The organism is uncultured Comamonas sp., assembly GCF_964277875.1.
GTDB classification, from domain to species: domain Bacteria; phylum Pseudomonadota; class Gammaproteobacteria; order Burkholderiales; family Burkholderiaceae_C; genus Comamonas; species Comamonas sediminis.
Map to the genome: position 1 here is coordinate 1 of NZ_CAXYJV010000022.1, position 54,498 is coordinate 54,498.

General features: G+C 63.2%; 57 protein-coding genes (1 of these 57 only partly in view). 33 read left to right on the top strand and 24 right to left on the bottom strand.

The window, feature by feature from the left end; translation table 11 throughout:
• Positions 1-218 precede the first annotated feature (218 nt).
• From ACHWUQ_RS08430 to ACHWUQ_RS08465, 8 genes are all read left to right on the top strand, one after another.
• Positions 219-692, top strand: coding sequence for a hypothetical protein (locus ACHWUQ_RS08430; protein WP_394680870.1), 474 nt, complete (start codon positions 219-221; stop codon positions 690-692).
• Between the two features lie 706 nt (positions 693-1,398).
• Complete coding sequence (locus ACHWUQ_RS08435; protein ID WP_394680871.1) at positions 1,399-1,938, top strand: hypothetical protein; 540 nt, start codon at positions 1,399-1,401, stop codon at positions 1,936-1,938.
• Between the two features lie 187 nt (positions 1,939-2,125).
• Positions 2,126-2,317: a Com family DNA-binding transcriptional regulator gene (locus tag ACHWUQ_RS08440; protein WP_394680872.1), complete on the top strand. Its 192-nt coding sequence runs from the start codon at positions 2,126-2,128 to the stop codon at positions 2,315-2,317.
• A complete protein-coding gene (locus ACHWUQ_RS08445) occupies positions 2,283-3,074 on the top strand; it encodes a DNA adenine methylase (protein WP_394680873.1) in 792 nt (263 codons plus the stop codon). Before ACHWUQ_RS08440 ends, ACHWUQ_RS08445 begins: the two co-directional genes overlap by 35 nt.
• 67 nt (positions 3,075-3,141) lie before the next feature.
• Entirely contained in the window at positions 3,142-3,522 is a 381-nt protein-coding gene (locus tag ACHWUQ_RS08450; RefSeq protein ID WP_312412688.1) for a hypothetical protein, read from the top strand.
• Entirely contained in the window at positions 3,519-3,923 is a 405-nt protein-coding gene (locus tag ACHWUQ_RS08455; RefSeq protein WP_394680874.1) for a hypothetical protein, read from the top strand. The genes ACHWUQ_RS08450 and ACHWUQ_RS08455 overlap by 4 nt, the downstream gene beginning before the upstream one ends.
• Before the next feature lie 77 nt (positions 3,924-4,000).
• Positions 4,001-4,516: an N-acetylmuramoyl-L-alanine amidase gene (locus tag ACHWUQ_RS08460; protein WP_394680875.1), complete on the top strand. Its 516-nt coding sequence runs from the start codon at positions 4,001-4,003 to the stop codon at positions 4,514-4,516.
• Entirely contained in the window at positions 4,513-5,076 is a 564-nt protein-coding gene (locus tag ACHWUQ_RS08465; RefSeq protein ID WP_394680876.1) for a hypothetical protein, read from the top strand. The genes ACHWUQ_RS08460 and ACHWUQ_RS08465 overlap by 4 nt, the downstream gene beginning before the upstream one ends.
• On the opposite strand, the gene ACHWUQ_RS08470 is transcribed toward ACHWUQ_RS08465, so the two are convergent.
• The 3 genes from ACHWUQ_RS08470 to ACHWUQ_RS08480 all read right to left on the bottom strand — a co-directional run bounded on the left by ACHWUQ_RS08470 (position 5,062) and on the right by ACHWUQ_RS08480 (position 8,425).
• Positions 5,062-6,636 carry a hypothetical protein gene (locus tag ACHWUQ_RS08470; RefSeq protein WP_394680877.1) on the bottom strand — a complete coding sequence of 525 codons (1,575 nt, stop codon included), beginning with the start codon at positions 6,634-6,636 and terminating at the stop codon, positions 5,062-5,064. The genes ACHWUQ_RS08465 and ACHWUQ_RS08470 overlap by 15 nt on opposite strands.
• 101 nt (positions 6,637-6,737) lie before the next feature.
• The gene (locus ACHWUQ_RS08475) at positions 6,738-8,030 is read right to left on the bottom strand and encodes a Y-family DNA polymerase (protein WP_394680878.1); all 1,293 of its coding nucleotides are present in this window, start codon (positions 8,028-8,030) and stop codon (positions 6,738-6,740) included.
• A 2-nt stretch (positions 8,031-8,032) separates the two neighbouring features.
• Complete coding sequence (locus ACHWUQ_RS08480; RefSeq protein WP_394680879.1) at positions 8,033-8,425, bottom strand: LexA family protein; 393 nt, start codon at positions 8,423-8,425, stop codon at positions 8,033-8,035.
• A 455-nt stretch (positions 8,426-8,880) separates the two neighbouring features.
• On the opposite strand from ACHWUQ_RS08480, the gene ACHWUQ_RS08485 reads away from it, so the two are divergent.
• On the top strand, positions 8,881-9,582 hold the full coding sequence (locus ACHWUQ_RS08485; protein WP_394680880.1) for an MOSC domain-containing protein: 702 nt from the start codon (positions 8,881-8,883) through the stop codon (positions 9,580-9,582).
• Between the two features lie 129 nt (positions 9,583-9,711).
• Here the strand turns inward: ACHWUQ_RS08485 and ACHWUQ_RS08490 are convergent, their stop codons facing one another.
• The 3 genes from ACHWUQ_RS08490 to ACHWUQ_RS08500 form a co-directional block, all read right to left on the bottom strand.
• Positions 9,712-13,980 (bottom strand): translocation/assembly module TamB domain-containing protein, encoded by a 4,269-nt coding sequence (locus ACHWUQ_RS08490; protein ID WP_394680881.1) that lies wholly within the window; start codon positions 13,978-13,980, stop codon positions 9,712-9,714.
• A 128-nt stretch (positions 13,981-14,108) separates the two neighbouring features.
• The gene (locus tag ACHWUQ_RS08495) at positions 14,109-15,995 is read right to left on the bottom strand and encodes an autotransporter assembly complex family protein (RefSeq protein ID WP_394680882.1); all 1,887 of its coding nucleotides are present in this window, start codon (positions 15,993-15,995) and stop codon (positions 14,109-14,111) included.
• A gap of 2 nt (positions 15,996-15,997) precedes the next feature.
• Positions 15,998-17,185, bottom strand: a complete 1,188-nt coding sequence (locus tag ACHWUQ_RS08500; protein WP_312452451.1) for a VWA domain-containing protein — start codon at positions 17,183-17,185, stop codon at positions 15,998-16,000.
• A 72-nt stretch (positions 17,186-17,257) separates the two neighbouring features.
• Here ACHWUQ_RS08500 and ACHWUQ_RS08505 point away from each other — a divergent pair, with 72 nt between their 5' ends.
• A complete protein-coding gene (locus tag ACHWUQ_RS08505) occupies positions 17,258-17,842 on the top strand; it encodes a hypothetical protein (RefSeq protein ID WP_394680883.1) in 585 nt (194 codons plus the stop codon).
• Positions 17,843-17,861: 19 nt separating this feature from the next.
• Here ACHWUQ_RS08505 and ACHWUQ_RS08510 read toward each other — a convergent pair whose 3' ends face one another.
• From ACHWUQ_RS08510 to ACHWUQ_RS08520, 3 genes are read right to left on the bottom strand one after another with little or no spacing between them, the layout of a single operon-like run.
• A complete protein-coding gene (locus ACHWUQ_RS08510) occupies positions 17,862-18,455 on the bottom strand; it encodes a GNAT family N-acetyltransferase (protein WP_239809289.1) in 594 nt (197 codons plus the stop codon).
• 14 nt (positions 18,456-18,469) lie between these two features.
• Positions 18,470-18,700, bottom strand: coding sequence for a hypothetical protein (locus ACHWUQ_RS08515; protein WP_239809288.1), 231 nt, complete (start codon positions 18,698-18,700; stop codon positions 18,470-18,472).
• A 7-nt stretch (positions 18,701-18,707) separates the two neighbouring features.
• Positions 18,708-19,562, bottom strand: coding sequence for a MoxR family ATPase (locus ACHWUQ_RS08520; RefSeq protein ID WP_239809287.1), 855 nt, complete (start codon positions 19,560-19,562; stop codon positions 18,708-18,710).
• A 103-nt stretch (positions 19,563-19,665) separates the two neighbouring features.
• On the opposite strand from ACHWUQ_RS08520, the gene ACHWUQ_RS08525 reads away from it, so the two are divergent.
• Complete coding sequence (locus ACHWUQ_RS08525; RefSeq protein WP_312412731.1) at positions 19,666-20,346, top strand: c-type cytochrome; 681 nt, start codon at positions 19,666-19,668, stop codon at positions 20,344-20,346.
• A 20-nt stretch (positions 20,347-20,366) separates the two neighbouring features.
• Here the strand turns inward: ACHWUQ_RS08525 and ACHWUQ_RS08530 are convergent, their stop codons facing one another.
• Both ACHWUQ_RS08530 and kefC read right to left on the bottom strand, forming a co-directional pair.
• The gene (locus ACHWUQ_RS08530; RefSeq protein WP_239809285.1) at positions 20,367-20,801 is read right to left on the bottom strand and encodes a DUF1841 family protein; all 435 of its coding nucleotides are present in this window, start codon (positions 20,799-20,801) and stop codon (positions 20,367-20,369) included.
• Between the two features lie 94 nt (positions 20,802-20,895).
• Positions 20,896-22,770, bottom strand: a complete 1,875-nt coding sequence (gene kefC / locus ACHWUQ_RS08535) for a glutathione-regulated potassium-efflux system protein KefC (RefSeq protein WP_394680884.1) — start codon at positions 22,768-22,770, stop codon at positions 20,896-20,898.
• 245 nt (positions 22,771-23,015) lie between these two features.
• Here kefC and ACHWUQ_RS08540 point away from each other — a divergent pair, with 245 nt between their 5' ends.
• The gene (locus ACHWUQ_RS08540) at positions 23,016-23,654 is read left to right on the top strand and encodes a LysE family transporter (RefSeq protein ID WP_239809283.1); all 639 of its coding nucleotides are present in this window, start codon (positions 23,016-23,018) and stop codon (positions 23,652-23,654) included.
• 39 nt (positions 23,655-23,693) lie between these two features.
• On the opposite strand, the gene trmL is transcribed toward ACHWUQ_RS08540, so the two are convergent.
• Both trmL and ACHWUQ_RS08550 read right to left on the bottom strand, forming a co-directional pair.
• Positions 23,694-24,179, bottom strand: a complete 486-nt coding sequence (trmL, locus tag ACHWUQ_RS08545) for a tRNA (uridine(34)/cytosine(34)/5-carboxymethylaminomethyluridine(34)-2'-O)-methyltransferase TrmL (protein ID WP_312833904.1) — start codon at positions 24,177-24,179, stop codon at positions 23,694-23,696.
• A 64-nt stretch (positions 24,180-24,243) separates the two neighbouring features.
• Positions 24,244-25,011: a ComF family protein gene (locus ACHWUQ_RS08550; RefSeq protein ID WP_394680885.1), complete on the bottom strand. Its 768-nt coding sequence runs from the start codon at positions 25,009-25,011 to the stop codon at positions 24,244-24,246.
• A gap of 49 nt (positions 25,012-25,060) precedes the next feature.
• Between ACHWUQ_RS08550 and ACHWUQ_RS08555 the strand changes: the two genes are divergently transcribed.
• The 7 genes from ACHWUQ_RS08555 (at position 25,061) to ACHWUQ_RS08585 (ending at position 31,507) form a co-directional block, all read left to right on the top strand.
• Positions 25,061-25,969 carry a biotin synthase gene (locus tag ACHWUQ_RS08555; RefSeq protein ID WP_394680886.1) on the top strand — a complete coding sequence of 303 codons (909 nt, stop codon included), beginning with the start codon at positions 25,061-25,063 and terminating at the stop codon, positions 25,967-25,969.
• A 297-nt stretch (positions 25,970-26,266) separates the two neighbouring features.
• Entirely contained in the window at positions 26,267-27,922 is a 1,656-nt protein-coding gene (gene coxB / locus ACHWUQ_RS08560; protein ID WP_394680887.1) for a cytochrome c oxidase subunit II, read from the top strand.
• A 39-nt stretch (positions 27,923-27,961) separates the two neighbouring features.
• Positions 27,962-29,608 (top strand): cytochrome c oxidase subunit I, encoded by a 1,647-nt coding sequence (ctaD, locus tag ACHWUQ_RS08565; protein ID WP_116924682.1) that lies wholly within the window; start codon positions 27,962-27,964, stop codon positions 29,606-29,608.
• Positions 29,605-29,712: a cytochrome oxidase small assembly protein gene (locus ACHWUQ_RS08570; RefSeq protein ID WP_394680888.1), complete on the top strand. Its 108-nt coding sequence runs from the start codon at positions 29,605-29,607 to the stop codon at positions 29,710-29,712. Before ctaD ends, ACHWUQ_RS08570 begins: the two co-directional genes overlap by 4 nt.
• A gap of 18 nt (positions 29,713-29,730) precedes the next feature.
• Positions 29,731-30,357, top strand: a complete 627-nt coding sequence (locus tag ACHWUQ_RS08575) for a cytochrome c oxidase assembly protein (protein ID WP_239809278.1) — start codon at positions 29,731-29,733, stop codon at positions 30,355-30,357.
• Positions 30,357-30,569, top strand: a complete 213-nt coding sequence (locus ACHWUQ_RS08580) for a DUF2970 domain-containing protein (RefSeq protein ID WP_239809277.1) — start codon at positions 30,357-30,359, stop codon at positions 30,567-30,569. The genes ACHWUQ_RS08575 and ACHWUQ_RS08580 overlap by 1 nt, the downstream gene beginning before the upstream one ends.
• Positions 30,570-30,625: 56 nt before the next feature.
• Positions 30,626-31,507 carry a cytochrome c oxidase subunit 3 gene (locus tag ACHWUQ_RS08585; protein ID WP_394680889.1) on the top strand — a complete coding sequence of 294 codons (882 nt, stop codon included), beginning with the start codon at positions 30,626-30,628 and terminating at the stop codon, positions 31,505-31,507.
• Positions 31,508-31,532: 25 nt separating this feature from the next.
• Here the strand turns inward: ACHWUQ_RS08585 and ACHWUQ_RS08590 are convergent, their stop codons facing one another.
• Complete coding sequence (locus ACHWUQ_RS08590; protein ID WP_133855322.1) at positions 31,533-31,751, bottom strand: DUF2909 domain-containing protein; 219 nt, start codon at positions 31,749-31,751, stop codon at positions 31,533-31,535.
• Positions 31,752-31,954: 203 nt separating this feature from the next.
• Here ACHWUQ_RS08590 and ACHWUQ_RS08595 point away from each other — a divergent pair, with 203 nt between their 5' ends.
• The 5 genes from ACHWUQ_RS08595 to ACHWUQ_RS08615 are packed head-to-tail and all read left to right on the top strand — an operon-like array spanning position 31,955 to position 36,144.
• Positions 31,955-32,779, top strand: coding sequence for an SURF1 family protein (locus ACHWUQ_RS08595; RefSeq protein ID WP_394680890.1), 825 nt, complete (start codon positions 31,955-31,957; stop codon positions 32,777-32,779).
• Complete coding sequence (locus ACHWUQ_RS08600) at positions 32,712-33,452, top strand: hypothetical protein (protein ID WP_239809273.1); 741 nt, start codon at positions 32,712-32,714, stop codon at positions 33,450-33,452. The genes ACHWUQ_RS08595 and ACHWUQ_RS08600 overlap by 68 nt, the downstream gene beginning before the upstream one ends.
• Before the next feature lie 12 nt (positions 33,453-33,464).
• The gene (locus tag ACHWUQ_RS08605; RefSeq protein ID WP_312452575.1) at positions 33,465-34,595 is read left to right on the top strand and encodes a COX15/CtaA family protein; all 1,131 of its coding nucleotides are present in this window, start codon (positions 33,465-33,467) and stop codon (positions 34,593-34,595) included.
• A gap of 33 nt (positions 34,596-34,628) precedes the next feature.
• A complete protein-coding gene (gene cyoE, locus ACHWUQ_RS08610; protein ID WP_312452589.1) occupies positions 34,629-35,528 on the top strand; it encodes a heme o synthase in 900 nt (299 codons plus the stop codon).
• A gap of 7 nt (positions 35,529-35,535) precedes the next feature.
• Entirely contained in the window at positions 35,536-36,144 is a 609-nt protein-coding gene (locus ACHWUQ_RS08615; protein ID WP_394680891.1) for an SCO family protein, read from the top strand.
• Between the two features lie 50 nt (positions 36,145-36,194).
• On the opposite strand, the gene ACHWUQ_RS08620 is transcribed toward ACHWUQ_RS08615, so the two are convergent.
• Positions 36,195-37,025, bottom strand: coding sequence for an urease accessory protein UreD (locus tag ACHWUQ_RS08620; RefSeq protein WP_394680892.1), 831 nt, complete (start codon positions 37,023-37,025; stop codon positions 36,195-36,197).
• Between the two features lie 260 nt (positions 37,026-37,285).
• Here ACHWUQ_RS08620 and ACHWUQ_RS08625 point away from each other — a divergent pair, with 260 nt between their 5' ends.
• From ACHWUQ_RS08625 to ureG, 8 genes are read left to right on the top strand one after another with little or no spacing between them, the layout of a single operon-like run.
• Entirely contained in the window at positions 37,286-37,588 is a 303-nt protein-coding gene (locus tag ACHWUQ_RS08625) for an urease subunit gamma (protein WP_239809268.1), read from the top strand.
• A gap of 31 nt (positions 37,589-37,619) precedes the next feature.
• Positions 37,620-38,228, top strand: coding sequence for a HupE/UreJ family protein (locus ACHWUQ_RS08630; RefSeq protein WP_394680893.1), 609 nt, complete (start codon positions 37,620-37,622; stop codon positions 38,226-38,228).
• Positions 38,229-38,242: 14 nt separating this feature from the next.
• Complete coding sequence (locus tag ACHWUQ_RS08635; protein ID WP_230775352.1) at positions 38,243-38,551, top strand: urease subunit beta; 309 nt, start codon at positions 38,243-38,245, stop codon at positions 38,549-38,551.
• 49 nt (positions 38,552-38,600) lie between these two features.
• Positions 38,601-40,319 carry an urease subunit alpha gene (gene ureC, locus ACHWUQ_RS08640; RefSeq protein WP_394680894.1) on the top strand — a complete coding sequence of 573 codons (1,719 nt, stop codon included), beginning with the start codon at positions 38,601-38,603 and terminating at the stop codon, positions 40,317-40,319.
• Between the two features lie 14 nt (positions 40,320-40,333).
• On the top strand, positions 40,334-40,816 hold the full coding sequence (locus tag ACHWUQ_RS08645; protein ID WP_394680895.1) for a GNAT family N-acetyltransferase: 483 nt from the start codon (positions 40,334-40,336) through the stop codon (positions 40,814-40,816).
• Positions 40,813-41,388, top strand: coding sequence for an urease accessory protein UreE (gene ureE, locus ACHWUQ_RS08650; protein WP_312452648.1), 576 nt, complete (start codon positions 40,813-40,815; stop codon positions 41,386-41,388). The genes ACHWUQ_RS08645 and ureE overlap by 4 nt, the downstream gene beginning before the upstream one ends.
• Positions 41,385-42,092, top strand: a complete 708-nt coding sequence (locus ACHWUQ_RS08655; protein WP_394680896.1) for an urease accessory protein UreF — start codon at positions 41,385-41,387, stop codon at positions 42,090-42,092. The genes ureE and ACHWUQ_RS08655 overlap by 4 nt, the downstream gene beginning before the upstream one ends.
• Entirely contained in the window at positions 42,089-42,748 is a 660-nt protein-coding gene (gene ureG, locus ACHWUQ_RS08660) for an urease accessory protein UreG (RefSeq protein WP_133855334.1), read from the top strand. Before ACHWUQ_RS08655 ends, ureG begins: the two co-directional genes overlap by 4 nt.
• Positions 42,749-42,772: 24 nt before the next feature.
• Here ureG and ACHWUQ_RS08665 read toward each other — a convergent pair whose 3' ends face one another.
• The 7 genes from ACHWUQ_RS08665 to rpoH form a co-directional block, all read right to left on the bottom strand.
• Positions 42,773-43,273: a gamma-glutamylcyclotransferase gene (locus tag ACHWUQ_RS08665; RefSeq protein WP_369460763.1), complete on the bottom strand. Its 501-nt coding sequence runs from the start codon at positions 43,271-43,273 to the stop codon at positions 42,773-42,775.
• 21 nt (positions 43,274-43,294) lie between these two features.
• The gene (locus ACHWUQ_RS08670; protein ID WP_394680897.1) at positions 43,295-44,218 is read right to left on the bottom strand and encodes a DUF6999 family protein; all 924 of its coding nucleotides are present in this window, start codon (positions 44,216-44,218) and stop codon (positions 43,295-43,297) included.
• On the bottom strand, positions 44,215-46,158 hold the full coding sequence (locus ACHWUQ_RS08675) for an iron-containing redox enzyme family protein (protein WP_394680898.1): 1,944 nt from the start codon (positions 46,156-46,158) through the stop codon (positions 44,215-44,217). The genes ACHWUQ_RS08670 and ACHWUQ_RS08675 overlap by 4 nt, the downstream gene beginning before the upstream one ends.
• A gap of 6 nt (positions 46,159-46,164) precedes the next feature.
• Positions 46,165-47,121: a fatty acid desaturase gene (locus tag ACHWUQ_RS08680; RefSeq protein ID WP_394680899.1), complete on the bottom strand. Its 957-nt coding sequence runs from the start codon at positions 47,119-47,121 to the stop codon at positions 46,165-46,167.
• Positions 47,122-47,131: 10 nt separating this feature from the next.
• The gene (locus ACHWUQ_RS08685; RefSeq protein ID WP_394680900.1) at positions 47,132-47,887 is read right to left on the bottom strand and encodes a sterol desaturase family protein; all 756 of its coding nucleotides are present in this window, start codon (positions 47,885-47,887) and stop codon (positions 47,132-47,134) included.
• Positions 47,884-48,828: a tripartite tricarboxylate transporter substrate binding protein gene (locus ACHWUQ_RS08690; RefSeq protein ID WP_239812762.1), complete on the bottom strand. Its 945-nt coding sequence runs from the start codon at positions 48,826-48,828 to the stop codon at positions 47,884-47,886. Before ACHWUQ_RS08690 ends, ACHWUQ_RS08685 begins: the two co-directional genes overlap by 4 nt.
• A gap of 189 nt (positions 48,829-49,017) precedes the next feature.
• On the bottom strand, positions 49,018-49,995 hold the full coding sequence (gene rpoH, locus ACHWUQ_RS08695; protein WP_394680901.1) for an RNA polymerase sigma factor RpoH: 978 nt from the start codon (positions 49,993-49,995) through the stop codon (positions 49,018-49,020).
• A 349-nt stretch (positions 49,996-50,344) separates the two neighbouring features.
• Between rpoH and cutA the strand changes: the two genes are divergently transcribed.
• Positions 50,345-50,692: a divalent-cation tolerance protein CutA gene (gene cutA, locus ACHWUQ_RS08700; protein ID WP_313336175.1), complete on the top strand. Its 348-nt coding sequence runs from the start codon at positions 50,345-50,347 to the stop codon at positions 50,690-50,692.
• 30 nt (positions 50,693-50,722) lie between these two features.
• Here cutA and ACHWUQ_RS08705 read toward each other — a convergent pair whose 3' ends face one another.
• Positions 50,723-51,502, bottom strand: coding sequence for a DeoR/GlpR family DNA-binding transcription regulator (locus ACHWUQ_RS08705; protein WP_312527603.1), 780 nt, complete (start codon positions 51,500-51,502; stop codon positions 50,723-50,725).
• A gap of 93 nt (positions 51,503-51,595) precedes the next feature.
• Positions 51,596-54,498, bottom strand: partial view of a metallophosphoesterase family protein gene (locus ACHWUQ_RS08710; RefSeq protein WP_394680902.1) — the 3' portion only. Its footprint extends 241 nt past the window's final position; 2,903 of the gene's 3,144 nt are visible here — the last part of the coding sequence; its start codon lies off the right edge, out of view — the gene reads right to left on this strand; its stop codon occupies positions 51,596-51,598.

The window sequence follows — 54,498 nt, forward strand, 5'->3', positions numbered from 1 at the left end:
GGATTGCCACGTCTATCACTCCTGGTCTCCTGCTGCTCAACATAGCTGCAGGCTAGGGTTAGTGCGTGGGTCAGAATTAGATGGAAATCCTGGGGGTTAGTGGGTCACTTCTGTGTGGAAATCAACATGCGCCAATTGGCCAGTGGGCGGCATACAGCGATACGACTGGCTCTGGCGCGGATTGGCCGCCAGGACACCCTACAGTCAATTGGTGGAATGTGTTTACATTCGGCTCGACTTTGGCCGTTGGTCGAGTCACACAGCGTGCATCGCAGACGCTTTCCACGGGTTACCAGGGGTGGGTTTTCGAGCGACAACTGCACGATGCCGCGTGGGGGCCGTGGCAGCGAATTTTGGGTGCCCGTTCGCTGATTGAAAACTGGACTCTTGCAACCATTACCGCGGGCGCATGCAATGTTGACCCCGAAGTCGCCACTATTTGGTGGATCGAGCCAGCGTCAAATGTCTCGATAAGTGTTCGCGCACCGCGCGGTCCTGGTGACCAGCTCACACTGCGTTTGATGCAGCGCGGAAGTTATTCCTTCAGCTTCAGCAGCAACAACATCAAATTGCCTACAGGTGCGCCGGGGCTGCAACTGGGTGTGAATGAACTTCTGACGGTGGCATTGATTGGTGAATTCGGGGGGAACAATATGTGGAACCTGTTCATTGGCGGAAAGCACACAGCATGATTGCCGGTCGCATCATCATGAGCTGGGGAAGCACATACATTTCTATCGCAGCCACTGTCCGCAGTCCCGATATAGCGGCTCTGGCCCGTGCGCGTGGATGGAATGGCACGGGGCCAATCTTCTGCACCATCAATCCTGGTGTTGATGTGGCAGGGCTTGTCATTTCTAACGTCCCTGACGACTGTGTGACCCTCATCAATCAGGGGCGTATAGGAGGAGTGATCAACGGTGGCACCGCGATCTATACCCGAAAACGCATACGGATTGACAACGCAGGCGGCATCATTTTCGGAGGTGGCGGCAGAGGCGGCAGGGGCGGATCTTTGCGCATTCAGAATCCAAACTCTCCCAGCTACTTCGCCTCTGGAGCAGGTGGCGATGGCGGGGCGGGAGCAGGCTTTACTGATTCGGGTGCGGTATCGATGGTGAGCGCAGTATCGGGTGACTATGGCCGGACTGAGACGCTTGGCGGTGCATCCACTGGCGGCATTGGCAGCTCCACCGGAGGCCGAGGAGGCAGTGGCGGCGCCATAGGAATGCCGGGGGCTTCGGGCGCTTCGGGCACAGCCTCCGGTAACTACACCTTGATTCAGATCTATCAGCCGGGAGAAGGCCAGGCAGCCGGCTACTACGTGGACGGGGCAAGCCTAACCACCTGGATATCCCCAGGCACCCGTATGGGGAACGCTGCAAACTGAGGATCAACATGTACATCGACACAACTACGAATGAATGGGGTCTGACTCAAGCTGCAATCATGCAGCGCCACCCCTTGACAGTGTTTCCTGATCCGTTCGTCCCCCTTGAGCAATACGCTCAGGTTGTGGATCAGCCACAGCCAGCGTTTGATGCGACCACGCATAAGACCGTAGAGCTACCTCCCGTAGAGGGTGAGGGTGGCTTCTTGCAACAGTGGGCTGTCGTGCCGCTAAGCTCTGAGGAACTGGCCCAGCTGGAGGCCGACCGCCTGGCTGCAGAGAAGGCTGCTCGAGACGCGGCACGGATCACCATTTCCCGCACGCAGGGGCTGGTCTACATCTACCGAAACCTGCGGGTTACTGAGGCGGACGTGGAGACGCTGATTGCGGGTATGGATGATGAGGATGCGAAGTACGAGGCTGGTTTGTATTTCCGGGCTTCAACCTGGGATAGTGACAACCCGCATGTGCTGATGTTTGGCGCTGGCATTGGCCTGGATACCCCGGCCAAGCTGGAGGAGGCTTTCCGCGCAGCCCAGGCGCTGTAGCAACTCTGGCCAGCGCCATTGATTTGGCGCTCGCACGACAAAAGACGGGGCGACCTGGTGCAGTGCGGTAACACCGCGCCAGGACCCATTCCCGCAGATCAAGCCTGCAAGTCCGGCCAGGGCCACGCCACTCTCGCGAGAGCGGCGATAGTCTAACCGGAGTTTCATTTACCGAAACTTCCTTGCAATGAACGACATCCGATGCGGCAGCTGCGGCCGCAAGCTAGGGGAGGGGGTGTACTCCCTCCTGAATATCAAGTGCCCCCGCTGTGGGGCTTTGAACTGTTTGAGGGCAGATAGCCCCACACCAGAGCGCCACAGAGTGCCATTGACGGAGGCCAACAATGGCAACCCCAATCGTGCCCTGGATAGGCGGTAAGCGCCGCCTGGTCGATCTACTTCTAAAACGCTTTCCCCCGCACAGCTGCTACGTCGAAGTCTTCGCAGGCGGTGCGGCTGTGTTCTTTGCCCGTGCGCCTGCCGATGTGGAGGTGCTCAACGATGTCAACGGCGACCTGGTCAACCTCTACCGGGTGGTGACGCACCACCTGGAGGAGTTTGTGCGCCAGTTCAAATGGGCGCTCTCCAGCCGCCAGGTGTTCAAGTGGCTGCAGGAGACCAGGCCTGAGACCTTGACGGACGTGCAGCGCGCTGCGCGCTTCTTCTACCTGCAGCAGCATTGCTTCGGCGCCAAGGTGACGGGCCAGACCTTTGGCACGGCCACCACGGCACCTGTGGTGAACCTGCTGAGGATCGAAGAAAACCTGTCTGCAGTACATCTGCGGCTTGCGGCCGGGGTCACCATCGAGCAGCTTGACTGGGCTGCTTGCCTGGACCGCTACGACCGGGCGCACAGCCTGTTCTACCTGGACCCACCTTACTGGCAAACCGAGGGCTATGGGGTTCCATTTGCCTGGGATCAGTACCAACTCATGGCGCGCAAACTCAAGGCCATCAAGGGCAAGGCAGTGCTCAGCATCAATGACCATCCCGACATCCGCGAGTGCTTCAAAGACTTTGCAATGGAGTCGCTGAGCATCGAGTACACGGTGGGCGGTGGGGGGAAAGCGGTGGAGCGTGGAGAGCTGGTTATCTACAACTGGAATCCTAAGGATGAGCCTGCAGGCCTGTTCTAACAGGCCGCTGGCCCCACCTTGGCTGTGCCCGCTTCGGCGGGCTTTTTTATTGTCCGAAAGAGGCGGCATGGACTTCACCCAATTATTCGAAGCCGCCAAGTCCCAGCTTGGTTCTGCCCTGGCACTTGCGGCCGTGGTGACTTACTGGATCTGGCGGGAGCGCGGCAAGCAAAAGCTGGAGGACGCGGACAGCGCTGGCAGCGTGCAGGCAATTGACGAGTGGAAAGCCATTGCGCAGGACCTGCGCGAAACCAACCGCGAATTGACCTTGCGCGCTGACTCATTCGCCAAAGAGCGTAACGAGCTGACCGCATCTCTCGGTCTGCTGCAGGGGGAGATCAAAAGCCTGCAACAAACCATCGACAGCCAGGCCCGGCAGATCGAGGCCCAGCGCGGAGAGATCCAGGCGCTACGCACGGAGGTGCAACAACTGAGGTCACAACGATGAGCAATACCAATTTCGGCGATCTGATCCAGTGCAGTCCAGCCGCACGCAGCGCCTGGCGCTGGGCCAAATCCATTGGCGCGATGACAGTCATTGTGGGCGGCACTTTCTGGTGTGGCGCCACCACCGGTTACTGGATTGGCGTTGCCAACGAGCGAGAGCGCGGCCAGGCCGAGGTGGGGCGCTTGCAGTCTGCCTACGGGGTGCGCCTGGATCTGCTGACCGGCAAGACAGAGGCCGCTGCTGATTCAGCGCGCACAGCGGCCAATGCAGCTGCAGGCAGCAGCGCGGCGGTTGAGCTGGCCGCCAGCGAGGTGCAGGCCGCTGCCATGCGCGCCCAGCAGGCTGCAAAGACCGTGCAGCGCGCCGCCTCGGGCAAGCATGCCGCGCCAGACGCGCCATAGCCCCCGGAATCCCTCCCTACCCCTTAACCCCATGGCTTCGCCACACAAATGCGCTACGCGCGCAAGGAGTTCGTTTTATGGAATTTGTCATTACTGCTGGGCACAGCAACACCGACCCGGGCGCGGTAGCGCACGGCCACACTGAAGCCGAGATTGCGGTGGATATGCGCAACCTGGTAGCCGCTGAGCTGCGGCAGCTCGGCCACCGGGTCTGGACTGATGGCGAGGGCCGCGATAACCAGCCGCTGGCCACCGCGATCAATCTGATTCGTCATGGTGCGGTCGCGCTGGAGATTCACCTCAACGCATCTACCAACCCCCAAGCCACGGGAGTGGAGACGATTGCGCTGCCTAAGCACCGGGATCTGGCGCAGCGCATCAGCTTTGCCGTGTCGGCCGTACTGAGTTTGCGGGTGCGTGGTGACGCGGGTTATATCGACCAGTCGGCCAGCGCACGCAGAAAGCTGGGCTTTGTGTCGGCAGGTGGCCTGATTGCAGAGCTTTGCTTCATCAGCAACCAGGCTGACTTGGTGCAGCTGCAGAGCAACATGCACCGGGTGGCTAGCGCCATTGCGGAGGTGCTCACATCATGACCTTGGAGCGCACCATTCTTGCGGCCGCAGCCATCGCGCTGGCGGGCCTCGCAGGTGGCTGGACCTTGCACGCCTGGCGCACAGACAGCCAGCTGCAGGCCAAGGACACTGCCATCGCGCAGATCCGGCAAAGCCATGCAGAGCAGCTGAGCGAGCAGGCTACGGCCGCCCGTGAGGTAGCGCGCCTGGTGCAGCGCGCCACCGATCTCAACCAGGCCGCGATTGCGGCCGTCGACACCAAACTATCAGGAGAGAGAGATGCAGAGAAGCTGGAAGCTGATCGCCTGCGCAAGTGCGTTGGCAATGGCACTTGCGGGGTGCGCATCGTCACAAAGCGTGCCGCCTGCGCCGCCGGCGCAAGTGACGGTGGAGGGCACCTCGATGCCGGCGCCGGCAGCGTGGGCGATGCAGCCATCGCGCTCGACGGAGATACTGGACTCGCTGTTCTGGATCTACGAGACAGCGTCAAAGAAGACGCTCGAAAGATCCAATACTTACAGACCTTCGCACAACGATGCAGCTTTATCAAAAATCAGAATGCCGCATTAGTTTTTGATTAAATTATTGATAGGTGTGATTTCTATAAAACTGCCGGCAGTCGAGGTAATTTTTGCTGTTAGAGAATTACCTGGCTGCCGTATCAACTCTACTTCTGCTTCCGTTAATTTTATGTCAGCTGGAGGAGTTGAAAAATTTTCACCAAAAACAGAAATTTCAACAGGCGGATGTAATGCTTGTATATTATTCCTGTTTTGAATGCCGATTTGAAGTTTATTTGCGTTCGAATTCATATACATTCCAATAGTCAATTGTACAGACTTGTCGCATTTCCCGTTCAATGCATAAAACTCTCCAAGCTTATATATTTTTTTAACTTCTTCTTCGGGAATGGGCGAGCTGAAATCTACTGTTAGATCTTTATTGGAAAATTGAGCAACAGTTTTTAAATGTGATAAAAAAGTGAGTGTAGTGAGTGTGTCTCTAATTAAATTTTCCTTGTCCCAGCTGAAACTAGGAATATTTAATGTGGGGTGGTTGGCCAGTTCGATATCTATTTTTACTGTGCACGAATTTGCGCATAGCTTCACAAATTTAAAAAGTTTGTCAAAGTTGGGGAGTTTGAATAAACTCTTGCCATTCCATGACTTTAAATCTATATTGGCAATTAATTGTAATGGCGGTGAGGTTCGAGCGACAGTTGCTTGGAATGTCAATAGTTTCTCGAAAAGCTCCCATTTAAATGTGCCGCTTACATCGCCCGCTTGGTGAGTGCATGGTAGTCTTGGGTACTCAATATTGGTATTTCCGTCAATGCTGGTGAGCAGCATATTTACCTCACCAATTTTTGCAACCGGCTCAATGATGAATTTTCCGCGTGTAGCTTCATCCAGAATCGACTTTACGGCTGCTGATCCAGAAACGTCCAGTCTTACGTTTTCTAATTTAATAGGGGCTCCGTGATCCCGAAGTTGCTTGAATTGTTTATCGAGATCATCTGGGTCAAATTGGCCGGCAATATTAAAATTCAATGAAACGGGTTCTTTAACACTTCCTACTCTATATGAAGTGATGCCATCATTGTAAGATGTAGATATGTCTAATCTTGGGTCTAAGTCGTGTAGCAATTCCTTTATGCCAAGGTGAACGTTTTTGATGCCTGTAGGAACATAAGCTTTAGGTTGTGCTCCGGCAGCTAATTTAAGCAAATTGGCAGCATCTTCTTCCCTTGGCTGTCGCTTATTTTGTCTAAATAAAGCGTTGCTTTCAGCTGATGATTTCCATTGTTTTAATTCATCAACTGAGTAACGTGTTTTGTCTGAATCAATTTCACGACCGTGAATTGCACAAAGCCAAATGCCGTTTTCTGCAGACTTTCTCTGCTCTGGAGTCAATGTTGGATCATAACGTGGGCCACCCGGTGAAGCTGCAGTGATGTGAGCAGCTGTCCCCGTATTTGAAGTCCCACCGTCTTGGGCTGGACCGATAGTCGAAACATCGCAATCTGGCCTAGAACAACGATATGTAACCCGCTCGGCTAATGTATTGATAACCGACTTAGAGAAATTATGACGTTTACTTTGTGTTGCCATTGGTTTTAACCTATCCCACATTGATGACATAGCAGAATAAATCAAGAAAAACGATGCAGTCTAGTCACTTTCCCTGACGTTCGGTTACATGATACGTCTAGATTCCCAATGGTTAAAATTTTTTCGCTGTGTCAACACCGCACTACCGGAATCTCTTCGATGTTGGTTGTATAGCGTGGGGTGCGCCGTTCTTGTCTCATCTCCCAGCGGGCATTTACAGGCTCTACGCCGGTTGAGGCCAAGTGCAAGGTGCCGCGCCCGTAGCGCATGTTGATCTTGTCCAACGCACCATAGAGGGCGCTGCGATCCTTGGAGGCCTCGCCCATGTCCAACTCGCATTGCTGAATGGTGCCATCACTGATATCGAGCAGAATCACCCCGGCTTTGATCAGCTGGTATCCGTCTTCATAGATCCGCTTCAACCCGTCGACGGCGCTGCGGACGATCAACGCGGTGTCCGCTGTCGGCCGCAGCAGCGGCACAATGATGGAGCGGCTGTAGCGCGGACCAGGCCGGAATGGGCTGGTATGTGCAAACACCTGCACTTGGCCGGCCAAGCCGCGCTGACGCCGCAGCTTCTCGGCCGCACGGCTGCCGTATTCGCTCACTGCCTCAATCAAAGGGCCGAGATCCTCCACTGGATGGCCAAACGACCTGGTGCAGGCGATCATTTTCTTAGGGGGCGGGGCATCCTCCAGGGCGATGCAGCTCTCGCCGCGCAGTTCGCGCACGGTGCGCTCCAAGACCACCGACCAGCGCCGGCGTATGGTGCCCAGATCGGCCTGTGTGAGCTGCCACACATTGGCGATGCCCGCCTCGTTCAACTGGTTGCTAATTCGCTTGCCAATGCCCCACACCGCGCCAACGTGGGTCTGCTCTAGGATCGTCTGCAACTCGCTGCGGGAGATCTCCTCCAGATTGCATACGCGTGCCAGGTGCCCCGGGTAGCTGCCTGGCTTGCGTTCCGCATCCTTCGCAATCGCATTAGCGAGCTTGGCCAGGGTCTTAGTTTTGCCAATGCCAATCCCGCAGGGGATGCCTACTCCGCGAGCTATACGGTCCCGGATGGCCCAGGCACGACGGGTCACATTTCGCACGCCGTCTAGCGTGATGAAACTCTCGTCAATGCTGTAGATCTCTTGTTCCGGGCCAAGGCCGGCCGCCAGGCTCATCATTCGCTCGCTCATGTCCCCATACAGGGCAAAGTTAGCTGACAGCGCCACGAGCCCCTTAGTGATCTCCAGGTGCTTGATCTGGAAATAGGGTGCGCCCATCTTGATGCCCAGGTCCTTGGCTTCGTTGCTCCGTGCAATGGCGCATCCGTCGTTGTTGCTCAGTACCACCACTGGGCAGCGGTTGAGCGCTGGGCGAAACGCCCTCTCGCAGCTAACGTAGAAGTTGTTCCCGTCGACCAGTGCATACATGTTCACACCTTGACGAAGCGCTTGATGCTGCAGGTGACAACGCCCCAGATCTCCAACGTCTGCTCGTCGCTGATGCTGATGTCAGGGAAGGTGGGGTTGGCCGCTTGCAGCTTGATGCGGCCACCGCGCTTGAAAAGGTATTTGACGGTGAAGTCGTTGTCCACTACTGCCACCACAATGGACTTGTGCTCTGGCTTCATGTAGCGGTCGACCACCAAGAGGTCGCCATCATCGATGCCGGCGTCCTTCATCGATAGCCCGCCCGACTTGACCAAGAATGTGCAAGCGGGATGAGGTATCAGGAGCTTGGTGAGGTCGATTCGCTCCTGGCTCCAGTCATCTGCAGGGCTTGGGAAGCCGGCGCGCACAGTGCTGCCCGCCACAGGAAGAACCATGGAGCTCGCATCAAAGTTGAGGGGCTGTAAAATACTGTGCATGTATACAGTATAAATGAGTCTGGAAATCAGCAGATATGGATGCGCTCGATTGACCGTTGCCGGAATCTGTGGTCTGTTAGGAGAATCACCCGGGGTGCATACGGGTGTAAAGTGCGACAGCTATCATGCAATGAGGGGTTATTGCAGTGATACGGAATTGATACCGTGAGCGCATTTCCCCTCTGTGGCGACCCCCTGAACTACGGAGAGGGACAGCGGCCTATTGTAGAGGACTTGCCGAGCCTCGCAGCCAATCTGGCGGGGGACGGCATCCGATGCGTTGATCCGCACACAGGATGCCCCTCAGCGCAGGGGTCTGCCTGGGCTGTAAAAAGTCGCGACTCCAGGCAAACTCCTGCGGAAGCGCAAAATTTCACAGCATGTTTCCTTTTCCTTCCACCCCACTCCCCACGTTGACGGCATTGAACGACCGCTGGCAATCCATCGGTTCCCTGCAAGCGCTGTACGTCAGAGTCGGCAAGGCGCCTGAGCCGCGATCGGTGGCGGAGGCCCAGGCCATCGGCGGCTATGGCCTGGCAGAGGATCGCCATGCGTCCCTTCTGTCTCCCCGGCAACTGCTGATCGCAGACAACGGTGCCTACCGGCGCTGGTATTTAGCGGACGGCACTCTTAGGGAGAATCTGCGGGTGGACTTCCCGGTCCGGGGACTTGCTTCCGGAGATCTGCTGCGGATTGGCAGCGACGTGGTGCTTTGGATCACGTTTGTCTGTGAACCCTGCCGGTTGCTGGAGCGCAGGGCGCCGGGGATCGTTGCAAATATCGGCCGAGATCGAGGCATGCTTGCCCGTGTGCTGCGAGGCGGAACCATCCGCCGTGGCGCAGAGATAGCGGTATTCCGCGCGCTAGCGCCTGCGTTCAGCGACCAGTGGCAGCAGAGGGTCCAGCAGGTGGCCTGCGCGGTGCCCGAGGGCGCCTGGATCAGCTATCGGCAGCTGGCCGAGATGGCCGGCGTGCAAACGGCCTATTGCAGAGCTTTTCCCAAGGTCCTGGCACAGTTGCCAGCGCCTGTTGCCGCCAGGGTGCGGAGCCAGCGCAGTGGGGCAGGAGAGGCGCCCTGGTCCGGTGCTGGATTCTTTGGCATGGCCCAGGATTGACGCCTGCATTGCCTGAGAAACGGCAACTGCAACCCCGGCTTCCCGCTGACAAACATGCCTTCGCCGTTTTGCAACGGGGCGGAGGCATGTCCTTGCGCACTGCAAGCGATCCGTGGCTCAGGGGCTCAATCAGTCATACCGCAAGGTGTAGATCAGATCCAGCGCGCTGGTCGTACCGGCGGAGCCGCGCAGCTGCAGATTGCGGGTGAAGTCATAGAAGATGTAGAGCGCGCCCAGGGTGCCGGCCAGGCCGGCTTCGTAGGTCACGTACAGATCCTGCGAGATGCGTTTGCCCAGCGACAGGCTGGCGGAGTCGCGGTCGGTACCGCCAAAGCCGATTTCGTCCAGGCCCAGGCCCTTGGCAATATTGCCGGTGATGCTCTCGCCCGAGCCGCCGCTGAGCAAGGCCAGCGCCGCCTGCTGCATCAGTGCGCTGCTGGCGCCACCTTCGGCTGGGTCGCGTCCCATCACCACCCAGGAGATCTTCTCCGCATCGGGCATTTCGGGGTTGGAGTACAGGCGCACGCGCGGCGCCTGTGCCGAGCCGCTGACCTGCACACCCGCCCGCACAGCGATGTTCGGACGCAGCGCCAGAATATCGAGCGAGGGATTGTTGTATGGGCCATTGAAGCGGATCAGACCGGTTTCCACATTCAGCACCTGGCCCCAGGCGCGGTAGCGGCCTTCTTCGGTGCTGATGACGCCGGTGATACGCGGCATGCCGATGCCGGCGCCGCCGCTGCTTTGCACATTGAGCGTGCCAGTCAGGCGGGTGGTGATGCCATAGCCTTGCAGCGCGAAGTCGTGGCCCATGTCGAGCTTGACGTTCAGGATCAGCGGCTTGGCGGGTGTCACCTGGCCTGCAGGGGCATCGAGCTTGGCCTGGGCGGCCTTGGCCGCTTCCTGCTTGGCCTTCTCGGCAGCGGCTGCGCGGCTGGCCTTGGTGCTGACCACGACATCACTGCCCAGCTTGGGCGAGGATGCATCGGCCAGCATGATGCTGGCGCGGTCCACGGTCAGGTCCCCGGTGATGCTCATCTGGCCTTGCTGCAGCTGGCTGCGCACCTGGCCGGAGACGCTGACCTGGCGGTCGGCACGCACCAGCACCTGCAGGGCCTTGGCCTGGGTGCGGATGTCCATGCGGATATCGGGTGCAGCGCCGTTTTGCGGCATGGTCCAGCTGATGGTGCCGGTGGCATCCAGGGTACCGCCGCTGGTGGGCGCGGCCGTCAGGTTGCCGCTGTAACCGGCGATGCGGGCACGGCTGCCTTCGCCGCCATCAAAGTGCAGGCTTTGCAGCTCCAATGTATTGCCGTTGAGCTGTGCACGCAGGCTGCCGTTGCGCAGGTCCACGCCATCCAGCTGCGATTGGACGTGCATCTTGTCGGCGGTGATGGTGCCGCTCCAGCGCGGGTCTTGCAGATTGCCTGCCAACTGCACATTGGCCGCCAGGCTGCCCGCTACGCGCCAGCCCGGGGGCGCAAAGCTGGCCCAGATGCCCAGGTCGGGCATTTGCGCCTGCACGCTGCCGCTCAGTGGCGCATCGGGGGCCACAGTGGCGCCCAGGTAGTTCTTGCCTTCGTACTGCAGCGCGGTTTGCACATCGGCCGTCAGCTGGCCGGCGTTGACCGAATCCCACTGCACGCGGCTGCGCACCTGGCGGTCTTGCACGGTGACTTCCACCTTGGCAGTGCGGATGCGCGCGATGACGGTCTGGCCCTCTGCCGAGAAGGCCTTGGAGATGGCGCCTTCCTTGCCACTGGAGTGGAAGGTCACGTTCTTCGGCGCACTGCCCTGGGTGTGCAGCTGCAGATCGCCACTGGCGCGCTCGATCTCGAGCTTGGCATTGAGGCCGTTTTGCGTGTTGACGTCCCAGCGGCCCTGGACGACGAGGTCCGAATCGAGCGGGCTGTGCTTTTGCGCCTGGCTCGGATCGGGCTTTTGAAAGGCGCGTATCCAGCGCACAGGCAGGCCTTGCAGGGTGCCCGTGCTTTGCAGTTGCACAGCCTTGTCCGCCCCCTGGCTGAACTGCAAGGGGTTCCATTGCAAGGTGACGGTGCCGGGCTGGGGGCCGGTCAGCTGCAACTGGCTGGCGCCGGTGCTGGCGCGCAGGGGCTGGCTGCCTGCCGGCAGCTGCAGTTGGAAGTCCAGCGGCTGCTGCAGCTGTACCTGCCAGGGCTCCTTGTTGGGCGGCAGCGTGGCGCGGGCTTGCAGTTTGCTCAAGGCGCCACTCCACCGCTGGGCGGCCGTGCTGTTGGCCGCCAGGCTGACCTGGGCGGCCATTTGCTGCTCGCCATGCTGGGCTTGGGTGCGCAAGTCGAGCTGCACTTTCTTGAGGTTGCCGACCAGGGCCAGCTCGGTATCGCGCAGCTGCCACAGGTCAGCCGCATCGGCGCTGGGGCGCACGCTCAGCTGCGGGGTGGTGATGCTGGCATCGAGTGCAAAGGGCTGGCCGCCAGAGGGCATGCCCTCTGGCAATCGGGCCAGCAGGCCGGCCTGCTGCAGCTGGCGCAGCGCATCACCATAGCCACCGCTAAAGCGCAGCCTGGCATCCAGGCTGCCCTGGGCGAGCATGCCCTCGGGCAGCGCCTGGGCCGTGCCCGGCACCTTGCGCAGCCACTGCAGCAGTTGCTCGGCGCTGCTCAGCCGCAGCGCGACATTGCCCTGGCCTTGCTGAGGCGTGGCCTGGGCCTTGGCCTCCAGATTGGCACCGGGTGCCTGCACCGACAGCTCACCCGCGCCGCTGCGCTGGTCGATATTGGCGGTCAACTGCTTGGCGTTGATGTGGGCGCCCAATGCATCGATCTGCGCGCTTTGCAGCTGCAGCTCGGGTGCTTTCCACTGGCCCTTGGCGACCACGCGGTCGATCGGCAAGCTGGTGCTCGCTGCACTGGCCTTGGCAGGCGTGCGGCGGTCGGAGGTGATGTTGGCGTCAAAGACAATGGCCTCGTTCTGCGACTGGGCCGACAGGGTGCCGGACAGCGGCGCGCTGTCGATGCGGGTATCGACCAGCGCCGGGTTGATCGCGCGCAGCGCTGCCTGGATGCCGGCATGGTGGTCGGCCAGGCGGTAGTGGCCCTGGGCGGTCAGGCTGCCGCTGCCCAGGTGTACCTGGCTGCCTTCGAGGACATCCACGCGCTGGCCGTCAAACAACGCGTGGGTCTGCACGGCGCTGACCGGCAGGTGCTGGTGGTTGATGGGGCCGGGCAGGGCGTTCTTGATATCGACCTGGATATCCAGCGGCACGGGCAGCAGCGCAGGGGGCGTTGCGGGGGCGGCATCCTGGGCATCGGCAGAAGTGGTGGAATCGGCCTTATTAGCCGTGGGGTCCACCGGCACATCCACCAGTGCTGGTGCGGGATGGGCGGCATGGGTGCTGCTGACCAGCTCGGGCGCCGCCTCGCTCACCGCCAACTGGCCGTTGAGCAAGGTGGTGGGCAGGCTGGGCAAGAAGGCGCCCAGGTTGACGCTTTGCAACTGCGCCTGTGCCGGGCCCAGCGGCCAGGGGCGCCAGGGGTAGACGGTGGCATCCACATGGGCCTGCATGGGCGCGGCGCTGGCCAGTGCCTGGGCCGAGCGGGCGGCCTGGGCCTTGGCGGCTTTCTCCTGGGCCGAGGGTGCCTTGTTGGCGGTTTTTTTGTTGCCGGGGGCTGGCGCGGGTGGGGTGTCCGCCGCTTTGGCCGTTGCAGCGGGCAACTGGGGATTGACCTGGGCCTGCACACGCAAAGCGGCATCCAGGCCCGACAAGGTTCCGCTGACCTGCACACCGGCATCGGCCAGGATGGCGGGCAGGGTATCGGTGGCAGGCTGGTCCAGTTGGGCTTTCAGCTTGGCGCTGGTCTGCATCGGCGCCAGTGCATCCACATCGGCTTTGAGCTGCAGGCGGCTGTTGAAGGCTTCGACCTGGTCTATCTGCAGCTGGTGCTTGTCAGTGGCGTAGAGGTAGTGGCCCTGCAACTGCGTGACGGTGACGGGCTGCGGCGCGGCCCAGACGATTTCGTCCACCGTAAAAGGCACCTCCAGCACACGCAGCGGCAGCGGTAACTGCTCCAGAGGCTTGGTCGGCTCCTTGGGCTTGTCGATGCCCGAAGGCGTGATGGTGACCTTGGCGATATGGATGGGCGCCAGACGCAGCTCGCGGTCCAGAATCTTGTCCAGGCTCCAGCCGATAGTGGCCTGGTCCACCTGCACGCTCAGCGACGGGTTGCTCCATTGCAGTTGGCCGATGCTGCCACCGCCGCGCAGGCTGCCTTGCACATCCTGCGCCTGCAGTTGCATGTCGGCCGGCAAAAAGCGCTGGGCCAGGGTGATGGTGCGGGCCAGCGAATCGTTCTGCCCCGTCCACCACCAGGCGCCGCCCAGCAAGGCCACCAGCAGCACGATGAGGGCAAGCAGCAACCACAGCAAGTAGCGTGCGGCGCGCCGCCATCCACTGCGCTTTTGAGGGGAAGGGGGGCCGCTGGGCGGAGACGCCGCAGCAGGCGCCGCGCTGGCTGGAGGTGCAATAGCGTGTGTATCTGCCATTTTTAGAAGCTGTATCCCAGACGCAAGTGCAAGCGGAAGCGTTCATCTTTGAGGCCATAGGCCACATCGGCCTGCAGCGCACCGACCGGGCTGCGCCAGCGCAATCCGGTGCCAATGCCCCAGAAGGGGGTCAGATCACCGGCCTTGTCGGCGACCGAGCCTACGTCGGCAAACACCGCCGATTCCCAGGCGCTGATCTCGCCATTGCGCACGAGGGGGCGCTGGTACTCGACGCTGCCCACATACATGTAGCGGCCGCCATAGACCTGGTCGCCCGCAATGCGGGTACCGATCTTCTTGTAGCCATAGCCCCGCACGGTGGTGTCGCCGCCGGTGATGAACAGCTGGGTCGCAGGGATCACGGCCGAATCCTTGGCCATGATGGCGCCGCCTTCGGCCCGCAGCGCAATGCGCGCGCTGCGCGAGCTGCCATTGGGCGCTGTGACCTTGCCTGCCGGCACAAAGCCCTGCCAGCGCAGCAGGCTGCGCACAAAGGGCTCGCGCTCTGGTGTGATGGTGTAGCCGGCACCCAGCTCGGCGGCAATGCCGTAGCCGCGCGTAGGGTCGGTATTGTTGTTGAAGTAGCGGCCCGTCCAGCCGTAATTGACGCTCAAGGCGCTACTGGAGGGGATTCTTTCCTGGCCCTGCACCGAGGAGAAGTCGTACTGCAGGAAAGCGCTGCGGTCGATATGGTCCGAGCTTTTCTTGTGACCACCGCGCAGCTGCATGGAGTTGACGGTGAAGTCGCCATTGAGTTCGCGCTTGACCTCGCCGGCGCCAAAATAGGCCCAGCCACTTTCCTTGGGCAGATCGGTCCACTCGGTGGACAGCAGCTTCTTGTCGCGTTCAAAAGAGAACTTGCTCACGGCCCGCCATCCCAGACCGGGCATCTTGTTGTGGATGTGGTCCAGGCTCAGACGCGGCCCGGTGTCGGTCGACATACCGATACCAAACACCACCTTTTGCAGCTTGGCTTCACGCACCTGGGCAATGACCGGCGCTTCCTTGGGGTTGGCGGTGTCGGTGTCCAAGGTCAGAAAGACCGAATCGTAGTAGCCGCTGGCGGCCAGCCGGGTCTGGGCATCGAGCATGTCGGTTTCGCTGTAGTTCTGGCCGCTGGGCAAGCGGGCAATGCGGGCGATGCCTTCAGCGTCGTAACGCTCGGTCCCCTCGATACGCAGCGGGCCGAACTTGTAGAGCGGGCCGCTGTCATAGCCCACCGACAGCTTGGCCTCGTTGGTATCGCCGTCGATGTTGGCCTGGCTGTTGCTGATCTTGGCGGTGGGGTAGCGGTTGCGCTGCAGGCTGCGCAGGCCTTCGGACTTGGCACTGCTCCAGCCTTTTTGGGTAAAGCCCTCACCGGGCTGCAGATCCCAGTTGCGTTGAAAGCGCGCGCGGCGCGCGGCAAAGTTCTTTTCCTGGGTGACTTCACCGCTGTAGTCCAGCTCGACCTCGGTCACCTTGGTCTGCGGGCCGGGTTCGACCTCGATCAGTAACTGGGGGCGTGCCTGGCTGTTTTCTGTCGAGATGCCGGTGTCGGCGGGCGCGGTGCCGGTGTCGTAGGCATCAATCTTGATCTCCGGGCTGAAGTAACCCAAGGTGCCCAGCAGCTCGCGCACGTCTTCATCGGCACTGCCCAGCAGGCGCGTCATCTCGCTCATCTGCAGCCCGGGAAAGTTGCGATAGCGTTTGAGCTCCAGGTGCTGCTCCAGGTACTCGCGCACCTCTTTGGGGGCCTTGACGGTGATATCAAACGCGGGTTCGCTGCTGGCATGCGTCGCAGAATCCTCCGCGTCGTCGCCCTTGGGGGTGCTGCTGCAGCCTGCAAGCAGAGCAGCAGTAAGAATAAAAAACGCCGGCAGGACCGGCGTCGTCAGACGTTGGCGCATGGTCACTTTGACAGCAAACGCATTGTGTCCTCCAGCCCTTTGAGCGACAGGGGAAACATGCGGTCACCTACGAGTTGTTGTATCAGGCTGATGCTTTGGCGGTATTGCCACACGCCTTGCGGCTCCGGATTGATCCAGGCGTGTTTTGGAAAGGCATGGGTCAATCGTTTAAGCCACTCGGCCCCAGGTTCCTCATTGTTGTACTCAACAGAGCCTCCTGCTTGTAGGACTTCGTATGGACTCATTGTTGCATCGCCGACAAAGATCAGTTTGTAATCTTTGTTGTATTTTCGGATGATGTCCCAGGTCGGAAATTTCTCGGCGTAGCGGCGCTTGTTGTTCTTCCACATGTAGTCGTAGACACAGTTATGGAAGTAGTAGAACTCGAGGTGCTTGAACTCGCTTTTGACGGCGCTGAACAACTCCTCGACCCGCTGGATGTGGTCGTCCATCGTGCCGCCCACGTCCATCAGCAGCAGCACTTTCACATGGTTATGGCGCTCGGGCACCATCTTGATGTCGAGGTAGCCGGCATTGGCCGCCGTGGCGCGGATGGTGTCGGGCAGGTCCAGCTCCAGGTCGTTGCCTTCGCGGGCAAAGCGGCGCAGGCGGCGCAGCGCCACCTTGATATTGCGGGTGCCCAACTCCTGGGTGTCGTCGTAATCGCGGTAGGCCCGCTGCTCCCAGACCTTGACCGCGCTGCGGCTCTTGCCCGGGCCGCCAATGCGCACGCCGGCCGGGTTGTAGCCACCATGGCCAAAGGGGCTGGTGCCGTTGGTGCCGATCCATTTGCTGCCGCCCTCGTGCCGGCCTTTTTGCTCTTCCAGGCGTTTTTTGAGCGTCTCCATCAGCTCATCCCAGCCCATCGCCTCGATGGCGGCCTTTTCTTCGGCACTCAGCTCTTTTTCCAGCACCTGCTTGAGCCAGTCCTCGGGCAGCTCCTTCTTCCAGTCGGTGAGCATTTCCATGCCCTTGAAATAGGCGCCAAAGGCCTGGTCGAACTTGTCGAACAGCTTTTCATCCTTGACCAGGCAAAGCCGCGCGAGGAAATAGAAGTCGTCCAGGCTCCAGGCATCCTGGGAGCGGGGACCGGCCAGGCCCTTGTCCAGTGCTTCAAGCAGCGTCAGCAGCTCCTTGACCGACACCGGCAACTTGGCCGCGCGCAAGGTGTAGAAAAAGTCTATCAACATGGTTTGTAAACAATCCGTAACAGTTTGGCGCTAGCCTCTCCAGTCTAAAGGGTACTCGGAAGGCTAGCTGTCATGGTGATGATCAAAACGGACAAGGCACGCCAGGCTTTGCGGGATCGCGGCAGCCTGTCCGTGCAGGAGCGCCAGATTCTGATCTTGTGCGACGGCCAGCGCTCACGTCAAGAGATTGCGCGTTGGGTCGGGGACAGCGCGGGCAGTGTGCTGGATGCCTTGGTCCTGTCCGGCTATCTGGCCACGCAGCAGTCCGCAGCACCGCCTCCGCCCTTACCACCTGCCGCGCCTCCGGTCCCGCCAGGCACGCCCGTACCCCCATCGCCTGCTCGGCCCGCATCCGCACCGGTGGCGGCTGCATATGTGGAACAGACGCGGGCCAGCCATGGCAGCAAACGCTCGCTGGCGGGCTGCAAGATGTATGCAGTGGGCATTTTGCAGATGCAGCGCAGTGCCGATGCGATGGCGCTGGCCGTGCGGGTGCAGCAAGCCAGCGATGAGACCGAGTTGCTGCTGGGCCTGGTGGACATGGTCCGCTTTCTGGAGCAGATGACCAATACCGGCTATGCCGACAACGTCAAAACCCATCTGCGCCAGATTCTGCCGGAGCAGTATCTGGGCGTGTTGAACCTGCAGACTGCCTGAGCTGGCAGCTCTTGAAGTCTCAGCGCGGCTGGTCCAGCAGATACAGCAGCTGGGCCTTGGCCTCGGGCCATTCGCCGGCCAGCATGCTGTAGAGCACGGTGTCCCGTACGGTGCCATCGCGGCGCGGCGCATGGTGGCGGATGACGCCGTCCTTCTTGGCGCCCAGGCGCTCGATCGCGCGCTGGCTGGCGAAGTTGTAGTTGTCGGTGCGCCAGCCCACAACGGCAGCGCCCAGTGTCTCGAAAGCGTGGGTCAGCAGCAGCAGCTTGCAGGTGGTGTTGACATGGCTGCGTTGCACGCTGCGCGCATACCAGGTGTAGCCAATCTCGACGCGCTTCAATGCGGGCACGATGTCGTGGTAGCTGCTGGTGCCCAGCAACTGGCCGCTGGCCTCGTCCACCACCGCAAAGGGCATGCGGCTGCCGGCATCGCGCATCGCCAGCGCCTGCTCGATATAGGCACGGGTGTTTTCCGGCTCGGGTACCGAGGTCACGCGGATGTTCCACAGCTCGCCATCCTGCGCGGCGGCGCGCAGGCCCGCCTCATGCGCCAGGGTCAGCGGGGTCAGCAGCACGCCACGGGCGCGCAATTCAACGGGTTCAACGAAGGCCATATGCCTCTTTCTATTCAGCGTTCAGGGTTGGAGGGGCGGCGGCTACGCCAGCGCCGGGCCAATTGCAAGCCCGCGCCACCGCCCAGGCCGACCAGCACAATCGCGGCAATGCTGCCGGCGCCATAGCCTTCGGAGAACAACTGCCAGCCCAGCAGCGTGGCAATGCCCCAGCCCAGCAGCGCGCCCACCAGAAAACCGGCCGCGTCGCTCAGCCCTTCGATCAGCAGTTGCTGCGGCGTGGCCATGGCAGCCTCAGCGGTTGCGCTGGTTCATGAAGACCAGCTTTTCAAACAGGCTCACATCCTGCTCGTTTTTCAGCAGCGCACCCACCAGCGGCGGGATGGCGATCTTCTGGTCGGCCGTTTGCAGAACCTCGGGCGGAATGTCTTCGGCCACCAGCAGTTTGAGCCAGTCGATCAGCTCGCTGGTAGACGGTTTTTTCTTCAGGCCCGGCAGGTTGCGGATGTCGAAGAACACCTTCATTGCGGCCGACAGCAGCTCTTGCTTGAGCTTGGGGAAGTGCACGGCCACGATCTGCTGCATGGTCTCGGCATCGGGGAAGCGGATGTAGTGGAAAAAGCAGCGGCGCAGGAAGGCATCGGGCAGCTCTTTCTCGTTATTCGACGTGATGACCACCAGCGGGCGGTGCTTGGCGCGGATCATCTGGCGTGTCTCGTAGCAGTAGAACTCCATCCGATCGATTTCACGCAAGAGATCATTGGGGAATTCGATATCCGCCTTGTCGATCTCGTCGATCAGCAGCGCCACCGGCTGGTCGGCGGTGAAGGCCTGCCACAGCACGCCCTTGATGATGTAGTTGTTGATGTCCTTGACGCGGCTTGCGCTCTCGGGGTCGGCGAGCTGGCTGTCACGCAGACGACTGACCGCATCGTATTCATACAAACCCTGCTGCGCCTTGGTCGTGGACTTGATGTGCCACTGCAGCAGCGGCATGCCTAACGCCTGTGCAACCTCCTCCGCCAGCATGGTTTTCCCTGTCCCTGGTTCCCCCTTGACGAGAAGCGGTCTTTGAAGGGTAATTGCCGCATTGACCGCCAGCATGAGGTCATTGGTCGCGACGTAGTTCTGTGTGCCTTGGAATTTCATGAAAGTGGATGCAGAATCGTGATGACGGGGCCGGTACAGCGTTGACTATAAACCCAGATCTCCGCATCACTGCGGTGGCCTGAACCACACGATTGTGCGCACAATGAATAAAAGATGGACCACGATATTTGCCTTGCTTGTCGCGTCAGCGACCGGCGCAGTCTGCGCGCAGGAGATCAAGGGCAACGCCAAGGCGGCTGAGGGCAAGGTAGCGATGTGCATTGGCTGCCACGGCATTGTGGGCTACAAGGCCAGCTTCCCCGAGGTCTACCAGGTGCCCAAGATTTCGGGCCAGAGCGAGAAGTACATCGATGCCGCTCTGCACGCCTACAAGAAGGGTGACCGCAAGCACCCGACGATGCGCGCGATTGCCGATTCGCTGAGCGAGCAGGACATTGCCGATCTGGCTGCGTACTATGCGCAGCACACGGTGGGTGAAACCAAGCTGGCGGACAAACCATCGAAGGTGCCCAGCGCCGAGGTGGCGGAACTGCTGAAAAAAGGCACCTGCGTCAGCTGCCATGGCGACAACTTCTCCAAGCCGCTCGATCCTTCGTATGCCAAGCTGGGGGGCCAGCACCCGGACTATCTGTACGCGGCGCTGAAGTCCTATACCGTCGAGAAGAACGCGCGCATCGGACGCAACCACCCGATCATGGTGGGCATGGCCAAGCAACTCACCCATGCCGAGATGAAGGCGCTGGCCAACTACATCGGCAGTCTGGATGGACCGCTGCAAATCGTGCCGGAATCGCGCTTTCGCAGCCAACAAGCGGCGAACTGAGGCCGCCGGTCTTTAGCCGGTCAGTCCTTGGTGGCCTGGCGCTGCACGGCAGCCACATAGGCATTGCCGTCGGGCGGGCGGCCTGAGCGCTGGCTCTCCCACAGCATGGTTCCCAGGCATTCCATGGCCACATGGTGGGCGTCGTGCAACGAGCCCAGGCGCTTGGCCAGCAGCTCCACGGCCTGGCGAATACCGCGCGGCTGGTCAATGCTGCACTGCTCGCTGATCGACAGGTGCATCGACAGGTGCAGGAAGGGATTGGTCTTTTCCGGCGTCAGGTCGTAGTTGCGGGCAATGGCCGCATCCACGTCGCTCAGGTCTTCACGGTATTCCGGGTGCTCATCGATCCACAGGCTGGCCAGGGTCTCGATGGCTTCCATCGGCTGGCCCGCCTGGTGCTTGGCATTGGCGGCGCAAAAAAAGCGCCGGACATCGGCTTGGGAGGGGTTGAACATAGGGCGCACAGCGTAGCATGCGCTGGGCGGCTACGCTGGGCTGTGGTTAAGCCGGTGGAAGGGCGGCCGGTGCCTGGCCCTTGTCAACAGGTTCTCAGATCTGGCTGTGCGGGTCTTCGGGCGGCGGCGGGTAGGGGCTGCTTGGCGCGTCCTTGGCTTCCTGCACCTGCTCCTGCCGCTCCTGGCGCTCACGGGCCATTTGCTCGACCAGCTGCTCGCGGCCTTGCTTGGCAACGGCCAGCATGGTTTCGCGGTCATGGTGGTGCTCGTACATCTTGTCCGACAGCTCGATGTTGTGCGCGCGGAACACGGTCACCACATACTGCGCATCTTCTTCGCTGTAGCCCATCAACTCCAGCGCCTTCTCGGCCGTTTGCAGGCTGGAGTCGAACACCTCGCGGTCGACATGGTGCACGCCCATGTCGCGCAGCGCATACCAATGCGCCACATCCTTGGCCCGGGCGACGATCTTGAGGTGCGGAAAATGCTGCTGCACCAGGCGCACGATCTGGTTGGTCTGCAGCTCGTCATCGACCGCAATCACCATCACCTCGGCTTTTTCCGCGCCGGCAATGCGCAGCAGGTCCTGGCGCGTGGCGTCGCCATAGAACACCCGGTAGCCAAAGTTCTGCGCCACCTCCAGCATCTCGACACTGTGGTCCAGGATGACGGCCTTGATGCCCTGGCTCAGCAGCACGCGGGTGACGATCTGGCCGTAGCGGCCGAAACCGGCGATCAGCACCGTCGCTTCCTGCTGCTCGCTGAGCTCGGGTGGCACATCGTCGCCCTTGGTCAGGTTGGCAAAACGGGGCATCAGCCAGCGGTCCATCGCGGCCACGATCAGCGGTGTGGCCACCATCGAGATGGCCACCGAGCCGATCAGCAGCGAGGACTGCTGGGGCGTCAAGATGCGCTGCGCCTGGGCGGCGCTGAACACCACAAAGGCGAACTCACCGCCCTGGGCCAGCAGCAAGGTGAAGAGAGGGCGCTCCTGCTCCGGCATGCGCAGCAGCTTGGCGAGCCCATAGATGACCACGGACTTGATCAGTAGGAACAGCAGCACCAGCACCAGCATCGTCAGCGGCGCCTGCAGGATGACGGAGAAGTCGATGCTCATGCCCACGGCAATGAAGAACAGGCCGAGCAGCAGCCCCTTGAAAGGCTCGATATCGGCTTCCAGCTCGGCGCGGAATTCGCTGTCAGCCAGCAGCACGCCGGCGAGGAAGGCGCCCAGCGCCATCGACAGGCCAATCTGCAGCATCAGGAACGCAATGCCCACCACCAGCAGCAAGGCCGTGGCGGTCGATATCTCGCGCGATTCGCTTTGGGCAATCCAGCGCAGCACCGGGCGCAGCAGGTAGCGGCCCACCAGAATGACGGCCACGATGATGGCCAGCGTCTTGCCGATTTCCATCAGCACATTGCCGTCGTTCTGCGCAGCCTGGTGGCCCACGGCCAGCAGCGGAATCAGTGCCAGGATCGGGATCGCCGCCACGTCCTGGAACAGCAAAATCGCAAAACTGGTCTTGCCACTGGTGGTGGACATCAGGTTGCGCTCGGCAATGCTTTGCAGCGCGATCGCCGTGGATGACAGCGCCAGGCCCAGCGCCGCAATCAGCGCCAGATGCCAGTCATAGCCAAAAACCAGGCCAGCGGCAAACAGGCCGGCAGTGCACAGCAGCACCTGGGCGGTGCCGACACCGAAGATGGGGCGGCGCATGCTCCACAAGCGGCTGGGCTGCAGCTCCAGCCCGATCAGGAACAGCATCAGCACCACGCCGAACTCGGAAAAATGCAGGATGTCCTGGACGTTGCTGACCAGCTGCAGGCCGCTGGGGCCAATGATCATGCCGGCGACCAGGTAGCCGATGATGGTGCCCAAGCCCAGCGCCCGGGAGATGGGCACCGCAATGACGGCGGCAGCCAGGTAGAGAAAGGTGTAGGTAAGCCAGGCGGGAGCGTGTTCCATGCTTGCGGTTTGTTATCGGTGTTTTGTAGTTGCGGTGCACAGATTACTTTTATTTGCCGGGCCACGGTAATTTATTGCAATGTTTTGCGGTTGGCGCTTGTGGGTATTGCCGCGCTAGCTATCAAAAAATAGAGTGCGGCAATGGCCGCAGCGCCTGCTTGCCCGGCCCGGCCGCGTGATAATCCTCGCTTTGCCCCAAAGGGGCTGTGTTGGTGGCGGACGGCTCCGCTGCCCCAGGATGAACCATGGACTTGCATACTTGGATGGCGTATCTCGTTGCGGCTTGCATCATTGCCGTATCTCCCGGATCGGGCGCCGTGTTGTCTATGAGCCACGGGCTCTCCTACGGGGTGCGCAAGACCAGCGCCACCATCCTGGGCCTGCAACTGGGCCTGCTGCTGATCCTGCTGATCGCCGGTGCCGGTGTCGGCTCGCTGCTGATCGCATCGGAGACGGCCTTCAATGCCGTCAAGATCGTCGGCGCCTGCTACCTGATCTACATCGGCTTTGCACAGTGGCGCGCCAAGGGCGGCATCATCGATACCGAGGCCGAGCAGCCCGCCAGCGGCAGCTGGCAAAAGCGCGCGCTGAGCGGCTTTTTGACCAATGCCACCAATCCCAAAGGCATCATCTTCATGGTGGCGGTGCTGCCCCAGTTCATGACCACGGAGCGCCCGCTGTGGCTGCAGCTGCTGATTCTGGCTGCCACCACGTTGGCGGTCGACACGGTGGTGATGCATGGCTACGCCGGTAGCGCCAGCGTGCTGCGCCGCCTGCTGCGCGATAGCCGCGCAATGCGTATCCAGAACAAGGTATTTGGCGGCCTGCTGATGCTGGTGGGCATGGGCCTGTTCTTCGTCAAGCGCACGCAAAACGCGGCTTGAGCCGGAGAGCCCCGCTGGGGTGGCGGGGCTGGTGGGTGATTACTGCGCCCGCGTGCCGTCCGGCATCGCAAAGCCGTTCTGGCGCCAGGCCTCGAACACGGTCACTGCCACGGCATTCGAGAGGTTGAGGCTGCGCTGGCCGGCCACCATCGGCAGGCGCACCCGCTGGCTGGTGGGAAAGCTTTCGCGCACGGCGATGGGCAAGCCCCGGGTCTCGCAGCCAAACACCAGCCAGTCGCCGGGCTGAAAGCGCACATCAAAGGCCGGGCTGCTGCCATGGGTGGTCATCGCAAACATGCGGTCGGCGGCGGGATGCATGCGCTCGATGAAGGCTTCCCAGTTGGCATGGCGCTGGGTGGCGGCATATTCGTGGTAGTCCAGGCCGGCGCGGCGCATCAGGCGGTCTTCCATCGAAAAGCCCAGCGGCTCGATCAGGTGCAGGCGGCTGCCGGTATTGGCACACAGACGGATCACATTACCGGTGTTGGGGGGAATTTCGGGTTCGACCAGGACGACGTTGAACATGGCAAATGCGCAAAAACAAGGGCGCCAGTGTAGCGGCCCGGCCAAACAGGGGTGGGCCGCTGCGCTATTGGCCCGGCGCCGGCGTTCTGGCAAAGACCAGGGCCTGCACGGCCGGTGCGCCGCGCGTCTGCAGCAGTTGCGCCACCGCCCCCAAGGTGGCGCCGGTGGTCATCACATCATCCACCAGCAGGGGGCACGCACCCAGATCCTGCGCCTGCAGCCCCGGCCGCAGCGCAAAGGCATGGCGCAGGTTGCGCAGCCGGGCCGCGCGGTCCAGGCCGGCCTGGGCGGGGGTGTCCACCAGCCGCTGCAGGTAGCGCGGCTGCACCTGGGCCCGCACCAGCCCGGTGGGCGCCTGGCGGCACAGCGCTTGGGCCAGCAGCAGCGCCTGGTTGTAGCCGCGCTCGCGCATGCGCCCGGCAGACAACGGCACCGGCAGAATGACGCTGGCCTGCTGCAGGCTGGCGAGGACCCCCGGGGTACGCAACAGCAGTTGGGCCATGCGGTTTGCCCATGCCAGCTGCTGGTGAAATTTGAGCCGCAGCACCATGCCATCCCAAGGCGGGCTATAGTCCACGGCGGCATGGCAGCGCTGCATCAGCGGTGTATCGCGCAGGCAGCCGGCGCAGACGTCGGTGCTGGCTGGCAAGGGCAGCGCGCAGCGGCTGCAGCGGCGCAGGCCTGGTTGCCAGCAGACCTGGGCGCAGGACGCACAGATCCAGTCACTGGGCCAGCTGCGGCATACCAGGCATTGGCTGGGCAGGTGGCCCAGCACCCGGGCCGCCCGCTGCCACAGGCTGGGCCGGTGCTTGTCAGGTGTCGCTGCTGTCATTGCTTTTATACCAATCCATAATCTGCGCGCCAAAGCGCAGGTGTCCCCCATGGCTGAATTTACCGCACCTCCCTCGATCGACCCCCAAGCCGCCCATGCCTGGCAGCGGCGCGCGCCTGCGCACAGCCCCTGGCTGCACGAGGAGGTCGGCCGCCGGATGCAGGAGCGCCTGCAGTGGATCGTGCAAAAACCCGAATCCTGGTGCAGTTGGGAGCCAGTTTACGGCGGGCTGGAGGCACACCAGCAGGTGGCAGAACGCTACCCTGCGGCTGACGTCCACATCGTCGAAAGCCGTCCGGCCCATGCCGCGCTGCTGCGCAGCCAGCTGGACAAGCCCTGGTGGGCACTGAGCCGCTGGCGCCAGGCCAAGTTGCACTGGGGCCTGCCTGCGCCGGGAAGTGTGCAGATGCTCTGGGCCAATATGGCGCTGCACCAGCACCCCAACCCCCAGCAGCTGCTGCAGACCTGGCACCAGAGCCTGGCGGTCAACGGCTTTGTGATGTTTTCCTGCTTCGGGCCGGACACGCTCAAAGAGCTGCGCGCGGCTTATGCGAGCCAGGACTGGCCTGCGGCCAGCCATGAGTTCACCGACATGCACGACTGGGGCGATATGCTGGTGCAGGCCGGCTTTGCCGAGCCGGTGATGGACATGGAGCGCATCAGCCTGTCGTATTCAGGCGCCGCGCAATTGCGCGCCGAGCTGCGTGAGCTGGGCCGCAACCTGCACCCGGCCCGCTTTGGCGGCCTGCGCGGCCGCCAGTGGCGCGACCAGCTCGACGCCTTGCTGACGGCCAAGCTGGCCAATGCGCAGGAGCAGGGCCGTCTGGTGCTGTCGTTCGAGATCATCTACGGCCATGCCTTCAAGCCCACGCCGCGCATGAAGGTGCAAGGCGAGAGCAGCATCAGCGTGCAGGACATGCAGCAGATGCTGCGCCAGGGGCGCCCAGGCGGCGCTTGATGGCTGGGGCCGCCCCTTACGCCTTGTGCGCAGGCGGTTGGGTGGCTCGGCAAACGACCTAACATATTCAGCGACTGTCCAGTGTTGGACAGTCTCTGTTGTCAATCTCCTATGATCCCGGGATTGCATGGGTTGCAATCTTGCGCGGTTGCGGCCATGCTCGCTGTAACGACCAAGTGGTACGGGTGCAAGCGGAGATGCGCCCGGCGGTGTCTGCACCACGCGGCTGGATGTTGTCCCCCACATCATTCAGCCTGCCCTATATAACGATGAGAAGATGAGAAGTAAGTGACAACTATGAAAAGTGATTCTCATAAGCTGGCTTCTTGGCTGCTGCTGGTGGCATCCGGCCTCACTTCCGCAGCCCATGCGGTGCAAAGTCTTCCCGGCGGCCCGGCCGTAGGGCAGATGAACCTGGCTCCCCCCGTTACCCGTATTGCCCAGGAGCAACACACGCTGCACTGGATGATGCTCTGGATCTGCACCATCATCTTTGTCGGTGTGTTCGCGGTGATGTTCTATGCGATCTGGAAGCACCGCAAATCCAAGGGGGCCGTGCCTGCCACCTTCCATGAATCGGTCACGGTTGAGGTCACCTGGACCGTGCTGCCTTTCATCATCGTGATCCTGATGGCCCTGCCAGCCACCAAGGTGCTGGTCGCGCAAAAGGACACCACCAATGCCGATCTGACCGTCAAGGTCACCGGCTACCAGTGGAAATGGGGCTATGACTACCTGACCGGCGAAGGCGAAGGCCTGAGCTTTATCTCCACCCTGGACAGCGGCCAGCGTGCGATGTCGAACAGCGGCGATGTCTCCAAGGCGCCCAATGACTACCTGCTGCGCGTCGACAAGCCTCTGGTCGTGCCGGTCGACAAGAAGGTGCGCATCATCACCACCGCTGCCGACGTGATCCACTCTTTCATGGTGCCGGCCTTCGGCATCAAACAGGATGCGATTCCGGGCTTTGTGCGCGACACCTGGTTCCGCGCCGAAAAGACCGGCGACTACTATGGCCAGTGCGCCGAGCTCTGCGGCAAGGAGCATGCCTACATGCCCATCCATGTGAAGGTGCTGTCGGCCAGTGATTACAGCGCCTGGGTGGCTGAGCAAAAGAAGCTGCTGGCCGCACAGGCTGATGATCCCAACAAGGTCTGGGAGCTGGCCGCATTGGTGGCCCGAGGCGAAAAGGTCTATGCCGCCAACTGCGCCGCCTGCCACCAGGCCAACGGCAAGGGCGCCGGCCCGATCAAGGCGCTCGATGGCAGCCCGGTGGTACTGGGCCCGACGGCCGACATGATGCACACGGTGCTGGAAGGCCGCGCCAACGGGGCCATGCCGTCCTGGAAGCAACTGAGCGATACCGACCTTGCGGCGGTGGTCACCTTCACCAAGAACCACTGGAGCAACAAGACGGGCACGATGGTGCAACCCGCCCAGTTTGTCGCTGCACGGGGCGGCACCTTCCCTGAAGGCGGAGGCTCGGCCGCGCCAGCCGCTGCTGCTGCACCGGGCGCAGCGCCAGCGGAAGGGGCAGCCTCTGCGGCCCCAGCAGATCCTGCAGCAGCACCAGCAGCCCCTGCAGCAGCACCAGCAGCCGCTGAGTCGGCCGGTGCCAATGCTGCAGCAGCCGCAGAAGCGCCCATCTCCCAAGTGCTGTTTGCCAGCGGCAAGAGCGAGCTGGACAGCGCAGCGCAGGAAGCCGTGAAGAAGGCGGCCGCGACCCTGGCCGGCCAGAGCGGCAAGGTAGCGTTGTCCGGTTTTGTCGATGGCACTGGCAATGCTGATCAGAATGCGCTGCTGGCCAAGGAGCGCGCCCAGGCGGTGGCCAAGCTGCTGGTCGCGCAGGGCGTGGCCGAAGCACGCATCGAACTGCGCAAGCCGCAGACCATCACCGCAGGCGAGGGCGCTGACAGCCAGGCGCGCCGTGTCGATATTGTTGCTGCACCCTGAAGCGTGCAAGCCCCAGAAGAGCCATCGGAGTCAAGATTTATGAGCGCTGTTCTCCCCACAGACCCCAGCCATAGCGACCACGGCCACGCCGACCATGCCCATGACGACCACCACCATGGTGCGCCCACGGGATGGCGCCGCTGGGTGTTTGCGACCAACCACAAGGACATCGGCACCCTCTACCTGCTGTTTTCGTTCACGATGCTGATGGTCGGCGGGGTGCTGGCCCTGCTGATCCGTGCCGAACTGTTCCAGCCCGGGCTGCAGCTGGTCAATCCCGAGCTGTTCAACCAGCTGACGACGATGCACGGGCTGATCATGGTGTTCGGCGCGATCATGCCGGCCTTTGTCGGCTTTGCGAACTGGATGCTGCCGCTGCAGATTGGCGCGAGCGACATGGCCTTTGCCCGCATGAACAACTTCAGCTTCTGGCTGATGATCCCGGCCGGCCTGATGCTGGTGGGCTCGTTCTTCATGCCTGGTGGGGCACCCGCTGCGGGCTGGACCTTGTATGCGCCACTGACCCTGCAAATGGGTCCTTCGATGGACACCAGCATTTTTGCGATGCACATCATGGGTGCCTCGTCGATCATGGGCTCGATCAACATCATCGTCACGATCCTGAACATGCGCGCGCCGGGCATGACCTTGATGAAGATGCCGATGTTCGCCTGGACCTGGTTGATCACCGCCTACCTGCTGATCGCTGTGATGCCGGTGCTGGCCGGCGCCATCACGATGACCCTGACGGATCGCCACTTTGGCACCAGCTTCTTCAACCCCGCTGGTGGTGGGGATCCGGTGATGTACCAGCATATCTTCTGGTTCTTCGGCCACCCCGAGGTCTACATCATGATCTTGCCGGCCTTTGGCATCATCAGCCAGATCGTGCCGGCCTTCAGCCGCAAGAAGCTGTTTGGCTATGCCTCGATGGTCTATGCGGTGGCGGCGATTGCGATCCTGTCCTTCATCGTCTGGGCGCACCATATGTTCACCACCGGCATGCCGGTGACCGGCCAGCTGTTCTTCATGTACGCGACGATGCTGATCTCGGTGCCGACGGCGGTGAAGATCTTCAACTGGGTCGCGACAATGTGGCGCGGCTCGATGACCTTCGAGACGCCGATGCTGTTCTCGGTGGGCTTCATCTTCGTGTTCACGATGGGCGGCTTCACCGGCCTGATCCTGTCGATGGCGCCGATCGATATCCAGCTGCAGGACACCTACTATGTGGTGGCGCACTTCCACTATGTGCTGGTGGCGGGCTCGCTGTTCTCGATGTTTGCCGGCTACTACTACTGGGCGCCCAAGTGGACGGGCGTGATGTATTCCGAATCGCGCGGCCGCATCCACTTCTGGGGCTCGCTGATCTTCTTCAACATCACCTTCTTCCCGATGCACTTCCTGGGCCTGGCCGGCATGCCGCGCCGCTATGCCGACTACCCGATGCAGTTCGCCGATTTCAACATGATCGCGTCGATCGGCGCCTTCGGCTTTGGTCTGATGCAGGTGTACTTCTTCGCCTTCGTCGTCTGGCCTGGCATGCGCCACCGTGGCGAGAAGGCCCCGCAAAAGCCCTGGGAAGGTGCCGAAGGTCTGGAGTGGGAGGTGCCATCGCCCGCGCCTTTCCACACCTTTGAGACGCCGCCCAAGCTTGATGCGACCGCCACCAAGGTGATTGGATGATCACGCCGGTGCAGCGCAAGGCCAACCGGCGACTGGCATGGATTCTGGCGTCGATCGCCGTGGCGTTCTTCATTGGATTTCTCGTAAAAATGACGGTGCTCTAGCAGCACGGGGAGCAGCAGGTGAGCAGACATGCAGACAACGCGAAGATGGTGGGCAAGCTGGCCGTGGTCGCCTTTGGCATGTTTGCCTTCGGCTACGCGCTGATCCCGCTGTACAAGCGCATCTGCGAGGTCACCGGCATCAACATCCTGGCGCTGACCGAGCGCGATGTGCCGGGCAACGGCACCGCGGGCAAGAACGTCAAGCTCAACAGCCAGGTCGACGAGAGCCGCACCATCACCGTGGAGTTCGATGCGAATGCGCGCGGCCCCTGGAGCTTCAAGCCCGCGGTGCGCTCGATGCAGGTCCACCCCGGCGCGCTGAGCACGGTGATGTACGAGTTCCGCAACGAGCAGGACCACCGCATGTCGGCCCAGGCGATTCCAAGCTATGCGCCCAAGCAGGCCGCGCCGTATTTCAACAAGCTCGAGTGCTTCTGCTTCAACCAATACACGCTGGAGCCCGGTGAGCGCAAGGAATGGCCAGTGGCCTTTGTGATCGACCCCAAGCTGTCCAAGGACGTGACGACGATCACGCTGTCCTATACCTTCTTTGAGGTCGGTGGCCGCATCCCGGCAGCGCCTGCGTCAACGGCGGTGCTGGTGCCTGCGGTGCAGGGCGCCGGGGCGCAGGCAGGGGCCTCCTGATGGCGAGCGTGCCCGGCCCGCAACCGCCGCGCAAAGGCAATCTCTGGCGCACGGTCAAGGCCGTGGCCTGGTCCTTTTTGGGGGTGCGCAAGGGCGCGGAATGGCAAGAGGATGGCGTGCAGATCACGCCGTTGCAGGTGATCGCCGTGGGTTTGGTGGCGATCTTCCTGTTTGTACTGGGGTTGATGGCCCTGGTGCAGTGGCTGGTTTGATGCCAGTATTGGCATAGCGCAAGAATGAATCAATAAACGATATTTCAGGAGCAGCGATGAGTGCGACTTCCCATGGCACCACACCGTACTACTATGTTCCGGCCGAGTCCCGCCACCCGGTGATGGCGGCCATTGGCCTGGGCTTTGTGATTGCCGGCGCCGGCAACTGGGTCAACGGCCATACCTGGGGCATGTACCTGCTCTTTGCCGGCATTGCCTGGTGGCTGTTTGTGCTGTACCAGTGGTTTGGCGATGCGATCCGCGAAAGCGAGCAGGGCCTCTACAGCCACCGCATCGACCTGTCCTACCGCTGGAGCATGAGCTGGTTCATCTTCTCGGAGGTGATGTTCTTCGGTGCCTTCTTCACGGCGCTGTGGTGGGCACGCTCCCACTCGCTGCCAGCGCTGGGCAGCCTGGACAATGCCCTTCTCTGGCCCGATTTCAAGGCCGTGTGGCCCAGTGTGGAAATGGGCGCCACCGCCTCGCCCGCCGGCATCGTCGAGCCGTTCCAGACCGTAGGCCCCTTCTGGCTGCCCACCATCAATACCGCGCTGCTGCTGACCTCGGGCGTCACCCTGACCATTGCCCACCATGCCTTGCAGGCCGACCAGCGCAGCAAGTGCATCCGCTTCATGTGGATGACGGTGGTGCTGGGCATCATCTTCCTCTGCGTGCAGGGCTATGAGTACTTCCACATCTACACCGAGCTGAACCTCAAGCTCAATTCCGGCACCTACGGCTCCACCTTCTACATGCTGACGGGCTTCCATGGCCTGCATGTGTTCATCGGCATGCTGATGCTGCTGGTCATCACGCTGCGGCTGCAAAAAGGCCATTTCACCGCCAAGAAGCATTTTGGCTTTGAGGGCGCCGCCTGGTACTGGCACTTTGTCGATGTGGTCTGGCTGGGCCTCTACATCCTCGTGTACTGGATGTAGTGGAAGGTTGGCCGCTGCCGGGGCCTCAAGCCCCCAGCGGGATGCCATGGGGCTGCAGGTAGCCCAGCTTCCAGGCCAGCAGAATGCCGGCAAACACCAGCACCGACAGCGCAATGCGCAAGGTCAGCGCCCAGGCCATGCGCTTGCTGCCGGCGTCGGACTGGTTGCCGCGCAGCATGAAAAGCCCGGCCGCTGCCAGGCAGGCCAGGATCACCACAAAGGCGAGTGCGATGAGCAGGTGCATAGTGCTGTCCTCAGGATTGTCTCGGTGTTCTTCGAATGCGCTGCGTCGCGCCCGGGGCGCATCTCTGGCAGCCGGCGCAACCAACCCATTGTGCGGCAGCGCCAGTTTGGGCGCCATCGGCCCGCACCCCAATAGTCGTGCCCAGCAGCATCGCCGCCAGCGCGGTGCTGGCTGCTGCGCTCTGCACCGGGTATAACCAGCCTATGCCCGCGCCTTCTGCTTCCTCCCCCATCCCCAGGACCCCTACGGAGCGCCGCACGCAGCTGCGTTTTGTGCTGATCACCGCCGCCGCTGCGGCCTCGATGCTGCTGACCGCCTCGCTCGGCTTCTGGCAGTTGCGCCGCGCCGACCAGAAGCTGGCCTACCAGGCCCAGTTGGATGCGCGTGCCGCCCTTCCGGCGCTGGCCGGGGCCAGCCTGCTGCAGCCCATGGGCGAGGACGAGCGCGCCAGCCTGCTGCACCGCCAGGTGGTGCTGCAGGGCGAGTGGCTGCCGCAGTTCACGGTCTTCCTGGACAACCGCCAGATGCAGGCGCGCCCCGGCTTTTATGTGCTGACGCCGCTGCGCCTGGCCGGCCCGGTAGCGCCAGGCCAGCCGCAGACGGTGCTGGTGCAGCGCGGCTGGGTACCGCGCAACTTTGAAGACCGGCTGGCGCTGCCCGAGGTGCAAACGCCTGCCGGCATGGTGCAGTTGGAGGGGCGGGTCGCGGGCCAGCCGGCGCGGCTTTTCGAGCTGCAGACGTCCGCCGGGAACCCAGGGGTTTCCCGAATCCGGCAGAATCTCGACACCGATGGTTACGCGCAGGAAACCGGCCAGCCCCTGGCAGCACTCACCGTGGTGCAGACCGGGCAGTCCAGTGAAGGCCTGCTGCGCGACTGGCCCGTAGTAGGCAGCGGCGTGGAAAAGCATTATGGTTATGCATTTCAATGGTTTGGTCTGTGTAGCCTGATTGCGATCCTCTATGTCTGGTTCCAAATTGTCCGACGTGTCCTTCGACGCCGCAGCCACCCAGGCCCCGCCGCCCGCTGATGAAGCGCTGCTGGGCCTGACCGTGCATGGCCTGCCGCCTGCCGGGCAGGCGGAAGCCGCCCTGGAGCAGGCCGAGCGCTCGCGCAGCGGCCGCCTCAAGATGTTGCTGGTGCTGCTGGTCTGTGCGGCGCCGGTGATCGCCTCCTACTTCACCTACTACGTGATCCGACCCGAAGGGCGGCGCAATTTTGGCGAGCTGGTCAGCCAGCAGCCGGCGATTCCGGCCGCGCAGGTGAAGACCTTGGACGGCCGGCCGTTTGACCTGCAAAGCCTTAAAGGCCAGTGGCTGCTGCTGAGCGCTTCGGCTGCGGCCTGCGACGAGGTTTGCCAGAACAACCTCTACCTGCAGCGCCAGCTGCGCGAGAGCCTGGGCCGTGAGAAGGACCGGCTGGACTGGGTCTGGCTGGTGACCGATGACGGCGAGCCGCCGCAGGCCCTGCGCGCCGCGCTGGACCAGGCCACCGTGCTGAGGGTGCCTCAGGCCCTGGTGGCCCAGTGGCTGCAGCCGGCGGCCGGCCAGCAGCTGGGCGAACATTTGTATGTGGTGGACCCGCTGGGCCACTGGATGATGCGTTTCCCCGCCCAGCTCAGCCGCTCCGATGCGGCCAAGGCGCGCAAGGATCTGGAGCGTTTGTTGCGCGCGTCGTCGAGTTGGGACCAGGAAGGGCGGTAGTGGATAGCTAGCATGACTTCGCAGGATTTGTATGATTTCGCGCCGCTGGCGCGTGTGTTGCTCACCGGGGCCATCATTGCGCTGGGCCCCATCGTCTGGATCTGGTGGCGCCACCGGGGTGCCACACCGCTCAAGCGCCTGCAGGTGCTCGCCGTTCTGACCCTGTTTCTGTCCTTCGACCTGGTGATGTTTGGCGCCTTTACGCGGCTGACCGATTCCGGCCTGGGCTGCCCGGACTGGCCGGGCTGCTACGGCAATGCCAGCCCGATTGGCGCGCATGCCGAGATATCGGCCGCGCAAGCGGCCATGCCGACCGGCCCGGTCACCCATGGCAAGGCCTGGGTGGAGATGATCCACCGCTACCTGGCCACCGCCGTGGGCGGCCTGATCATTGTGCTGACCGCCAGTGCCTGGCTGCAGCGCAAACGCGGTGGATCCCAGCCGATCAGCCCCTGGTGGCCGACCGCCACGCTGGTCTGGGTGCTGATCCAGGGGGCCTTTGGCGCGCTCACCGTGACGATGAAGCTGTTCCCCGCCATCGTCACCCTGCACCTGCTGGGTGGCACCGTGCTCTTGATGCTATTAACCGTGCAGGCAACGCGCCACACGCAATTTGCCGATAATCTAGGGTTAGTCCCAGTGCCGCGCCTGTTGCGCGGCTTGGTGGCGGTCACGGCGCTGCTGGTGTTTGCGCAGGTGACCCTGGGTGGCTGGGTCAGTACCAACTATGCGGTGCTGGCCTGCACCAGCTTTCCCATGTGCAATGGCGCCTGGTGGCCGGCAATGAACTTCGACGGGTTCCAGATCTGGCGCCCGCTCGGCTTTCTGGCCGACGGGTCGCACATCAGCTACGAAGCGCTGGTGGCCATCCACTACATGCACCGGCTGTTTGCCTACCTGGTGATTGCCGCCTTGTTGTGGCTGGGCTGGATGCTGCACACGGTGCCGCTGCTGCGGCAGCAGCGCCGCTGGCTGATCGGCCTGACGCTGCTGCAATTTGCCACGGGACTGTCGAATGTGGTGCTGGACTGGCCGATGCTGGCGGCCGTTCTGCACACCGGGGGCGCTGCCGCCATCATGGTGGTGCTGACCTGGATCTGGTGTACTGCGGGCGCTGAACCTGCCCGCAGTGCTGCGAGCTGATGACGCTGTATGGAACAAAGACTGAGTGCCCCGATGACCGAACTTGCCGCAACGCCAATGCCGAACCGCTTTGCGCAGTTCTATGCCTTGACCAAACCCAAGGTGGTGCAGCTGATTGTGTTTTGCGCACTGATCGGCATGGTGCTGGCCGTGCCCGGTGTGCCCACCGGCGCCGAGCTGCTGCGCATGGCCGTTGCTTGCGCGGGCATCTGGCTGGTGGCGGGGGCCGCCGCCGCCTTCAACTGCCTGGTGGAGCAGAGCATCGATGCGCGCATGAAGCGCACCGCCTGGCGCCCGACGGCGCGCGGTGAGCTGTCCAACCTGCAGACCCTGATGTTTTCTGCAGCGCTGTGCATTGCCGGCTCGGCCATCCTGATCGTCTGGATCAATGCCATCACGATGTGGCTGACCTTTGCCACCTTCGTCGGTTACGCCATCATCTACACCGTGATCCTCAAGCCGCTGACGCCGCAGAACATCGTGATCGGCGGCGCATCGGGCGCCATGCCGCCGGTGCTGGGCTGGGCTGCGATGACCGGCGATGTCTCGCCCCAGGCGTTGCTGCTGTTCCTGATCATCTTCCTGTGGACGCCTCCGCACTTCTGGGCGCTGGCGCTGTACCGGGTGGAGGACTACCGCAAGTCCGGCCTGCCGATGCTGCCGGTCACCCATGGGAACTATTACACCCGCGTGCAGGTCTTGCTCTACACCGTGGTCTTGTTTGCCGCCGGCCTGCTGCCCTTCATCATCCAGATGAGCTCCTGGATCTACTTGGTGGCGGCCGTTGTGCTCGGTGCCGGGTTCTTTGGCTATGCCTTTGCACTGTGGCGCAATTACTCCGATGCGCTGGCACGCAAGACTTTCCGTTTTTCACTGGTCTACCTCAGCCTGCTGTTCGTGGCGCTGCTGGTGGACCACTATGTGAGCTGGTAAATCTGCAATGAACAAGCGCAATGCCCTTCGCTGGCTGGCGGGCTCGGCCATGCTGGCCTCGACTGCCGGTTTTCTGACCGCCTGCAAATCCAAGGCCGATTTCAACGCCATCGACCTGACGGGCAGCAAAGAGTATGGCCAGGATTTCTCGATGCCCGACCAGCATGGCCAGCGCCGCAGCATGGCGGACTTCAAGGGCAAGGTCGTGCTGGTGTTCTTTGGCTTTACCCAGTGCCCCGATGTCTGCCCGACCACCTTGGGTGACCTGGCCGCCGTCAAGCAAAAGCTCGGCGCCAAGGGCGACAAACTGCAGGTGATCTTTGCCTCGGTCGATCCTGCCCGCGATACGCCCGAGATCCTGCAGGCCTACCTGGCCAACTTCGACCCCAGCTTTCTGGCGCTGCGCGGCAGCGACGAGGAGACGGCCAAGATGGCCAAGGACTTCAAGGTCTACTACAAGCGGGTCGAGGGCCAGACCCCGGACAGCTACACAATGGACCACACCGCGGGCGACTACATCTTCGACCCGGAAGGCCGCCTGCGCCTGTACAGCCGCTACGGCACGCCGGTCGATACCCTGGCCAAAGACATCGAGCAGCTGATCGACGGCGCCTGAGCGCGCAATCGCGCAGGCGAATGGGGCAGGCAGCCCCTTAGAACAGCTTCTTACATCGACCAGATGCGCGGCCGCTGCGCCGGCAGGCCCCAGAGGCTGCTGCGCCAGTGGCCCCAGACCGTCTTCCACAACTGCATCGCCGGCTCCACCACCGGCGCCAGGCCGCGCAGCACCAGCATGTGCTCGTTCGGCGCGGTCACGCCTGCCATCACCTCTGCAGGCGCGGCCTCCAGCAGCAGCTGGGTGCTCTCCAGCAGCGCTTCGCGCTGGGCGCGGGCGATCGGCGAGCCGCTGGCGTAGACCAGGCTGCCCATGCAGCGCTGGCCGGCCAGACCGAGCTGGCCGTTGAGCAGCAGCCCATCATCGGCCCGGATGCGGCCACGCTCCAGAAAATGCCCCGGCCAGGCGATGTGCTGGGAGAACACCCCCTGCACAAAGGGCTGGCCCGCCAGCGGCAGGCCCAGCGCGGTGATGTCCCAGCTCAGCAGCTCTGCGCCGGGTGCCAGCTCCATCTGCAGCTCATTGGCTGCATCGCAGGCGTTGTAGGCAATGGCCTCCAGCGGCAGCCATTCCAGCCGGGCGCCGGCCTGCAGCCGCAGGCGGGTGCGCTGCAAGGCTGGCTGGCCATTGCTCTTGTAAAAGCGCGTCGCCCCCGGTGTGGTCACCAGCGCATGCGCGCCTGCCGCTACCTCCACCGAGATATCCAGCACATCACCGCCCACCAGACCACCGGGCGGGTGCACCAGCACGTTGTGGCAAATGCCCGGGCCTTCGGGGTAGAGGCTTTTGAGGATGCGCAGCGGGCCATCGTGGCTGAAATGCACCGAGGTCTTGCCGGCGTGCGGGTGGTACTGCAGCGCCAATTGGGCATGCCAGCTCATCGCTGGCGCTGGTGCGGAGTCGCCGCTGGGCAGCATAGCCCAGGGGCCGGGATCGGAGGCGAGAAGGGTGCGCAGGACATGCCTGGGCTTTTGCAAGCCACGTGCCAGGAACTGCACTGCGCTGGGGTGCGGGCTGCGCTGAATTGGTGCATCTGCGCCAGGCTTGCATGCTTGTGGTGCAGAGGTTTGGCGATGCAGCACGGAAAGCGTGCATGCGCTGCCGCTGCGGCCCTTGGCATGTGCCTTGCTTTGCAGTCCGTATGGAACTGACACCTCGCGAAAAAGACAAGCTGCTGATCTTTACCGCCGCCTTGCTGGCCGAGCGGCGCCTGGCCCGGGGGCTCAAGCTGAACTACCCCGAGGCAGTGGCCCTGATCAGCGCCTTCGTAATGGAAGGTGCGCGCGATGGCCAAACCGTTGCCCAGCTGATGAGCGCCGGCCGCACGGTGCTGACCCGCGCCGATGTGATGGAGGGCATCCCCGAGATGATTGCCGATATCCAGATCGAGGCCACCTTCCCCGATGGCACCAAGCTCGTCACCGTGCACGAGCCCATTGTCTGAACTCCTTCTTTCCCCTGCGCAAGATAGCACCATGAACTTCAAGAAACTCTCTGCCAGTGTGGCGCTTGCCGCTGCCGCCTTGCCCCTGTCTGCACTCGCCCATGTGGGCAGCGATGGCGGCGGCCACCATGGCTTTTTGAGCAGCTTTGGCCATGCCTTTGCCCACCCCTTTACCGGTGCCGACCACATGGCGGCCATGCTGGCCGTGGGTGCCTGGAGTGCGCTGACCGTAACGCCCGCCTGGCGTGCACCGGCTGCCTTTGTGGCCCTGCTGGTGGCCGGCGCACTGGCAGGTTTTGCGGGCCTGTGGGTGCCCGGCGTGGAGCCGATGATTGCCGCATCGGTGCTGGTGCTGGGCCTGCTGGTGGCCGTGCAAAAGCAGATGCCCTGGGTGCTGGCCGCTGCGCTGGCCGGGGTGTTTGCGTTTTTCCATGGTGCGGCCCACGGCTTTGAGCTGGCGGCCGATTCTGCACTGGCATCTGCCGGCGCGCTGGCGGGCATGGCGCTGGGCTCGGCTCTGCTGCATGTTGCCGGCATGGTGCTGGGCCAGGTCTTCATGCAGCGCCACCGCTGGCTGGCCAGGCTGGCGGGCGGCGCCACCGCCGTCCTGGGCGCAGCCATGCTGACCCGCCTGGCCTGACGAGGAGCCGCACGATGATCCCAGGTGAACTGCTGCTGGACGCCGGCGAACATACGCTGAACCCGGGGCGCCGCACCACCAGCCTGGTGGTGCACAACGCCAGCGACCGGCCCATCCAGGTCGGCTCGCACTACCACTTTGCCGAGACCAATGCCGGCCTGGTGTTTGACCGCCAGGCGGCCCACGGCATGCGCCTGCATATTGCCAGCGGCATGGCCGTGCGCTTTGAGCCCGGCCAGCAGCGCACGGTGGAGCTGGTGGACATCGGTGGTGACCGGCAGATCTACGGCTTTCGCGGCCTGGTGCAAGGGGCGCTGGAATGATGCGCAGCACGCAGCCTGCGAGCCTGCGCTCTAAGACAGGATGGTTCTGATGGCAACGATGGACAGACGTGCATACGCAGAAACCTATGGGCCTACGGTGGGTGACCGCCTGCGCCTGGCCGATACCGCGCTGATCGTGCAGGTGGAGCAGGACTTCACCCTGCGCGCAGGCGGCTATGGTGAAGAGGTGAAGTTTGGCGGTGGCAAGACCATCCGGGACGGCATGGCGCAAAGCCAGCGCAGCAGTGCGCAGGGCGCGATGGACACGGTGCTGACCAATGCGCTGATCCTTGACCACTGGGGCATCGTCAAGGCGGACATTGGACTCAAGGGCGGCCGCATTGACGCGATTGGCAAGGCGGGCAACCCGGACACGCAACCGGGGGTGGACATCATCATCGGCCCGGGCACCGAGATCATCAGCTGCGAAGGCATGGTTGTCACCGCTGGCGGCATCGACACGCACATCCACTTCATCGCGCCCCAGCAGATCGAGGAGGCGCTGACCAGCGGGGTGACCACGATGATTGGCGGTGGCACCGGCCCGGCCACCGGCACCTTTGCGACGACCTGCACGCCCGGCGCCTGGAACATGGAGCGCATGCTGCAGGCGGCCGATGCCTTTCCGATGAACCTGGGTTTTCTAGGCAAGGGCAATGCCAGCCTGCCGCTGGCACTGCATGAGCAGATCAGCGCCGGCGCGATTGGCCTCAAACTGCACGAGGACTGGGGCAGCACGCCCGCCGCGATCGACAACTGCCTGGATGTGGCCGAGCTGACCGACACCCAGGTGGCGATCCATACCGATACGCTCAACGAGAGCGGCTTTGTCGAAGACACGGTGGCCGCGTTCAAGGGCCGCACCATCCACACCTTCCACACCGAAGGCGCGGGCGGCGGCCATGCGCCGGACATTTTGAAGGTGGTGGGCGAGAGCAATGTGCTGCCCAGCTCCACCAATCCGACGCGGCCCTACACGATCAACACCTTGGACGAGCATGTGGACATGCTGATGGTCTGCCACCATCTGGATGCCGGCATTGCCGAGGACCTGGCCTTTGCCGAGAGCCGCATCCGCAAGGAAACCATTGCGGCCGAGGACATCCTGCACGACATCGGCGCGATCAGCATGTTCAGCTCCGACAGCCAGGCCATGGGCCGGGTGGGCGAGGTCATTTTGCGCACCTGGCAGACGGCGCACAAGATGAAGCTGCAGCGCGGCGCGCTGCCGGGCGACAGCGACCGGCATGACAACTTTCGCATCAAGCGCTACATCGCCAAGTACACCATCAACCCGGCCATTGCCCATGGCATCAGCCATGAGGTGGGCAGCCTGGAAGTAGGCAAGTGGGCCGATATCGTGATCTGGAAGCCGGCCTTCTTTGGCGTCAAGCCCAGTTGCATTCTCAAGGGCGGCTTTATTGCCATGGCGGCCATGGGTGACCCCAATGCCTCGATCCCGACGCCGCAGCCTGTGCACTACCGCCCGATGTTTGGCGCCTTTGGCGGGGCGATGGCCAGGACCTCGCTGACCTTCGTCTCGCAAGCCGGCCTGGCCGCCGGCATTGGCCAGCGCTTTGGGCTGGCCAAGACCTTGTCTCCCGTCAAGGGCATTCGCGGCCTGCAAAAGCAGCACATGGTGCACAACGACCTGGCGCCGCACATGGAGGTGGATGCCCAGACCTATGCGGTGCGCGCCGATGGCCAGCTGCTGACCTGCGAGCCGGCCAGCAGCCTGCCGATGGCCCAGCGTTATTTTCTGTTTTGAAGCGGTAGAGACCCATGGCAAGCCCATTGATTTTCAAGCGCGACCCGGTGACCGACCCGCGCGTGCTGGCGTTTTTGGAAGAGCACCTGAGCGATATGCGCCGTATCTCGCCGCCCGAGAGCGTGCATGCGCTGGACCCGGAGCAGCTGCGTGCGCCCGGCATGTACCTCTGGACCGCCTGGACGGCCGGGCAAGAGCCCCAGGCGCTGGTCGCCACCTGCGCGCTCAAGACCCTGGATGCCGGCCATCTGGAGCTCAAATCGATGCGGGTGGGCGCCGAGCAGCGCGGCTCGGGCGCAGCCCAGCAGGTGCTGGACCATGTACTGGCCCAAGCCCGGGCGATGGGGGCTGCACGCATCAGCCTGGAGACGGGTACCGAGGCCTTTTTTGCGCCGGCGCGCCGCTTCTACGCGCGCAATGGCTTTGCCCACTGCGCACCGTTTGGCAGCTACCAGCCCGATCCGAACAGCTGCTTCATGCGCCTGGAACTGTCATGACGGCGCAAGCGATGCTGCAGGTCTCCAAATGTCTGCCCGGCGGCCAAGGCCTGGCACCGGCCCTGCGCAAGCGCGCGAGCTTTGTCGAACTGGACTGGGATGTGCGCCAGAAATCGCGCTTCTCGGCCACCGACAGCAGCGGCCGCGCGCTGGCGATTTTTCTGCCACGCGGCCAGGCCGTGCGCGGTGGTGATGTGCTGGTGGCCGAAGACGGCTCGGTGGTCCTCGTGCAGGCCGCGCCGCAAAAAGTGCTGCACATCAGCGCCTGCGCGCAGCATGGCTCGGCGTTTGACCTGATGCGTGCCGCCTACCACCTGGGCAACCGCCATGTGCCGATCGAGCTGCAGCCCGACCACCTCAAGATCGAACCCGACCATGTGCTGGCCGACATGCTGCGCAGCATGCACATGACCGTCGTTGAGGCAAACATGCCCTTTGAGCCCGAAGGCGGCGCCTATGGCGGGCATGTCACCAACGATGGCCACAGCCACCATGGGCATGGCCACGGGCACAGCCATGACCACCCCCATGACCACGGGCATGGCCATGCCCATCCGCACCACCACGGATGAGCATGCAGCCCCTCAGCCTCTCGCCCGCCAGTTTTTTGCAGCTGATGTGGCTGGCCTCGCCGGCTTTGCCGATAGGAGGATTCTCGTATTCCGAAGGGCTGGAGGCGGGCGTGAATGCGGCGCTGGTAGGCAACGAGGCGCAGGCCGCAGACTGGATTGACCAGCAACTGCAGCTGAGCCAGGCACGGGGCGATATGGCGGTGCTGGCACAGGCGATGCAGGCCTGGCAGCGCGATGAGCGCGCGCGCATTGTTGCGCTCAATGCCTGGGTGCTGCAGACGCGCGAGAGCAGTGAGCTGCGCCTGCAGACCGAGCAGATGGGCCGCTCGCTGGTGGCCTGGCTGCAGAACCGCTATACCGATGATGCCCAGGCCTTGGCGCTGGTGCACTGGCTGGCGGCCGAGGATGCGAGCTACCCGCTGGCCTTTGCGTTGGCCGCGCACCTGGCGGGCGCAGGCGCGCGCGATGCGCTGCTGGCCTATGCCTTTGGCTGGGCCGAGAACATGGTGCAGGCGGCCATCAAATCGGTACCGCTGGGGCAGAGTGCCGGCCAGCGCATTCTGGCGCGGCTGGCGCAGGCGATACCGGGCGCGGCCGACTATGCGCTGGCGCTGGGCGATGACCAGCGCCAGGCTTTTTCTCCGATGCTGGCCATTCTCTCGGCCCGGCATGAACACCAATACTCACGGCTTTTTCGATCATGAGCACTGCACTGCACCACATTCCCCACCGCAGCAAAAAGCTGCCCCCGCTGCGCGTCGGCATCGGCGGGCCCGTGGGCTCGGGCAAGACCACCATCCTCGAGATGCTGTGCAAGGCCATGCGCGACAAATGGGACCTGATCGCCATCACCAATGACATCTACACCAAGGAAGACCAGCGCCTGCTGACCGTCAGCGGCGCGCTGCCGGCCGAGCGCATCATGGGGGTGGAGACGGGCGGCTGCCCGCACACGGCGATCCGCGAGGATGCGTCGATCAACCTTGAGGCGATTGACCGCATGCTGGGCCAGTTTCCCGATGCCGACATCGTCTTTATTGAATCGGGCGGGGACAACCTGGCTGCGACCTTCAGCCCCGAGCTGTCGGACCTGACGATCTATGTGATCGATGTGGCGGCCGGCGAGAAGATCCCGCGCAAGGGCGGCCCCGGCATCACCAAAAGCGATCTGTTTGTGATCAACAAGACCGATCTGGCGCCCTATGTGGGTGCCAATCTGGATGTCATGCGCAGCGACACCGAGCGCATGCGCAGCGGCCCCAAGGGCACCAAGCCCTTTGTGATGACCAACCTGAAGACGCTGGATGGTCTGGACGAGGTGGTCGCTTTTATCGAAAAGCAGGGTCTGCTGCTGGGCTGAGCCCCTGGCTTGGGCGTTTGCAGCTTAGCCCGGGGGCGTGTTCAAGCTGAATGCCGTATCGGGGTGCTCGCGGCCCTGCTGCGCAATCCATTCCAGCCAGTCCTGCGCGGTGATCTGCGTGCGTCCGTGCAGGGCGGGGGGCAGGGCCTCGTACACCAGCACCTCCAGCGGCTGCTGGCCGCCGCTGACCAGCTCCACATCCAGGGTCAGCACGCGCTTGGTGTATTCGCCAATATCGACAGGCCAGATGCCTTCGATGCGGTCCATCGCCTGCTCCAGCGCATCGCTCAACGGGTAGACCTCGGCCAGCACCAGGCCGCTGCCCTGCAGTTGCAAACCGGGGTACCAGCCCAGGTCATACAAGGTGCCGGTCAGCAGGGTGCGGCCCACGCAGGCGAGCTGGTCGGCCAGGCGGGTGATGTCGTTGACGCCGCCGGCGCGCAAGGTGCCATAGACGGCGACATGGCCGGCGCCGCAAGGGCTCCAGCGTGCGGGGATAGGGTGTTCGGGGGGCGACGTCTGCATCGGAAGGTGGTGGACGGTGGCTCAGCTGGGTTGGGGGGAGCGGCCGGCGGCCTGCCGGGTCTTGGCGATTTCGCGGCTGGGCAGCGGGGTCTCACCGGTGGCCATGCGCATCAGCAGGCAGTGCAGCATCTCGGTGGACAGGCCATGCAGCACCAGGCGGTGGCCGGCGCGCAGGGTGGACAGTGGCACGAGCGGGTGCTTGTTGTTGAGCATCACCAAATGCTCGGGCGAGGACAGGATCTTGGCCGCATAGATGGCGACGGTCTCGTCGAGCTGCAGCGAATTGCTGGCGCGCCAGAAATCGTTGTCGGTCAGCAGCAGCTGGTAGACCGGCGTGTAGACCTCGATGGCGCTTTGCAGATCCAGAATGTTCAGCCGCCCCTGCGGCATCGCCGCCAGCTCCAGCGGCGGATCGCAGAGCATGCCAAAGTTGGGCTCGGCGACGGGGCCCATGTGCTGGCCATGGGTGCGCAAGCTGGTGTTGAGCCGGATGACAAAGTTGAACAGGTTCAGGTCGTGCTTGAGGAACAGCTCGTCCTTGATGTCGTCGATCTCCATCGGTGCCAGTGGCTGTGTGGGCACGGGCGTGGGGGCATTGGCGCCGATAAAGCTCAGGATCTGCGAGCCCAGATGGAAGTGGCGCATGATGAGCCAGTTCGCCTCGGGCGAGACAAAGCGGTTCATGCTGAAGGCCAGGGTGCGGTGCAGCAGCTTGGAATGCGCCCAGCGCTTGGGCAGCAGCACCTTCAGGATCTGGATCAGGATGATGCTCAGCCGTGCAATCGGCCGGATGAAGGGCAGCAGAAACTGGCGTGAGCGGCTGCTCGAATCCTTGAGCCAGGCTGCCTTGACATGGTCGGGCAGCGGCGTGCTATCGTCCAGGTAGAGCGCCAGCCAGGGGTTGGGATCGCGCTCGTCGTGGGGAATGTCGCGGAAGTCGGTCATCGTGCGGGCTCCGTGGCCGTGGCATCCAGAATGTGCCGGAACTGCATCAGGTAGAGCGCCGCGGTATGGCGTGCGGTGGCGGCAATCGCCGCAGCGGCAGTGCCGGTCTCGTCCAGCGCCATGGCCATCTGCACGGCCATCAGCCAACGCTCCAGGTGGTCTTCGTCATTGGCGCCGTGGTATTCCAGAAAACGGAAGCAGTCCGGTCCCAGTGCCAGGTGCTGGCGCAGCAGCGGCAGCAGGCTGGGAACGATGCGCTGGCCCGTGCCTTCGATGATGTAGATGGCACCCAGGAGCCCAATCGGGTTGGGGGTGGCCGCCAGGCTGTGCAGGTAGCTGTTGAGCGCCTCGCCGCCGGGGTTGCGGCGCAGCTGCTGGATGTCGGTTTGCGTGCCGCCGGCGTTGAGGTAGTCCTGGTGCAGGATCTTGAAGTCGTTCTGCTCCTCGCTGGCATGCACGCCCATCAGCGCGGCCAGCTCGGCATAGGCGCCTGTGAGCGAGGCCGCGCCTTCGCGCATCCACAGGCTGCCTTCGCGCACCTGGGGTACCCACTGGCTCATCCAGCGCACATAGTCGGCCGGCTGGATCTGGCCGCTGTGGACGCGGTGCACCAGCGGCGTGCGCCAGACCTGGGAGCGGTAGTCATGCCAGATGCTGGCCAGCTCGGTCAGCAAGGGTGCCAGGCCTGCCGGGGCGGCGGCAGGGTCATGGGGTGGGGCGATCAGCGCGCTTTGTGCAGCGGCGGCGGCGGGGGTGGCCCGCTGGGCAGGCGTGCTCGCACGGGCTGCTGCCGGGCTGGCGGGCGTGTGGTTCTCCACCTCCAGCAGCATATAGCCAGCGGTAAAGCGGCCGGATTCGGGCACAAAGCAGAGCATCGTGTCGCCGGGTTTCAGGCGCGCATGCTGGGTCTGCAGGTACTCGGCGATCATCACAAAAATGGAGGCCGCACCGGTGTTGCCGCGCCAGGCCAGGTTGCTCCACCAGCGCTCGCGCGGGATGGACAGCTGGGCCTTGTTCAGCAGCTCATCGACGACGGGGATGAATTTCTCCGACGAGTAATGGCACAGAAAGTGGTCGATGCCGCGCTCGGGCAGCCAGCCCTGGTGGGCGATGCGCGCGTACTCGTGGATGCAGACATCGAAGAGGTGGGGCAGCAGGCGGATGTCCTGGCGCAGCGACAGCGCGCCCGCGGCCTCGGCGTCGGCCCAGGAGGGGAAATCCAGGTGGCTGCGCTGGCGGTCATGCGTCAGACCCAGTTGCATGCACACGGGGTAGTCGCCGGCAAAGCTGCGCTGGTGTGTCCAGCGCAGCTTCAGGCGCAGGTCGGGGCGCTGGGGCAGCGCGGCGCCCTGGCCCAACAGTACGGCGCCGGCGCCATCGCTCAGCATCCAGCGCAAAAAGTGCGCATCAAAATCGGTGTTGTAGTCCTGGCCCGCGTAGCGCGAACGCTTGAAGAGCCGGGATGGCATCTCGCTGACCACCGCCAGCGCATGGCCATGCGTGCCATGCTCCACCGCCAGCGCCGCACTTTGCAGCGCGCCGACGCTGGCCGCGCAGACGCCATGCACGCTGAGCAGCTCCATCGGCGGGGCGGCCATCTCGCCCTGGATCATGCTGGCAAAGCCGGGCATCAGCGCATCGCCACCCGATGAACCGCTGGCCAGAAAGCCGATGTCTGCCAGCGGCCTTGCGGCCTGCGCCAATGCTGCTTCAATAGCGCCCTTGGCCATTTGCGCATTGCTGTAGGTGGTGCTGCCATCGGGCGCAATCGCATAGTGGCGCTGCTGGATGCCGTTTTCCGCGAGGATGCGGCGCTTGATGCGTTCGGACAGCCGGTTGAGCGGAGCCACATAGGCATCCATGCCGTCATTGGCGACGGGGGCACCGGGCATGAAGTGACCGGCGGATTCGATATAGACCTGCGAGTATGCGACTGGCATAGATGACTACTTTTTCTCCATAGGCGGCATCAGCGACCGGCTGCGGGCCGATCGGCGCACCAACCCTCCTACAAAGACCCGCGCCATATACGGCAACAGGCCTGCCTCATTGAGCACCGGGTGGACCCGGTGACGGTATTCATCGGCATGCAGGCGGGTCAACGCCGACCAGTGTGCATGCGGGCATTCATGGTGGGCGGTGTGCAGGCCAATATTAAAGAGCAACGGGTTGACCATGCCCTCAAAATTGCGTGCGTAGTTCAGCATGCCACTGCCGGTATCGTTTTCCGGCTTGGGGGGCTTGCGGCCATCGGCATGGGCATGTTGCAGGTAGTTGGTGGCCAGCAGCCAGTGCAGGCCATGGAGCTGCGGCACGATGACGAAGAGCAGCGCCTTTTTCCAATCCAGCGCCAGCAGAGCCGCCCAGCTGCCCAGCCACAGCGCGTACTGGCCCATGCAGTAGCGAAATGCGCCCGGATGCCGTTGGCGCAGGCCACGGAGCCAGCGGATGAACAGCGGGTACAGCACCCAGGCCGCCTGCAGCGGATGGACCAGATAACCCCAGAGGTGGTTGGTGTCGCCCCCAAAGCGGTAGGTGCGGGCGATGTCCTGCTCGCCATGTTTGTAGCGGTGGTGGTTGGCCACATGTGCGGGCCAGAATACGAAGGTGGGATGGCCTTGCAGCAGGGTCAGCGCATAGTCGGTGGCACGGTTGGGCCAGCGGCTGTGTTGCCCGGTCCACATGCGCAGATGCGTGTGGTTATGGTGGATGACGCCGATGCCCAGAGTCAGAAACAGCTCGACCAAATAGAGCCACCAGACCAGGCCATGCTGCCATTGCCAGGCGGCGATCAGTGGCAGCGCCAGCATGTAGAGCAGCGATTGCCAGTCACGCCAATGGCGCAGCCGGGGCAGCTTGCGGGAGGCGGTGGCGGGCTGGGGCAGGCTGTCGTCGCGGGTCATGCGGACCGGTTCAAGCAGCAGGACGGCCTGGGGCCGGGCGTGGCGGCAGCGGGTTGGCTTCGCTGCGCATCAGCCGGTCCATGAAGGCCAGCGCAAAGCCATAGTTGCCGGCAGGCCGGGCATGGTGCAGGTGGTGCCGGCGGCTGGCAGCGAGCGGGTGGCGGGGCCCCACATGTGGGAAGAAGTCGTAATTGGCATGGCCCACGGCGTTGAGGAAGATGCTGAACACCGGCACCGAAGCGAGGGACCAGAAGGCAAAGTCATGCAGCACCATCGGCAGCAGGATCACATTGCCCAGCATCATCGCCTCGATCGGGTGGAAGCTGTAGGTCGACCACGGCGTGACCACGACCGAGCGGTGGTGGTCGCCGTGGAAGCGCTTGAACCAGCGCGTATGCAGCAGGCGGTGGTTGATCCAGAAGTGCACATCGTTCCAGATCAGCAGCACCCAGATCTCGATGGCGATCTGCCAGCCGCTGGGGGCGATGGCGAAATGCGCCCAGCCCAGCTGTACAAAGCCCCAGGGCACGACCATGCCCAGGCCAAACACCAGGATGGAATGAAAGGATTGGCGCCATTCGCGCCGCAGCTGGTCGGGCTTGAGCGGCCGGGTATCGAGCACCCGACCAATGCCACGCTTTTGCAGAAAGCGGGTGAGCGCCGTCATGCCCAGTCCTCCGATCAGGTACAGCGCGCTGAAGAACACGAGGCCCCAGGCCATCACCTGCCAGGCGCTGAGATCGGAGAAGACTTGGGCGGCCGTCATTGCGCGCGGATGTTCTGCTCTTTGATGATGGCGCCCAGCGCCTTCACATCGGCATCAATGCGGTTCTTCAGGCCTTCGGGGGAGCTGCCGACCGCCTGCCAGCCCTGCAGCGCCAGCTTCTGGCGCATGTCGGGGCTGCGCACGATCTCGCCCACGGCAGCGGCCAACTTGTCGACATGGGCCTTGGGCATGGCCTTGGGCGCTGCCACGGCGTTCCAGATTTCCATGTCGTAGTTGCCAATGCCCAGCTCCTTGAGGCTGGGCAGGCCGGGGGCCAGCGGGCTGCGCGCGGCAGAGGTCACGCCAATGCCGCGCAGCTTGCCGGCCTGGATCTGGTTCATCGCCAGCGCCGGGGGCAGCATCGACAGCTGCAGGTCGCCGCCCTGGATGCCATTGAACACCTGGGGGTAGCCAGGGTAGGGGATGTGCTCGGGCTTGATCTTCGCGCGGCTTTTGAGCAGCTCCATGCCCAGGTGGCCAATGGTGCCTACGCCGGGCGAGCCATAGCTCCAGCTGCTGCCCGCCTGGGTGGCGGCGTCGAAGAAGGCCTTGCCCTCGGGCGCCTTGGCCGGCGCCACCAGCACCAGCGGTGCCACGCCAATCAGACCTACAGGCTGCAGATCGGTCAGCGGGTCATAGCGGATCGACGGATTGAGCAGCTTGGCAATCGTCATATTGCCGTTGATCATCACGCTGAAGGTGTAGCCGTCGGTGGCGCGCGCCACATATTCGGCAGCGATATTGCCACCGGCCCCGACCTTGTTCTCGACGATGATCGGTTGGCCCAGCGCTTTTTCCAGCGGCTCTGCCAGCGCGCGGGCAGTCAGGTCAGGCGACGACCCGGCTGGAAAGCCAACGATCAGATGCAGGGGCTTGCTCGGCCAGTTGTCCGCTGCCAGCGCGCCGGTGCTGGCCCATAGGGCGGCGAGGGTGGCCACCATCAGACGGCGAGGTAATTTAAATGTCATAAGAGTTCCAGTTTCGCATGAACCGTGGCGGCAGGCACTTTATACATTCACCAAGTCGCATGCAAGCATAAAAAAACGCACAGACCGACAGGTCTGTGCGTTAATTATTGTATTTAATACCCTCTGGATATCAATATATCCTTTGGGATATTCTTTGCCTATTTAGGCATACTCTGCCAATGCCTTGCGCATTTTCTTCATGGCTGCCGATTCGATCTGGCGAATCCGCTCGGCGCTGACACCATAAACCGCAGCCAAGTCGTGCAAGGTCATGCCGCCCGAGCCATCGTCGTTCACCTTGAGCCAGCGCTCTTCCACAATGTGGCGGCTGCGCTCGTCCAAGGTGGCCAGGGCCTCCTGGATACCATCGGTAGCCAGGTAATCGCGCTGGCGCGATTCGATCATCGCGGTCGGCTCATGCGATGCATCAGCCAGATAGGCGATGGGACCGTAGGCTTGCTCGCCGTCATCGGAAGGGCTGGGGTCGAGCAGCACATCACCGCCCGACAAGCGGGTTTCCATCTCGATCACGTCTTCGCGCTTGACATTCAGATGCGCAGCCATCGCGTCGATTTCGCTCTCGGAGAGCGTCTCGCGCTGCATCGCGCCGTCTTCCATGCCAGCTTCCGCCTTGAAGCCCTGCTTCATCGAGCGCAGATTGAAGAACAGCTTGCGCTGGCTCTTGGTGGTGGCCACCTTGACCATGCGCCAGTTCTTCAAGATGTATTCGTGGATCTCGGCCTTGATCCAGTGCATCGCGTAGCTGACCAGGCGCACGCCCTGATCGGGGTCAAAGCGCTTGACGGCCTTCATCAGGCCGACATTGCCTTCCTGGATCAGATCGCCGTGCGGCAAGCCGTAGCCCATGTACTGGCGGGCAATGGATACCACCAGGCGCAGGTGCGAGAGCACCAGGCGGCCTGCGGCCTCGACATCGCCGTTTTCCTTGAGTTTCTTCGCATAGCCCAGCTCTTCCTCGGGGGTCAGCATGGGGATGCGGTTGACCGCAGTGATGTACGCGTCCAGATTGCCCAGGGGTGGTACCAACGACCATGGGTTTGCAGGAGCCAGTGCGGTAGAGGGGATGGCGGCTCCAGAATGAGTTGTCACGCTAGAAGTCCTTTCGTCTATGCGATACATAGTAACACCGGTAGGAGTCCCTAGATGCTGTGGGAGTTCCCATGCTGCGGTGCATTATGCGGGGGGTTAAGTTTCAGCTAAGCAACGCTGAAAACGGCGCCGGTGAAGGAGGCGTTGCTCCTGTTTTTGAGCATCTTCAAGTTTCTTTACGGCGGCAGCCGCAGCGGGCGGGGTGCTGTCTGACACCCGTTTGCGCTTTCAGGGCGGTTGGAGTGGCCAGGTTGTGGATAAGTTCCAAGGAATGGCCGAAGAATCGGCTGGCATTGCCGCGCGCCACCACGCTGGATGGCACCCCTAGAGCGGCTAATATGTGATAAAAGTCATGGAGTTGAAAATGGACAGGTTGGCAATGAACCCCCGCCCCGACGGCAACTACCTGGTGGCCTGGGCCAGTACCACGGTAGACAGCGAAACGGCTGCGCATGCGTTGGCACGGGAAGGGGTCCATGCCCGGCTCGCCGCTTGCGCGCAGGTCGAGAAAATCCATTCGCACTACTGGTGGGACGGTCAGTTGCAGCAGGGCGATGAATGGCGGATCACCTGGAAGACCACGTCCCGCAGCCTGCCGGCGCTGCAACGCTTGCTGGTGCCCTTGCATCCCTATGCACTGCCGCAATGGCTGTGGGGGGATGGCCCTGCCAGCCCCGCCTATGCAGCCTGGGTGGCGGCCGAGGTGGGAACCCCGGTGCAGGCCTGAGGGCCAGAACCGAGGCCTTGCCGTGGCGCCTTAAACGGTGACCACGTCCAACCCCTGCGCGCTCAGCGCTGCCAAGGCCGGCGCATTGGCCGCATGGACATTGGTGACCAGCGTCTGCTGGGCAGGAGGGCGGGTTACGGCGTAGCGGCTGCGCAGCCCTATCTTGCTGTAGTCGGCCAGCACGAGCAGCGAGGAAGACTGCTCGGCCATCGCGGTGGCCAGACTGGCTTCCTGCTCATTGCCGAAGGTCACGCCATCGTGCGCGTTGATGCCCACGGGCGAGATGAGGGTGACATCGGCGCGGTAGCGGCGGATCTCGTTGAGGGTGACCGGGCCATAGGTACAAGGAATTTCCGGGTTGGTATCGCCGCCCAGCAGCACCACGCGCATGCCCTGGGCTGTGTCTGACGGGGCCTGGGTGCCTGCCAGCTTCAGGGCGACGGTGATGGAGTTGGTGACCACGACCAGCCGGCTGATCAGCCGGAGCTCTTCGGCGAGGATGGCGGTGGTGGTGCCCGCATCGATAAACACCATCTGGCCCGGCTGCAGGCGCTTGACTGCCGCCTTCGCAATCGCGCGCTTTTCTGCCACGCGCAACGCCTGGCGCTGCACAAACGGGGGCTCGTCCTGTGTGACGCGGGCAACGCCGCCATGCACGCGCCGCACCAGGCCCATGGACTCGAGCGCCAGCAAGTCCTGGCGCACCGTTTCGCGCGAGACCTGCATGTCCTGAATGAGTCTTTCGGTGCTGAGCCGGTCGATCGAGGCGAGCAGCGATTGGATGCGGACGAAGCGGTCTTCTTGCAGCATGGATGCGTTTCCTTCGGGAGCAGGCTGCTCGGGCAGCCCGCGCTATTGTGCAACACCGGCCCCGGCAGATACGTGCTGGGGCCGGTGGTTCGTTCAGCGGTGGCGCCTTGCGGCCACAGCCATTGCGATCAACAGCAGTGATGCCAGCAGCAATGCCAGAGGCTGGTTGGCGGGCACCGGCTGGGCGGCCGGCACCGGGGGCACCACGATGTCGGCGGGCACCGCGACCAGCACCGGATCGACGATGGCGCCGTTGACCACCCCGTCTTCGTCCAGCGGGCCACCGTCGGTCACGGTGTAGCGGACGGCGCCCCCTGCAATGCTGGCGCCGGTGATCTCGCTGACCGTCCGCTGGCCGTTGCTCGCGGTATGCACCTTCATGACCCGGCTGTTGGCGGGCAGGCCGGCGGGCAGCTCCAGACGGACCTGGGCGCTGAAGCCTGCATGGTCGCAGCCCGAGAGCGTGAAGGACAGCAGGCCGGTAGCAGCTTGCAGGCCGGCGGGCAGCAGACCGGCGGGCACGGCGCTGACGCTGGCGTTGGACTGGTCGCAGCGGGTGGCGGCCTGGATGTTCAGGTTCATTGCGGGCAGGTTGCCGCCGGGGCTGGGCAGGCCGGTGTCGATCAGGTCCTGCACGGGAGGCTCGGGCTCAGGCGCGGGGTTGCCCAGCTCGAAAGAGCCGGTCGCGCTCCAGCCGGACCAGTTCAGATGGGTATCGCGCACGCGGACCCGCCAGTACCAGCGTTCATCCTGGCCCAGCTGCAGCACCTGCGCTGGCTGGCCCTGGAAGGGGTCCCAGGCCGAGCCCTTGCTGCCACCGGCCTGCAGCAGCTGCGCATAGCACTGGCGGCCGCCCTGGCGCTCGGCACCGCTGTCACCGTCTTCGTCCCACTTGTAGCCGCAGCTCCAGCGGTCACGCAGGCTGTTGCCGCCTGCAATGATGGCGCTCGTCAGCTTGCCGCGCGCGGTGTTGGCCGCCACATTCGGGTAGAGGCGCTGGGGGTTGGCCAGCAGCTGGCCCAGCGGCAGGGTGGTGATGTCGGCATTCTTTTGCGTATTGGTGCGCACGCCGTTCAGGTAGGTCCAGTTTTCGCTGCGGGTGTCATTGCCCCAGACGTCGTAGACCGGCTGGCCGGCGGCAAATTGCGGGTCCTTGGAGACCTGCCACTGCGCTTCGTAGAGCGCTGGCCCGGCCACTGGGCGGTAGGCCAGCTGCAGACGGGCCGGATCGACCTTGCCCAGCTTGGCCTGGACCAGCTCCGGCTTGAGCGACCAGGCCTGGCTGGTGATGGCGATGCTGTCGTCCGGCGTGCTGCTGGTGGTGGCGGCGCCCAGGTCGTAGCGCTTCCAGGTCAGGGCCGGGGTGGCGCTGCCAAAGCTGAGTTTGGTGTTGGCGATGACGTCCAGATCGCTGTCATCGCTTTGCTTGGCGCCTTCGAGCGCGCCACTGCCAGAGGCCACGTTCAGCCAGAGATGGCGGCTGTTCATCGAATTGCCGCGCTCATAGAAGTGCACATGGCCGTTCAGGTTGGCCGTGATGGCCCCGGTCGTGCGGCCATAGTCTTCCATCTGCGCAATGAAGTCGCAGGTGGCCATCACCTCGCCCTGGCGCCATTTTTCGCTCAGGCAGGGGTGGTGGTTGAGCAGCACCATATAGGGTTTCTTGTCCACTCGGGTCTGGGCCATCAGGCCGGTGAACCAGTTCAGGTGCTCCTGCATGTAGTCGGCGCGGAAGAGCCCGCGGCCGTTGTCATAGCTGCTCCATCCCCCGGTGTTGTGCATGGCCGAGGCGGGGTTGAAGTCGCTGCCGACAATGCGCATGCCCAGGTAATCCAGCTGGTACCAGTGCAGCGGGTGCTTCTCCGAGCCATTGGCAGGCATGCGGTTGAAGTACTTGCGGTAGGTCTTGGCCCAGCTCTTTTCAGCGCCGGCGCTGGCTTGTTCTCCACCAAAATATTCGTGGTTGCCTGGCGCGGGAATCAGCGGCACGTAAGCGGTGATGGCGGCCAGCGGTCCGAAGAACTGGTCCTTCCAGTTGCTGCGTGTGCCGCCCGATCCGACCAGGTCACCCGGCACCATGAAGCCGGCCAGGTTCTGCGCGCATTGGGCGGCTACGCCTGCGCAGTCGTTGTTGATGATGCCCTGGGTGATGTTCTTGAGGCGGTTGGCCAGGCCATCCTGGGTGTCCGAGACCACGGCGAACTTGGCGCTGGCGACGCCATCGCCTTCGCGTGGCCAGGTCTTGAACTGGAAAGGGCCTGCCAGCTTGGGTGCTGCGCTGGTACCGGTCACCACCGCGTACTCATAGAGTGTGTTGGACTGCAGACCGGTGATGTCGGCAAAGAAGATGCTGCTGTCGGCAAAGTCGCCGACCGGGTTCTTGGCGGGCAGCAAGGTGTAAGGCCCCGTGCTGCCGGCCAGCCGCCACCAGATGGTGGGGGCGGACTCGCTGGTCTCGAGCATCACGGCCATGTGGTTGGGGCCGGGGTTTTGCAACGTGGGGCCGACGGTCAGTGCCGGTGCCGTGGCCGTGCTGGGCAGCTTGGCAGGATCAAAGGGCTTGGGCGGCTCGCTGCTGGTGCGGGTCAGCACCACATCATCGAGGCCCCAGTACCAATTGTTGTCGGTGTTCAGGTAGCTGAAGCGCAGGCTGACACTCTTGGCGCCGGCCGGGACGCTGAAGGCCAGGCTCTCGGCCTGGTTCAGCCGCGAGGCGCTGGTCTCATTCAACAGGGTCTGGACGCTGCTGTCATCAAAGACCGCCTCGACCCTGATGCTCTCCTTCTTCGTCGAGCCCATCTGGAAATGGTTGAGAAAGGCCAGCGTGTAGCTGCCGCCGCCCTGGACCGCAATGCCGGGGCTCTCCATCACGGTGCTGAAGTACTGACCGCTGGTGGGCCGCAGGCCATCCGATTCGGCCACGGCGATCTTGCCGCTGGCCTTGGTCAACTTGGCACGCTCACCGCCCGAGACCTGGGTGGTCCAGTAGCTGGGCG

Excerpts from the sequence above, each read along its gene's own strand:
- ACHWUQ_RS08515 (WP_239809288.1), bottom strand. The coding sequence starts at position 18,700 with ATGGCCACGCCGCAGCAACTGCTGATCGAAGGGCTGAGCGACGCGGCC.
- cyoE (WP_312452589.1), top strand. The coding sequence starts at position 34,629 with ATGACCGAACTTGCCGCAACGCCAATGCCGAACCGCTTTGCGCAGTTC.
- ACHWUQ_RS08655 (WP_394680896.1), top strand. The coding sequence starts at position 41,385 with ATGAGCATGCAGCCCCTCAGCCTCTCGCCCGCCAGTTTTTTGCAGCTG.
- ACHWUQ_RS08685 (WP_394680900.1), bottom strand. The coding sequence starts at position 47,887 with ATGACGGCCGCCCAAGTCTTCTCCGATCTCAGCGCCTGGCAGGTGATG.
- ACHWUQ_RS08465 (WP_394680876.1), top strand. The coding sequence starts at position 4,513 with ATGACCTTGGAGCGCACCATTCTTGCGGCCGCAGCCATCGCGCTGGCG.
- ACHWUQ_RS08615 (WP_394680891.1), top strand. The coding sequence starts at position 35,536 with ATGAACAAGCGCAATGCCCTTCGCTGGCTGGCGGGCTCGGCCATGCTG.
- ACHWUQ_RS08470 (WP_394680877.1), bottom strand. The coding sequence starts at position 6,636 with ATGTCATCAATGTGGGATAGGTTAAAACCAATGGCAACACAAAGTAAA.
- ACHWUQ_RS08635 (WP_230775352.1), top strand. The coding sequence starts at position 38,243 with ATGATCCCAGGTGAACTGCTGCTGGACGCCGGCGAACATACGCTGAAC.
- ACHWUQ_RS08450 (WP_312412688.1), top strand. The coding sequence starts at position 3,142 with ATGGACTTCACCCAATTATTCGAAGCCGCCAAGTCCCAGCTTGGTTCT.
- ACHWUQ_RS08620 (WP_394680892.1), bottom strand. The coding sequence starts at position 37,025 with ATGAGCTGGCATGCCCAATTGGCGCTGCAGTACCACCCGCACGCCGGC.
- ACHWUQ_RS08480 (WP_394680879.1), bottom strand. The coding sequence starts at position 8,425 with ATGGTTCTTCCTGTGGCGGGCAGCACTGTGCGCGCCGGCTTCCCAAGC.
- ACHWUQ_RS08445 (WP_394680873.1), top strand. The coding sequence starts at position 2,283 with ATGGCAACCCCAATCGTGCCCTGGATAGGCGGTAAGCGCCGCCTGGTC.
- ACHWUQ_RS08675 (WP_394680898.1), bottom strand. The coding sequence starts at position 46,158 with ATGCCAGTCGCATACTCGCAGGTCTATATCGAATCCGCCGGTCACTTC.
- ACHWUQ_RS08540 (WP_239809283.1), top strand. The coding sequence starts at position 23,016 with ATGGACTTGCATACTTGGATGGCGTATCTCGTTGCGGCTTGCATCATT.
- ACHWUQ_RS08495 (WP_394680882.1), bottom strand. The coding sequence starts at position 15,995 with ATGCGCCAACGTCTGACGACGCCGGTCCTGCCGGCGTTTTTTATTCTT.
- ACHWUQ_RS08625 (WP_239809268.1), top strand. The coding sequence starts at position 37,286 with ATGGAACTGACACCTCGCGAAAAAGACAAGCTGCTGATCTTTACCGCC.
- ACHWUQ_RS08460 (WP_394680875.1), top strand. The coding sequence starts at position 4,001 with ATGGAATTTGTCATTACTGCTGGGCACAGCAACACCGACCCGGGCGCG.
- ACHWUQ_RS08455 (WP_394680874.1), top strand. The coding sequence starts at position 3,519 with ATGAGCAATACCAATTTCGGCGATCTGATCCAGTGCAGTCCAGCCGCA.
- ACHWUQ_RS08505 (WP_394680883.1), top strand. The coding sequence starts at position 17,258 with ATGGTGATGATCAAAACGGACAAGGCACGCCAGGCTTTGCGGGATCGC.
- ACHWUQ_RS08585 (WP_394680889.1), top strand. The coding sequence starts at position 30,626 with ATGAGTGCGACTTCCCATGGCACCACACCGTACTACTATGTTCCGGCC.
- trmL (WP_312833904.1), bottom strand. The coding sequence starts at position 24,179 with ATGTTCAACGTCGTCCTGGTCGAACCCGAAATTCCCCCCAACACCGGT.
- ACHWUQ_RS08475 (WP_394680878.1), bottom strand. The coding sequence starts at position 8,030 with ATGTATGCACTGGTCGACGGGAACAACTTCTACGTTAGCTGCGAGAGG.
- ACHWUQ_RS08670 (WP_394680897.1), bottom strand. The coding sequence starts at position 44,218 with ATGACCGACTTCCGCGACATTCCCCACGACGAGCGCGATCCCAACCCC.
- ACHWUQ_RS08705 (WP_312527603.1), bottom strand. The coding sequence starts at position 51,502 with ATGCTGCAAGAAGACCGCTTCGTCCGCATCCAATCGCTGCTCGCCTCG.
- ACHWUQ_RS08680 (WP_394680899.1), bottom strand. The coding sequence starts at position 47,121 with ATGACCCGCGACGACAGCCTGCCCCAGCCCGCCACCGCCTCCCGCAAG.
- cutA (WP_313336175.1), top strand. The coding sequence starts at position 50,345 with ATGAACCCCCGCCCCGACGGCAACTACCTGGTGGCCTGGGCCAGTACC.
- ACHWUQ_RS08630 (WP_394680893.1), top strand. The coding sequence starts at position 37,620 with ATGAACTTCAAGAAACTCTCTGCCAGTGTGGCGCTTGCCGCTGCCGCC.
- ACHWUQ_RS08555 (WP_394680886.1), top strand. The coding sequence starts at position 25,061 with ATGGCTGAATTTACCGCACCTCCCTCGATCGACCCCCAAGCCGCCCAT.
- ureC (WP_394680894.1), top strand. The coding sequence starts at position 38,601 with ATGGCAACGATGGACAGACGTGCATACGCAGAAACCTATGGGCCTACG.
- ACHWUQ_RS08525 (WP_312412731.1), top strand. The coding sequence starts at position 19,666 with ATGAATAAAAGATGGACCACGATATTTGCCTTGCTTGTCGCGTCAGCG.
- ACHWUQ_RS08520 (WP_239809287.1), bottom strand. The coding sequence starts at position 19,562 with ATGAAATTCCAAGGCACACAGAACTACGTCGCGACCAATGACCTCATG.
- rpoH (WP_394680901.1), bottom strand. The coding sequence starts at position 49,995 with ATGTATCGCATAGACGAAAGGACTTCTAGCGTGACAACTCATTCTGGA.
- ureE (WP_312452648.1), top strand. The coding sequence starts at position 40,813 with ATGACGGCGCAAGCGATGCTGCAGGTCTCCAAATGTCTGCCCGGCGGC.
- ureG (WP_133855334.1), top strand. The coding sequence starts at position 42,089 with ATGAGCACTGCACTGCACCACATTCCCCACCGCAGCAAAAAGCTGCCC.
- ctaD (WP_116924682.1), top strand. The coding sequence starts at position 27,962 with ATGAGCGCTGTTCTCCCCACAGACCCCAGCCATAGCGACCACGGCCAC.
- ACHWUQ_RS08645 (WP_394680895.1), top strand. The coding sequence starts at position 40,334 with ATGGCAAGCCCATTGATTTTCAAGCGCGACCCGGTGACCGACCCGCGC.
- ACHWUQ_RS08595 (WP_394680890.1), top strand. The coding sequence starts at position 31,955 with ATGCCCGCGCCTTCTGCTTCCTCCCCCATCCCCAGGACCCCTACGGAG.
- ACHWUQ_RS08550 (WP_394680885.1), bottom strand. The coding sequence starts at position 25,011 with ATGACAGCAGCGACACCTGACAAGCACCGGCCCAGCCTGTGGCAGCGG.
- ACHWUQ_RS08435 (WP_394680871.1), top strand. The coding sequence starts at position 1,399 with ATGTACATCGACACAACTACGAATGAATGGGGTCTGACTCAAGCTGCA.
- ACHWUQ_RS08690 (WP_239812762.1), bottom strand. The coding sequence starts at position 48,828 with ATGGTGGCCACCCTCGCCGCCCTATGGGCCAGCACCGGCGCGCTGGCA.
- ACHWUQ_RS08600 (WP_239809273.1), top strand. The coding sequence starts at position 32,712 with ATGTCTGGTTCCAAATTGTCCGACGTGTCCTTCGACGCCGCAGCCACC.
- ACHWUQ_RS08440 (WP_394680872.1), top strand. The coding sequence starts at position 2,126 with ATGAACGACATCCGATGCGGCAGCTGCGGCCGCAAGCTAGGGGAGGGG.
- ACHWUQ_RS08590 (WP_133855322.1), bottom strand. The coding sequence starts at position 31,751 with ATGCACCTGCTCATCGCACTCGCCTTTGTGGTGATCCTGGCCTGCCTG.
- ACHWUQ_RS08530 (WP_239809285.1), bottom strand. The coding sequence starts at position 20,801 with ATGTTCAACCCCTCCCAAGCCGATGTCCGGCGCTTTTTTTGCGCCGCC.
- coxB (WP_394680887.1), top strand. The coding sequence starts at position 26,267 with ATGAAAAGTGATTCTCATAAGCTGGCTTCTTGGCTGCTGCTGGTGGCA.
- ACHWUQ_RS08510 (WP_239809289.1), bottom strand. The coding sequence starts at position 18,455 with ATGGCCTTCGTTGAACCCGTTGAATTGCGCGCCCGTGGCGTGCTGCTG.
- ACHWUQ_RS08570 (WP_394680888.1), top strand. The coding sequence starts at position 29,605 with ATGATCACGCCGGTGCAGCGCAAGGCCAACCGGCGACTGGCATGGATT.
- ACHWUQ_RS08500 (WP_312452451.1), bottom strand. The coding sequence starts at position 17,185 with ATGTTGATAGACTTTTTCTACACCTTGCGCGCGGCCAAGTTGCCGGTG.
- kefC (WP_394680884.1), bottom strand. The coding sequence starts at position 22,770 with ATGGAACACGCTCCCGCCTGGCTTACCTACACCTTTCTCTACCTGGCT.
- ACHWUQ_RS08665 (WP_369460763.1), bottom strand. The coding sequence starts at position 43,273 with ATGCAGACGTCGCCCCCCGAACACCCTATCCCCGCACGCTGGAGCCCT.
- ACHWUQ_RS08580 (WP_239809277.1), top strand. The coding sequence starts at position 30,357 with ATGGCGAGCGTGCCCGGCCCGCAACCGCCGCGCAAAGGCAATCTCTGG.
- ACHWUQ_RS08605 (WP_312452575.1), top strand. The coding sequence starts at position 33,465 with ATGACTTCGCAGGATTTGTATGATTTCGCGCCGCTGGCGCGTGTGTTG.